This window comes from Pseudomonas sp. GL-R-26, from assembly GCF_019947365.1.
Lineage (GTDB): Bacteria > Pseudomonadota > Gammaproteobacteria > Pseudomonadales > Pseudomonadaceae > Aquipseudomonas.
Window position 1 is genome coordinate 1 of the sequence record NZ_JAGYGI010000035.1, and the last position, 51,384, is coordinate 51,384.

Below are 51,384 nucleotides of genomic sequence, written 5' to 3' on the forward strand. Positions count from 1 at the left end.
TTTAGCGCGTGTACCTGGGCGATTTTAGGGTTTATCAACAGTGTCTCGGCAGACCGCTCCGGGAACATCCCCAAGTACCTGGCCGAGCTTCATGCCTCAGCCCCGCACTATGTCCTGCCTCATCGGCAAGAGGAGCGTATTTATCCTCGCGCCATCCGGCTCAAATCACCGAAGTATCCGATCAGAAATAAAAATGCCAGTCAGCTTAACTGACTGGCATTAGGCATCAAGGCCGCCTTTTTTTGTCTGCGAAGACCCGCATGCGCATGAAATCACGCTTTTCGCTGTAGTCCCGAGCGGTTTGACTGATGGGTTCGAACCTTCCATTGGGTTACGGATTTGTCTGTTCTTATAACTCTCGGTGATTTGACAAATAAAGACCTCAAGCGACCATCGGCGTGAGCTTGAAACGCCCCGCGGATGGGAGTACCGTCTGCGCCTTAGAAGGGCACCTCTGGTGTACATGTGTGTAGGGCAAATGCCCGAAAGCGGTGCGACAGAGAGGCTAGAAAGCGAATCCAGTAGTCAGTGCCGGGCCAAAGTCCCCGCCTGCTACGCCAACCTAATTCTGGCGCCGTTTGCCCACATGCCAAAAACCAGTGCCACGCTGCTGATAATCGATGATGACGAAGTAGTGCGCGCGAGCCTCGCCGCCTATTTGGAAGACAGTGGTTTCAGCGTCTTGCAGGCCAGCAATGGTCAGCAGGGTCTTCAGGTATTCGAGCAAGACAAGCCCGACTTGGTCATCTGCGATCTGCGCATGCCGCAGATGGGCGGACTCGAACTCATTCGCCAGGTGACCGAACGTTCGCCGCAAACGCCGGTGATCGTGGTGTCGGGTGCGGGCGTGATGAACGACGCGGTCGAAGCCCTGCGCCTGGGCGCGGCGGACTACCTGATCAAGCCTCTCGAAGATCTGGCCGTGCTCGAGCACTCCGTGCGCCGGGCCCTGGATCGTGCGCGTCTGTTGCTGGAGAACCAGCGCTACCGCGAGAAGCTGGAGAAGGCCAACCGCGAGCTCGAAGCCAGCCTGAACCTGCTCCAGGAGGACCAGAACGCCGGTCGCCAGGTGCAGATGAACATGCTGCCGGTCAGCCCCTGGACCATCGACGAATTCAAGTTTGCTCACCAGATCATCCCGTCGCTGTACCTGTCGGGTGATTTCGTCGACTACTTCCGGGTCGACGAGCGCCGGGTCGCCTTTTACCTGGCTGACGTTTCCGGTCATGGCGCCTCTTCAGCCTTCGTCACCGTGCTGTTGAAGTTCATGACCACGCGCCTGCTGTTCGAATCCAAGCGCAGTGGCACCTTGCCGGAATTCAAGCCTTCAGAGGTCCTTGGTCATATCAACCGGGGCCTGATCAGTTGTAAGCTGGGTAAACACGTCACAATGGTCGGTGGAGTCATCGACGAGGAGACCGGTTTGTTGACCTATAGCATCGGCGGTCATCTGCCGTTGCCAGTGTTGTACACGCCAGACAGTGTTCGTTATCTGGAAGGGCGTGGTCTGCCCGTGGGCCTCTTCAACGAAGCCACCTACGAAGACCACGTGCTGGAACTGCCACCGACGTTCAGCCTGACGCTGATGTCTGATGGCATTCTGGATCTTTTGCCAGAACCCACACTCAAAGAAAAAGAGGCGGCGTTGCCCCAACGGGTCAAGGCTGCGGGCGGCACCCTGGATGGGTTGCGGCAGGTTTTTGGATTGGCCACGCTAGGGGAGATGCCGGATGATATCGCCCTGTTGGTGTTGAGCAGGAATCTTTGATGAGTACCGGTAGAATCCAGTTCGCCGAGCAGGATGGCACCTTCGTCCTGAAGTTCGTCGGTGAAGTTCGCCTGACCCTGTGTTCGGCGTTGGATGCGACTATTGAGCGGATCTTCAGCGCGTTGAATTTCAACACGATCGTGATCGATCTGACCGAAACCCGCAGCATCGACAGCACCACGCTTGGCCTGCTGGCCAAGCTGTCGATCCTGTCGCGGCAGAAGGTCGGCCTGCTGCCGACCGTCGTCACCACCCACGAAGACATCACGCGTCTGTTGCAGTCCATGGGCTTCGAGCAGGTGTTCAACATCGTTGATAAGCCGGTGCCGTGCCCGGAATGCCTGGATGACCTGCCAGACCAGGATCAGTCCGAAGAAGTGGTGCGGATCAAGGTGCTCGAAGCGCACAAGATCCTCATGGGCCTGAACGACACCAATCGTGAAGCCTTTCATGACCTGGTGAATGCGCTCGAACGCCATTGATTGAGATAAACCTGTGGCGAGGGAGCTTGCTCCCGCTGGGCTGCGAAGCGGCCCCAAGGCCACAAATTTCTTAGTGTCAGAACTATCTCGTTAGCAGAATTTACGACTGCTGCGCAGCCGGACGGGAGCAAGCTCCCTCGCCACAAATGATCATTTGATACTCAAGAAACACCCACAAAAAAGGGCGAACCCACCAAGGTTCGCCCTTTTTGCATTACACCCACTCAGGTCACAGCTTGGCCTGCAACAGCGCCTCGAGCTTCTCCTGGTCCCGCGCGAACTGACGAATGCCTTCAGCCAGTTTCTCGGTCGCCATCGCATCTTCGTTGGACAGCCAGCGGAATTGCGATTCGCTGAGGCTCAGGCGCGCTTCACCGGCCTGGCCTGGCGCCAGTTTACGCTCCAGCTTGCCGGTATCCGCGGCCAGCTTGTCGATCAGGTCCGGGCTGATGGTCAGGCGGTCGCAGCCGGCCAGTTGCTCGATCTGGCCCAGGTTGCGGAAGCTCGCCCCCATGACCACGGTCTTGTAGTCATTGGCCTTGTAGTAGTTGTAGATGCGCGTCACCGACTGCACGCCCGGATCATCCGCGCCGGTGTAGTCGTTGCCGTTGGCTTTCTTGTACCAGTCGTAGATACGGCCCACGAACGGCGAAATCAGGAACACCCCGGCGTCGGCGCAGGCGGCTGCCTGGGCAAAGGAGAACAGCAGGGTCAGGTTGGTCTGGATGCCTTCCTTTTCCAGGATCTCTGCAGCGCGGATGCCTTCCCAGGTGGAGGCGATCTTGATCAGCACGCGGTCGCGGCCAATACCGGCCTTGTCGTACAACTCGATCAGGCGATGCGCACGCTTGAGCATGGCATCGGTGTCGAATGACAGGCGCGCATCCACTTCGGTGGAAATGCGGCCCGGGATCACCTTCAGGATTTCTTGCCCCACGGCCACGCCAAAACGGTCGCTGGCCAGGCCCACATCGCCCTTGCAGTCATTGACGCTGGCGTTCAGCAGCTCGGCATACGCAGGAATGGCCGCGGCCTTGAGCAACAGGGAAGGGTTGGTGGTGGCGTCCACGGGTTTAACGCGAGCGATAGCTTCGAAGTCGCCGGTGTCGGCAACCACGGTAGTCATTTGTTTGAGTTGTTCCAGCTTGGAAGTCATGGGCGTGCTCTGTCCTATGGGTCTGATGACATTACCCGAGCGCTGACAGCCACTCAAGGGTGTGTACGTGTATCGACGGCCCCTGCGGCAACAACCTGAAAACGGTTGTTTGAAAGGTGGGGCCTGGTAATGATGAATACGATGCCGAAACGCGGCACAGGTTCAAAGCAACTGACCGTCAGTGCGCCGTGGACATGCGTCCTACTGCGGATTCAACTGGGTCGAGACCGCCATTTTCGCAGGTTTCGCTTGGCCGTCGGAGGTCAGGAAACCGAAGTTTCTCTCACGGTCGTTGCCGCCCGTTTCACTGTTTTTCCACTCGTAGATCGATGTCAGCGGGATATCGAGCTTCTTGACGTCGGCGATGAAGGTGCTGATTTTTCTGGCCTGCGCTTCGATCCCGCCGTTTGAGCTGAGGGAGGGAACGCCCCATTCACTGATGACGCCCGGTAGATTGAAGTTTTGCTGAATAAACGCCTGGGCCTTGCTGATCTGCGCGCCCGACATGCCGTAGGGGTGATAAGAGATCGCACTCAGGCATTGGGGGTATTCACTGACAATTTTGTTCAGCGCCAATGCTGAGGTCGTGCCGGCACTCGGTGGCCGGGCGAAGCCAAAGCCGATCAGCAGCGTCGATTGCGGTTGGTCCTGAAGCGACTTGCATAGGGCACTCATGAACGGAACAAAGGTCGTGTCGAGATTTCGGGTTGGCCAGTACTTCGCCAGGTCCGGTTCGTTCCATATTTCAATCGCGACGAGCTGCGGCCCGTATGACTGCTCCAGCCCCTTCACCGAACTGGCGAACGATTCGCCGGCAGCCACGAGTTCACTGGTGTTGTCGGGCGCGGAGGTCAGCGCCTTGGTCGAGCGTACGGTCATCAGTACCGGCAGGTCGGCGGACTTGGCCGCGGCGAAGGCATCGCTGATCTGCTTTTGATACGCCGCGCCGTCCAGGTTGTTGGTCCATACGCCAAAGCGCACGAATCCGAAGCCTGCGGCCTTGATCTGCTCGGCGTCGGTGGGGGAGAAGGTCTGGATCTTCACCTGGACACCGATGGTTTTGTTGGCGGCAAGTGCGGGGAACAAGTCACTGGCGTAAACCTGACTGGCTGCACCAAGCATTAACAGGGTTGAGGCGCTGAGCCGTTTGAAACGTGCTGATTTCATGCCTGAACTCCTGGCGGGTAATGACATTTTCCAATCGTTGACTCGTTACTTTCATTTGGATGCTCGCGAGGGTGCGAAGTGCACGAATGTTATTTTTTGTCAGGTAGTTAGTTCCGGAAAATCACAGTTATTTTTGGTCCGGTAATTCTGGTTGGGTCGCTTTTGGGGGCTGTGGTACTTAATGCACTTGTATTAACAGGGCGAATCTATTTCTCAGTGCCGCAAGGTCTTGTGGGTTCACTAAAGCCCACTCGAAATGTTGGCATATTGATATTGCACGGGAAAGTAACCTTGTTCAGAAAGATCCTTGTCGTCTGTGTGGGCAATATCTGCCGAAGTCCGACAGCAGAAACTTTGCTGCGTAACGCGCTGGCCCCTTCAGCGATCACGGTGACCTCGGCGGGCCTTGCCGCACGGGTTGGCGAGGCCATGGAACCGTCGGCCCTCCAGGTTCTGGAAGACCACGGGCACAACGCCCAAGGGTTTAAGGCGCGGCAAATTACACCGGACATCGTCAATGAATCAGACCTGATTCTGGTCATGGAAAAAGAGCATGTAAAACAAGTACTGAAGATTGCCTCTCATGCCAGGGGCAAAGTGTTTTTGCTCGGAAAGTGGCAGAGCGAGCGAGAAATACAGGATCCGTATCGTCAAGGAAAGGCCGCTTTTATTCATGCCCATGCATTGATTGAAGATGCTGTTAGCTCATGGGCGCAGCGCCTCGGACATTGATGAATATTCTTCAGATCAGTGAATGGTAAGAACAGACTTATGCAGTTACCGTCAGTAATCGGCACCCGTGACAACGATCAAGACAGCATTGATCTTCTCGGCATATTTGGCTCTTTGATTGACCAGAAATGGTTGATCGGCGCGCTCACCGGTGCCTTCATGGCGACCGGCGTTGCCTATGCGGTTTTGGCAACTCCCGTGTACCTGGCGAACGCGCTGGTGCAGGTCGAGCCGAAGAAGAACGACATGCTCGGGTTTTCCGATCTCAACAGCATGCTCGGCGGGCAATCGCCGTCGGTGACCGAAATCGGCATCATCAAGTCCCGCGCGGTGATCGGCAAAACGGTCGATGATCTTCGACTTGATATCGACGTCACCCCCAACACCTTCCCGGTCATCGGCGGTTTTCTCGCCCGACGTTATCGCGGCGAGACCGAGTTCAGTGTCGCGGCGCCGCGCTTGGGCCTGAACAGCTACGCCTGGGGCGGTGAGCGCCTGGAGATCGCCCGGCTCAATCTGCCGAAAGAACTGCTGGGCAAGAAACTCACGCTGATTGCCGGCGAGCAGCATCGATTCCAGTTGTTCGATGAAAACGACAGCTTGCTGGTCGAAGGCGTCGCTGGCGAAGCGTTCAAACAGGACGAAGTAGAGGGGCAGATCGCTCAGCTGTCGGCGAACCCTGGCACCCGCTTCGAAGTGGTGCGCAATCCACGGATCGTGACCATCCAGAGTTACCAGGATGCGCTGGATATTTCAGAGCAAGGCAAGGAATCGGGGATCATTCGTCTGGCCCTGGCCAGCAGTGACGCGGCCGAGGCGGTGAAAATCCTCAATAAAATCGCTTCGTTGTATGTGCAGCAGAACGTGCAACGCACGTCGGCGGAAGCGGCGCAGAGCCTGGAGTTCCTGCAAGGCCAGCTGCCGCAGGTCAAACGCGACCTGGCCAAGGCCAGCGATGCGCTCAACGGTTATCAAACCCGCGGCAAGACGGTCAACATTTCCCTCGAAACCCAATCGGTGCTGGAACAGGTTGTCAGTCTGGATACGCGTATCTCCGAACTGAAAATGCAACAGGCGGAGATGGATCGCAAGTTCACCAAACAGCATCCGGCTTACCGCGCGCTGATGACCCAGATCGGCGAATTGACCCAGCAGCAGAAGGTTCTGGAGGGCAAAGCCCAGGACCTGCCTGCCACGCAACAGGAACTGCTGAACCTGACCCGCGATGTCGAAGTGGCGTCGCAGATCTACACGCAACTGCTGAACAAATCCCAGGAGCTGGACATCGTCCGGGCGGGGGCTGTGGGCAACGTGCGATTGGTCGACACCGCGGATGTCGACCTGACCAGCCCGGTCAAACCGAAAAAAGCCCTGATCGTGCTGATTGCAACCTTCCTCGGTGCCTTTTTTGGGGTAGCGCTGGTGTTGCTGCGCAAGTCCCTGAGCCGAGGCCTGGAAGGTCCGGAGGCCATCGAGCAGCTCGGCTTGCCGGTGTACGCGTCGATTCCATACAGCGCACTGCAACAGGAAGAGGACGGCAAAAAAGTTCGCGCCAAGGACGGGACGGACAAGCCGGCGTACCTGTTGGCCCTGCGTAACCCGACGGACCTGTCCATCGAGTCGATCCGCAGTTTGCGCACCTGCCTGCACTTTGCGGGGCTGGATTCGACCAACAACCGGATCATGATTTCCGGCCCGAGCCCACAGGTCGGCAAGACCTTCGTCTCCTCCAACCTCGCAGCGGTCATGGCGCAAAGCGGGCAGCGGGTCGTACTGATCGATGCCGACATGCGCAAAGGCCATCTGCACAAGACGCTGAACACACCGATCACCAACGGCTTGTCGGACCTGTTGGTCAAGCGCTGCAGCATCGAGCAGGCGATCAATAGAGTCGAAGTCGACAACCTGCATTTCATCAGTCGTGGGCAGGTTCCGCCCAATCCTTCAGAACTGCTGATGCACGCCAACTTTCGTGAACTGCTGGCGCAACTCAGCGAGCTGTATGACGTGGTGATCATCGATACGCCACCGCTGCTGGCGGTGACGGATGCGGCGATTGTCGGTCGCGAAGCGGGGATCAGCCTGATTGTCACGCGGTTCGGGGTGAACCCGGCCAAAGAGATCGAACTGACGATTCGTCGATTCGCCCAGAACGGCATCGAGTTGAAGGGCGCGGTGTTCAACGGCGTCGAGAAGCGCGCAGCCAGTTACTACGGCAACGGCAGCTACGGCTATTACAACTACGAATACGCGTCCGACAAATCCTGAGTGTCAGTGATTGTCCTTTCATGTTTGAAGTGGGTGAGTTGTGAAAAAAATACTGCACGTGGCAGAGACGATCAAAGGTGGCGTCGCGACGGTGATCCGCACGATTTCGGCTTCGCCCGAAGGCGACGCGGCAAGCTATGAGCTGGTCTATCTGGTCCCGCAGGATCAGGAAAAAGAACTGCACGGGATTGCCGGGGAACAGATCCGCACCTTCGCCCGGACCGGGCGCAATGTGCCGTCGTTGCTGCGCTTCGCCTGGCGACTGACCCAAGTGATGCTTAAGGAAAAACCCGATGTCGTGCATTTGCACAGCACCTTTTCCGGCGTTATCGGGCGTTGCGTGTGCGTGCTGTTGCGACCTTGGCGCAAGCCGAAGATCGTCTATTGCCCCCATGCCTTTTCGTTCCTGATGGAAAGCTCGCCGACCAAGCAGAAAGCCTACGCGTGGATCGAGCGGGTATTGCAGAAGGTCACCGACGTGATCATCTGCGTCAGCCAGTACGAGCTCGACAAAGCCGCGCAGTTCGGCATTGAGCGCAAGCGCATGAAGCTGATCTACAACGGCATTCATCACAAGGATGACGCGCCGAAAGCCAACGGTCCCGAGCCGATTCATCTGCTCTTCGTCGGCCGTCTCGATTATCAGAAAGGCTTCGACGTGCTGCTCAAGGCTTTCGCCAGAGTCCAGCGCAGCGACCTGAAACTGACGGTGGTGGGCAGTGCCGTGAACGAGGATTCGGTCGAGTGCCCTCCGATGGAAGGGGTTGAATACCTGCCGTGGGTGACGCCGAGCGAAGTCCAGGCGCTGTACCAGAAAGCCGATGCGCTGATCGTCCCCAGTCGCTGGGAAGGCTTTGCCATGGTGCCGCTCGAAGGCATGGCCATGGGCTTGCCGGTGATTGCCAGCAACTGCACGTCGCTGCCCGAATTGGTCACCAACGAGGTGTCCGGCTACGTCTTCCCCAGTGGGGACCACCAGGCGCTGGCCGATGTGCTGACGAAAATCCAGAAGCCGCGCTTGCTCGACCTTGGCAGCGAAGGGCGCAGCATTGTCCGCGAGCGCTTCAGCGCCGCGTTGATGATCCGCCAGACCTATGACCTGTATCGCGCCCCCACTTTTTAAGTAGAACTCAAGCTTATGAACGTAACGATTTTGCATGGCTACAGTGCGTCCAACTCCGGTGACGGTCTGCTGGTGGATCTGGCCATTGCCCTGGTGCAGCGAAACTTTGGTGACGACACCTCGATCAGTGTCGTGGCCTCCGATCCAGAGTCCTTCAGCTACTTGCCGCACCAGCGTTTTGACGCGCCGGTCATGGCGGCCAAGGGGCTGGGGCGGGTCAAACAGGCGGTGTTCCTCAACCAGTCCTACGCCGGTCTTGCTGATCTGTTGAAGAAAGCCGATTTGATCGTCGGCGTCGGTGGAGGCTACATGCGCTCCAAAAGCGCCTTCGAACACATCAAGTTGAAACTGGGTCACGCCAAGCAACTGGAAACCGCAATCCTCAGCAAAGTGCCGTCGGTGTACCTGCCGCAAAGCATCGGGCCGTTCCACGGCGAGAGCAGCAAGATCGTCGAGCATTACGCCAGTGCCGATGCGGTGTTTGTGCGTGACAATCGCTCATCGGCGATTTTCGATGCCTGTGAAAATGTCTACCGCGCGCCGGATCTGGCGGTCCAGTCATTGGCCAGCAAGATCTTCATGCAGCCCAAGTTCACCCGTTGCGCGTCATCTCCGGCAACGGTGTGCGTGGTGCTGCGCAAACCGCCGGAGTGGAGCAAGGAAAAGAAGCTCGCCTACGTGGCCAACCTGAAGTTGCTGCTGCAGCGCTTGAAGAACAAAAGCAAAGTGGTTTGCGCGGTCCAGAGCGCCGTTCGCGGCAACGATGACGGTGCGTTCTATCGCGAACTGGGTATTACCGAAGATCTGCTGCCATTGAAAGCGACGCTGGCCAAATATCAGCCGGACCTGGTGATTTCCGTGCGCCTGCATGGCGCCATCGAATCGCTGCTGTCCGGCGTTCCGGCTTACCACATCAGCTATGAGCGCAAAGGCTTCGGCGCCTATCAGGACATGGGCGTGGAAGACTGGGTGATCAACGGCGGCGACATCAATGTCGACACCATCATCGACACGGTCTACGCACCGAACGCACTGTCCAGTTTCGGCAAACGCCTGACCGACACCTGCCGCGAGATCGAGGCAAAAACCGTGGCCATGGACGACATCATCAAAGGTATCGTTCGATGATATTTCGGCTACTGCTTCGCGGCGGGGCATTGGGCGCGAAGTTTTTGCTGGTGCTGGCGATCACCCATTTTCTCGGATATGAGGCGTTGGGCTTTTACGGCGTGGTGGTCGCCGCCTCGTTGATTGCGTCGAAGTTCTACAGCGTCGGTTTCAGCTCCGAAATCAATCGGCTGATCAGCGTCGGTGGCAGTTCGCGACGGGTCGTCGACAGGGTCCTGCTGCTGTACCTGGCCGTAGGGCTGTTGTTGTCGGTGGTGACGGTGTTGGTTTATTCGCTGTTCCAGGCAGTCGAGGCGACGACCGCGCTGATCCTCTGCGTGACGCTGGTTTTGCTCACCGAGCACCTGTCCTTCGAGATCAACTCCTTCGTGTTTTCCGCGCAGAAAGCCACGGCCGGTGCGTTGTTGTTTTTCATCAAGACCGGCCTCTGGGCGCTGTTGGCGGTGGGCGGGATGATGCTCGGCTGGGTGTCCGGGATCGCCAGTGTGCTGTGGTTGTGGGTTGCGGCCAACGTGCTGGTGATCGTCGCCGGTTACCTGATAGTGGTGAACGTGCACAAAGGCCGGGTGAGCGGGACACTGGCCACGGCAACCGTGTGGAAGGCCGGGTTGCCGTTCTATCTGGGCACAGGGTTAATCGCGTTGAGTCAGTACGCCGAGCGCTTTCTGATCGTCGATCTGGAACCCTACGCCAGTCTCGGTAAATACGTGTACGCCTGGTCGGCGGCCAACACCTTGCAAGCGCTGTCCTATGCGGTGGTGGCGGTGGTCGGCATTCCGGTGCTCGCCAAACGTTTTCAGGCTGATCAACAGCCGTTCACGGTCCGGCAATTGTTCGTCAATAAATGGGTCATGCGCTCGCTGGTGGTGTCCGCCGCGGTGGCGGTGCTGATTTATCTGTTCTTCAATGTCGTGCTCGATTACGTCGCCACGAGTGTTCCGCGTCCGGACAACGCGATCCTTGGCGTGCTGATTTTTTCCTTCGCGTTGCGCGCGATCGGCGACATCGTCTGGGGTGGTTTGATTGCCTCGAAGAACAGCCGGGTGTCACTGGCCAGTGCGGCGATCTGCTTGCTGGTTTCGGTGCCGGTCAGCTACCTGCTGATCAAGCACTATTCGATCTACGGCGCTGCCTGGGGCAACGCATTTGCGATCATCGTGCAGCTCGGCGTGATTGCCGTGTTGACCCGTGTGACCCGGCCGAAAGGGGCTTTGGCATGGGGTTGAAGCTGCCACTGATCGAGTTTCGCGGCAGAAAGCTCGACTCCTCGATTTCGTTCCTGATCCTGTTCACCGGGTTGTTTCTGTCGGTTGCCATGCCGCTGTTGATCCCCCGCGATCCAGGTCCGGATGCCATGACCCTGTGGTCGTCCTACGCGCGTGCCGACAACTGCAATTTCTGGAACCCGTTCTCGCCGGATCGCTCTTCCTATGAGTGTTCCGCGTTTCTGCTGCGGCCCACCGGGATCAATCTGACCAATGCCTGGGCCTACGGCATGTTCTGCAATTTTTTCCTCACGGCGATTCCGGTGGTGGTCTTCCGGCGCATGCCGCTGGCGATTTTCGGCACGCTGTGTCTGTGGGGCATCGTTCGCTCGTTTTTCCTTGAAAACCTGACCAAGGAAATCATTGTGTCGGTGGCGGTGTTGAGCATTTTGCTCAGCTCGTTGACGCGCAAATATCGCGGCGGATTTTTCCTCTCGGCGGTGATCTACGGCGTGCTGATCCGGCCCTACTGGATTCTGTTTTCACTGTCCTGGGTCGGCGTCTGCGTGATGAAGAAGTACGTCTCGCGCTTCACCTTCTTCCTGATGCTGTTCCTGTTCTACCTGGCGGTCGCCATGGCGATCCAGGTGGCGCTCGGGTTTCCGGTGTCGTCGATTCGCGCCAGTAACAACGAACTGCGCACGGCGGGCGAGGAGGGTTCCAAGTCGTTGATCGTCTCGTGGCTCAGCGGCAGCGACTTTGTCTCGCAGGCGCTTGACTCGATGATCATCTTCTTCCGGTTGTCGTTCCCAGTGGAGCTGATTTTGCTGTCGGGGCCGGGGCAGGTGATCTTCGTGGCGTTGATGATCATGACCGCGTTGCTGCTGTTCAAAGTCATCACCTCGACCGATTACAAAGGCGCGCCGATCCAGACCAAACCCAAGGAACTGATCGCGATTCCGCTGGCGTTCCTGCTGGTTCAAGGCCTGTTCGAGCCGGACTTCGGCTCCTTCGCCCGGCACTTCTCGATGGTGGTGCCGGTGTTGTTCGTGGGCCTGGGATTGATGCTGCGGGCGAACAAGCCAGTGCAGGTTGAATCAAGAATTCTGAATTGAGGCAGGTGCTTTATGTCGAGCAAGAAAAAGTCCCTGGAGATCGAAACCCTGCGTGGCCTGGCGTGCCTGCTGCTGGTGCTCTATCACGTCATCGGCCCGTTGGGCGGTGGTTTGAAAATAGACCTGGGCTCGCCGTTCCGGGTGATTGCCGATTCGATGGTGTATGTGCGCATGCCGCTGTTCACCTTCATTTCCGGCTACATCTACTCCATCTACAAAATCCGCGGGAATGACTTTTCGGCGTTCTTCAGCGGCAAGGTGCGACGCTTGATCGTGCCGCTGTTTTGCGTGGGCGTGCCGTTCTCGGTATTGCAGGCGGTGGGCCCGGGGGTGAACAAGGACGTCGGTGTGATCGACGCGTTGTTGGCGTTCTGGGTGCCGGTCAACCACTTCTGGTTCCTGCAGGCGGTGTTCATCATTTTCATGTTTGTCGGCCTGCTGGAGTGGCGTGGTTTGCTGCGTTCGGCGACGCGTTTGTACCTGCTGTTCGCGTTTGCGGCAGGGGTGTTTCTGCTGCCGCCGTTCAAGCTTGATGCGTTTGGCATCAACGGTGCGATCTACCTGCTACCGTTTTTCGTGGCGGGGATGATTGGCCAGGAAAATGTCGATGCGTTTAAGCAACGGTTCAAGGTGATCGGGCCGTTGGTGTTTGTGTTGATCTCGCTGACGCTGCTGTACGTGGCGGCGATTGATCGCGACTTGATCGTCGACCGCCGCAGCTTGATCGGTTTGACCGTGGGTTGCGTGTCCTGCATTGCGTTGCTGTCCAGTGACATGCGCTCGAAGTGGCTGACCTGGCTCGGCGGGTATTCCTATGGGATCTTCCTGTTCCATGTGTTGTTTGCCGCCACTTCGCGGTTTGTCCTGGGGCGTTTGGGCGTGAAGGACGAAAGCCTTCTGGTGCTCGGTGGCTTGGCGTGTGGCTTGCTCGGGCCGGTGGTTCTATCGATGGTTTTCAGTCGATTCAACTTCACCTCCGTGCTGTTCCTGGGTGAGCGCGCGGCGGCTAAAAAACCGCCGGCAAACGTCGCCCCGGTGCCCCAGACTTGAGGTTTGTCCGAGTGAAGGAATCGATGCATGTTGGCAGTTGATGACGTCCAGCCTGTTGCGGCGTCAGTGGTCGAAGTTGGTGACGCTCGTGAACGGTTTGGCCAGTGGCGCGAAGGGAGGGGTGGGAAGGTCCTGTCCATCTCGGTGATCGGCGACAGCTACAGCGCCGGGCAGGATTTCTATCTGAACAAACTGGTGCAGCGGCTGGCCGGGGAGACGGGTTTCGCCGGCCCCGGCTATGTCGGCTTCAATCATGGCGCGGCGCTTGGCGGTACCCACTTCAAATACACCCGCAGCAGTGAAAAGTACTTCGGTGGTGACTGGCAGGTGTCCGCCCTCGGCCAGGCCAGCCCCGACAGTCGCACCCTTACCGGTCGACCTGGTGCCTGGCTGCAGATCGATGCCAACCCGACAGCGTCCATCAACACGGCTGTCACCCAAGCGAAATTGCTGTACCTGGGAGACGGAGAATCCAGTGAGGTGCGCTACCGCTGGGCTCCGTCGCAAACCTGGCAACCATTGACGCTCGCAGGCTCCGGAGTACAGGAACTGCCACTGTCCGGCACCTCGGCAGCGAAAGACTGGGCGTTCCGGCTGGAAGTGGTGAAAGGCGCGCCAACGCTCTTCGGTCTGTGGATGAACAACGATCAGGGCGGCGTGCGGGTGTCCAAGCTGGCAGCGTCCGGTGCGGCGTCCGCTGACTTCTACCACCGCGATATCCGTTGGCAGGCGCAGTGGAAGGCGGTGGTGTCGAAGATTCCCGCCGACATCTACCTGATCATGCTGGGTGGCAACGATCAGGGTTTTGGCGTGAAGCCCGAGCAGTACCTGAAGAATATTCAGGGTTTGGTGGGGATGGTCCGCGAGATTCAACCAGCCGCGAGCATCAACCTGATCCTGCGTCAGGACACGACGCGTTCCAGTGCTTACCCGATGTCAGCCTATGCGCAAGTCCTGGAGCCCTGGGCACGCAAGGAACATCTGGGTTACGCCAATCTGCAGTGCGCGTTTGGCACCGATTTCAAGCGCTACGCCGCCACCATGATCGGCCCGGACAAGATTCATCCGGTTCCGGCCACGGGTGGGCAAGTGATCGCTGATTACTTCTATCGTCTTCTTGTCGGTGGCAACACCGGGGTATCAGCACAGGACACCTGTAGGAGCGAGCTTGCTCGCGATGGTCGTCAACGATAACGCGCGAATCCTGAAGAATTGCGGTGTCATTGAGTTTTTCGCGAGCAAGCTCGCTCCTACAGGGCAGCCGATTCGAAGTGCTCCAGATGAGCGAGCAGCTCTGCTGTCTTGAGCGGCATCAGTTGCGTAGCACAACGGGTCTCCACGTTGATGATGATGGCCGGGTCGTTGCAGCAAATGCGCACTCGGAACCGCCAGTCGCTGAAAATCACTTTCAGTCCATCGCGGTCATCGATTTCCAGCGCCTGCCCGCGGTAAAGCCTTTTCAGGTGAGCGAGGAGGGGATAGGGGGCGAGCATCGACCGGCGGATGTCTCCGGAAGACGGAAACATACCGATTCGTTCCACCAGCAGAGTGGGGCCGAGCCAGGACTCGTTGGCGCTCGGCAACCGCTGATGTCGCGATAACGAGGACATCACCCCGAGGTTGCCCACCTCCATTTCAATGTATGCCGAGAGTTTTTCAATGTTCATGGTTGGCCTGCCTTGAATGAAGTGTGGGCGTGGGGTGCTGGAGCCGTCTTAGCGGCCCTTGAGGTACACGTTTTCGTAGCAGAAGTTGGTCGCCTGCAAGTATCCCTCGGCGTCGCCGCAATCGAAGCGCAAACCCTTGAACTTGTAGGCCAGCACACAGCCGTTCTGCGCCTGTTTCATCAGCGCGTCGGTGATCTGGATTTCGCCGCCTTTACCCGGTTCGGTGTCGGCGATCAGGTCGAAGATATCCGGCGTCAGAATGTAGCGGCCGATGATCGCCAGGTTCGACGGGGCGTCTTGCGGGGCCGGTTTTTCCACCATGTTGTTGACCCGGTAGATCCCGTCGGAGATCGGCTCGCCGGCAATCACGCCGTACTTGTGGGTCTGGTCGCGCGGTACTTCCTGGATGGCCACGATCGAGCAGCGGAATTTCTTGTAGAGCTGGATCATTTGCGTGAGGACGCCATCACCTTCCAGGTTCAGGCACAGGTCATCAGCCAGTACCACGGCGAAGGGTTCGTCGCCGATCAACGGACGGCCACTGAGAATCGCGTGGCCCAGGCCCTTCATTTCCACCTGACGGGTGTAGGAGAAGGTGCAGGTGTCGATGAGCTCGCGGGTTCCGGCCAGGAATTTCTCTTTCTCGGTGCCGCGAATCTGGTGCTCCAGTTCATAGCTGATGTCGAAGTGGTCTTCCAGCGCGCGCTTGCCCCGCCCGGTGACGATCGCCATGTGTTGCAGGCCGGCATCCCGTGCTTCTTCAACGGCGTATTCGATCAACGGCTTGTTGACGATCGGCAGCATTTCCTTGGGCATGGCTTTGGTCGCCGGCAAGAAACGAGTGCCATAGCCAGCAGCGGGGAACAAACATTTACGAATCATAAAAAAATATCCTGGACAGTCATGGAACACAGCCAACGGGTGCGCGCAATAACGAGTGATTGCAAGTTTCAATGATTATTGAAGGCTTACTTTAATACCTGAGTCTGGCCACTAGTGGCAAATAGCAATGTGCGGATAACACGACAATGTTATGAGATGTCGGGTTGATAGTTGTTAGTTATTTTTAGTCGGTATCTGTTGATAGTGGTGAGTGCGTCGGAATGCTAATAAGTATCCCGCAATACAGTTTGGCCTGAAAAAATATTTATTGCCAGCCGTTGAACTAATTTTGTTTTGTGTTGTTGTCGCTCTTATTTGTGTGGTTCAGCACACACCTTTAACAAGAGGGGCTTGACACGCAACTTCGCACTTTTCCCACTATGGACCGCGCTATGAAAATTCTGGTAACGGGTGGAGCTGGTTATATCGGTTCGCACACCACGCTCGCGCTGCTTGAGGCAGGCTATGAAGTTGTTGTGCTGGATAATCTTTGCAACAGCAGCGACGCGGCATTGCACGCGGTGGAAGCCATTTGTGGCAAGAGTGCGCTGATGATTCGCGGTGATGTGTGCGATCGGGCCTTGCTGGACCGGATTTTCCAGCAGCATGCCATCGATGCCGTCCTGCACTTTGCCGGTCTCAAGGCCGTGGGCGAGAGCGTGCGCAAGCCGCTTGAGTATTACGAGACCAACGTCAGCGGCAGCATCACCCTGTGTCAGGCGATGGCCGCTGCCGGGGTGTTTCGCCTGGTGTTCAGTTCGTCGGCCACGGTATACGGTGAGCCGGAGCAGATGCCGATCCGTGAGGATTTCCCCACGGGCAGCCCCACCAATCCCTACGGCCAATCCAAGCTGATCGTCGAAAATGTGCTGCGCGACCTGGCCCTGGCCGAGCCGCGCTGGAGCATCGCGCTGTTGCGTTACTTCAACCCGATCGGCGCGCATGACAGCGGTCATCTGGGCGAAGACCCGAGCGGCATTCCGAATAACCTGGTGCCCTACATCAGCCAAGTGGCGGTTGGCAGCCTGCAAGAGTTGTCGATCTTCGGCAACGATTACCCCACGGTCGACGGTACCGGGGTACGCGACTACATCCACGTCGTGGACCTGGCGGACGGGCATCTCAAGGCCTTGCAATCCATCGCCGGGCGCACCGGCATTCATACGTGGAACCTGGGCACGGGCGATGGCTACAGCGTGTTGCAAGTGCTGCGGGCGTTCGAGCAGGCGTGTGGTCAGCCGGTGCCCTATCGGATGATGCCGCGTCGCTCGGGTGATATCGCCGAGAGCTGGGCCGACCCTTCCAAGGCGGAGAAAGAGTTGGGCTGGAAGGCCACGCGCAACTTGCAGGACATGGTCACGGATACCTGGCGCTGGCAATCGAATCACCCCAAAGGCTACCTGGGATGATGGCGTTTTAGCCTAATGTTATTTCCGGTCAGGTTGTTAGATATCGTCGGGAAAATACACTGGCTATGCCTTTTGCAAGTCCGTAGATATAAACCTGCCGTTCGACTTTTATCAGTTGGGTAAGACTGTGAAAGAACAACGGATCTTGTTCGCACTTTTCGCGGACTTGAACTCTACCACCTCTAACGAACTACCCGATTTCGATCAGGTTGAATGTTAGAAAGGAGTTGATATGAAGAAAGTGATGGCAATTGCCCTGTTGACGATGTTGAGCAACTGGGCGTCCGCGGTAGAAGCGCCGCTTACAACTGCGACCAATGTGTTGGGTAACGTGGCGGCGACTCAAGCCACTGCAGCCAGTACTGCAATGGTCGCCAGTGCTGTAGCGGCGTCCAACAGTGGTGGAAGTGCAAACGGCGGTACGACGGGTACGACAGGTACCACGGGTACAACCGGTACGCACAACTAACTGAAACACCTGTTGGTGCAGTACAAGGTCGCCCGATGAAAATCGGGTGACTTTGTTTTTAGATTCGCCCTTGAATAGCGTAGTGCCATTATGACTCGTAGTTTTTCTCTTTTAATGTTGGCAAGCATCGCTTTACAAGGTTGCATGTTTTCCCCCGGCCAATACCTGAGCACCAGTGATATCACACGCCAGGGCGCCAGTGAGAGCAGCCGGGTCGAGCTCATTCCGATCACGCCCAAGCTCATCTCCATGAACAGGGCCACGCAAAAGCGTGAGTCCGTGCCGACGGAACTATTGGCGGCCCCGGCCGAGTACCGCATCGGCAGTAACGATGTCCTGTACATCACGGTCTGGGATCACCCGGAGCTGACCGCACCCTCCGGCGCGCAACAGCAGATTGATGCCAACGGTCGCCTGGTCCGTGCCGATGGCACGCTCTACTACCCGTTTATCAAAGAGGTCCAGGCGGCTGGTAAAACCGTCCAGCAACTGCGATCGGACATCGAAGAAAGGCTGTCGGCCTTCATCGCCGACCCGCAAGTGGATGTCGCCGTGTTGCGCTTTTCCAGTCAGAAAGTCGTGGTGACGGGCGCCGTTTCGAAGGCCGGTCCGCAAGCGATTTCCACCAACCCGCTCAGTGTGGTCGAGGCCCTCGGTTCTGCCGGTATCGATACGGCGAGTGCCGACTTGTCCGGCCTGTTGCTGACGCGAAACGGACGGGTCTACACGCTCAATCTCGACACGCTCAACCAGCCGGATTCCGAGTTGCAGAACGTCTACCTCAAGGGTGGCGATCAGTTGTATCTGCCGTACAACGACAAAAAGCGCATCTACGTCATGGGCGAGGTCAACCAGCCCCGCGCACTGAGCTTCAAGACCGCCACCATGAACCTGTCCGATGTGCTGGGCTCGGTCGGCGGATTGAGTCAGACCACCTCCAACGGTAACGCCGTGTACGTGATCAGGGGTGTTGAAAACCTCGATGTGGAACCGGCGAAAGTCTACCAACTGCAAGCCGAATCACCGACCGCGATGGTGCTGGCCACGCACTTTGAAGTACGTCCCCAGGACGTCGTCTACGTAGGTCCTGCCAACGTGACTCGCTGGAATCGCTTCATCAGCCAATTGGTGCCGTCGGCATCGATTGTCGGTACGGGCGCTTCCGCGGCGAAGAACATGAGTGAAGTCAGCAGCAACAGCAAATAAGGCCGGGTCCGATCGTGAGAACGTTGAATGTTGGCGTCTGCTTGATAGCGGCCTTGATGTTGTGTGGCTGTAACCCGCTGATGGTCGCTTCGTTGACCAACCTCAAATCGGCGGTGGCGGGGCCGGATGAGCTGGACGTGACGGCGGCCCAGGTGGCGGATGTGCGCTATCCCCAGCTCAAGCTGACCACGCCATCCGGTTCCGGTGTGCTGGCGCTGGTGCGTGAGCGCGGCGACCTGCAGTTCTGGGTCGCGTCCGGCAAACAGGTTCTGCTCATGCGCGATGGCCTGGCGGTGCGCAGCATCGGCCTGGGCCTGGGTGACGATCTGGACGGGACACGCCTTGCTGACGTCGAGCCCTTCAAGCAAGGCCTCCATCAAGTGCCCGATGGCTACACCAGCCAGCGCTGGATCGATCTCTACCAGGGCCAGGAAGTCGGGGTGACCTTGAACAGTCGCTTCTCCCGCAAATCCATGGAAACCCTGGAAATCCTCAACAAGGAATATGCCGTGCTACGTGTCGATGAGCAGATTGACGCGCCGGCCATCGGCCTGCGTGCGACCAATCGTTACTGGGTCGATCCCGTTGACGGTTTCATTGTGCAGAGTGAGCAGCAACTGACCTCGCAATTGCGGGTCAAGATCGTGCAACTGACTCCTGACCGCAGGCATGCCCGGTGAAGCGGGTCAGGGCTCTATCGGCGTGCCTGCTGTTGATCACCGGCATCAGCCATGCAGCGGTCACCGTTACCGGTGACGTTGCCAATCCGGGGGCGGTCGAGTTGCCGGCGGGCGGGCGATTGCTGGACGTGATCAGCGTGGCACAGCCCAATGCCGAGAGTTACTGGTTGGCGGGCGTATTGCTGCGTCAGTCTCTGATCGAGCAACAGACCCGGCTCAAGGCCGGGGTGCTGTTCGATCTGGACGTGTTGCAGCGCATGGCCGTGCTTTTCGACAGGCCGAGCCGGGCTGCCCTGGCGGTGCGGTTGGCCGAGCAAGTCAGGCGCATGCCGGTCACCGGGCGCCAGGTGGCTGTTCTGGACCCGGTCGCCGTGGAAGTCGGGTTTGCCCGCAACATTCGCCTGGACGACGGCGACCGCCTGATCTACCCGTTGCGGGTCGACGAAGTCGAGGTGCTAGGCGCTGTCGCCGACTCGTGCCGGTTGCCCTATCAACCACTGCAAGAGGCCCGCGAATACCTGCAGGGCTGCACGCCGCTGGTCGATGCGGACGCCGATTACCTTTGGTTGATCCAGCCCAACGGCGTCACCCGGCGCGTCGGCATTGCCCACTGGAATCGCGAGAGCGGGCAGATACCTGCCGCCGGCAGCAAGATTCTGGTCCCGGTCAAAAACGATGACCTTGATCCGCCTATCCCTGAACTGAATCAGCAGTTGGCCGAATTTGTTGCCACGCAGTTGGCTGAGGTGGTTCGTTGAATTTACGTTTTGCAGCCGTATTGTTATTGCCCTGTGGTCTGGCTCATGCAGAACCACGCATTACCCAAAATGATTTCGGTGGCGCGGGCTTGTTGCAGACGCCGACGGCGCGCATGGCGCCGGCCGGTGAGTTGAGCCTGAATGCCAACCGCACCGAGCCTTATAGTCGCTACAGCGTTTCACTTCAGCCACTTGAGTGGCTGGAAGGCTCGTTTCGCTACACCGCGATCACCAACCGCCCTTACGGCCCCGAATCGTTGAGCGGCAACCAGAGCTATAAGGACAAGGCGGTCGACCTCAAGGCCCGCCTGTGGGAAGAAACCCATTGGGCGCCCGAGGTGGCCTTGGGCTTCCGGGACATCGGCGGTACAGGCCTGTTCTCCAGTGAATTCGTGGTGGCCAACAAGCGCTATGACAATTTTGATTTCAGCGCCGGCATTGCCTGGGGCTACCTGGGCAACCGCGGTGACTTCGAAAACCCGCTGGGCTACCTCGGTGATCGCTTCAAGACCCGGCCGGCCAACGAAGGCACCGGTGATGTCAACGCCGGGGCCTATTTTCGCGGGAGCCCTTCCTTTTTCGGCGGCGTGAGCTATCAGACGCCCTGGGATCGGCTCAGCCTGAAACTCGAATACGAAGGCAACGATTACAAGCACGAGCCAAAGGACAACCAGATCAAGCAGGACTCGCCGATCAACCTCGGTGCGGTGTTCAAGCTGACCGACTCGATCGACCTCAGCGCTGCGTGGGAGCGTGGCAATACGGCGATGTTCGGCGTCACTTTCCATACCAACTTCGCCAGCCGTAAGGCGCCGGCCAAGACGTTCGATCCGCCGGCTGAACCGTTGCCAGCGAAAGCGCCGAGCACCGAGATGGAACAGGTCAACTGGGCCGATGTGTCCCGACGCCTGCAGCAAAATGCCGGGTACAAGGTCGAGCGCATCAGCCAGCGTGATTCCGAGTTGATCGTGTATGGCGAGCAGCAGCGTTACTTCCATTCGGCCAAGGCCGTTGGCCGGGCGAGCCGGATTCTGGATAACAGCGTCAACGACGATATCGACTGGTTCACCGTGGTGAACAAGCGCTACGACCTGCCGCTTGAAGAGACCAGCGTGCCTCGGCAAACCTTCCGCGAAGTGATCAACAACGAGGAGCCGCTGCAAACGCTGCACCGCACCACCGAAATCAATCCGGCGATGCCGCACAACGAGAAAGCCCTCTACACCGAAGCGCTGCAGCCATTCGCTTATGGCGTGGGGCTGGGCTTCAAGCAGAACGTCGGTGGCCCCGATGGCTTGCTCTATCAGTTCAGTGCCGACGCAGACGCCGAGTACCGCTTCAACCGCAACACCTGGTGGAGTGGCTTGCTCAGTGCCAACCTGATCAACAACTTCGACAAGTTCACCTATGACGCACCCAGCGGCTTGCCCCGCGTGCGCACGGACTTGCGCCAGTACATGACCACGTCCGATGTCACCATGCCGTTGTTCCAGGTCAGCCATGCCGAGCAGTTGGACAAAGACCTGTATGGCATGGTGTACGGTGGCTACCTGGAGTCGATGTTTGCCGGCGTCGGGGGCGAGGTGCTGTTCCGTCCGACCGGCGAGCGCTGGTCGGTGGGCGCGGATCTGAACTACGTGCGCCAGCGGGAGTTCGACCAGGGGTTTGGTTTGCGTGATTACTCTGTGTTGACCGGTCATATCACCGGCTACACCGACTTGCCCCACGATACGCTGGCAGCCATCAGCGTCGGGCGTTACCTGGCAGGTGACTGGGGCGGCACGCTGGATATCTCGCGGGAGTTTTCCAACGGCGTACGGTTTGGTGCGTGGGCAACAATCACCACCGCAACCGGCCCTCAATACGGCGAAGGTAGTTTCGACAAAGGCATCTACCTGTCCGTTCCGTTCGACGAACTGATGAGCATGTCGACCATGCGCCGCGCCAACCTCGTCTGGTCGCCACTGACCCGGGACGGCGGTGCACGGCTCAATCGCAGCTACCAGTTGCACTCCATGACCGACAGCCGCGACGACGACATGTTCTACCGCAACTTCGAGAAGATCACCGAGTAACCTGTAGGAGCGAGCCTGCTCGCGATGGCGTCGGCACATTCAGCATTGATGTTGACTGACCCGCCGCCATCGCGGGCAAGCCACGCTCCCACAGGGGGCTTTTGGTGACCCGGAAATCTGGCTACACACCCGACTCCTGTGGGAGCGAGCTTGCTCGCGATGGCGTCATTACATCCAGCTTTGATGTTGACTGACCCAACGCTTTCGCGAGCAGGCTCACTCCTACAGTGGTCTTTTGGTGATCCAGAAATCCGGACAGTCCCGAATCACAGCCACAAAAAAGGGGACTTGCGTCCCCTTGCGGTGTTGCCTTGTGCAGCGTTAAACCATCAGTAGATGTCCTTCGACAACAAGGTGAACGGCGTCTTCACCAGAATCTTCAGGTCCAGCCACAACGACCAGTTGTTGATGTACTTGAGGTCTATCTCGACACGCTTCTGCATCTTGTCGATGGTGTCGGTCTCGCCACGGCAACCGTTGATCTGCGCCAGGCCAGTGATGCCCGGTTTGATTCGATGGCGCGCCATGTAGGCGAGAATTTTCCCGGAGTAGTAGTTGTTGTGCGCGATGGCGTGAGGGCGCGGGCCGACCAGCGCCATGTGTCCTTGCAGCACGTTGAACAGTTGCGGCAACTCGTCCAGCGAAGTGCGACGGATGAAGCGTCCGACGGCGGTGATGCGCGAGTCGTTACGGCTGGCCTGCTTGACCTCATGGTCATCGTGCACGCGCATGGATCGGAACTTCCAGACCTGAATAATCTTGCCGTTCCAGCCATGGCGGTCCTGCTTGAAGAACACAGGGCCAGGCGAGTTGAGCTTTACGGCCAGGGCAATGACCAGCAGCACCGGGCTCAGCAGGATAATGGCCAGCAGGGCCACGCTTTTTTCCACCAGGCTTTTACTCAGCGCGGCAGTGGGCCGGCTGGTCAGCGGACTTTCGTTCAGGTAGATCGCTGGCAGGCCGTCCACGACTTTCACCGAGTGATTGAGCAGCGTCAGGCTGTTCAAGTCCGGCACCCAGACCACGTCAACGTTGGCATCGAGCAAATCGACGTACATGGCTTCGATTTTTGCCGCTTCCGACAGGGGCAGCGTGATGTACAAACGACGGATGTCATGGGTCTTGATCAGTTCCAGCAGGTCCTCCTGGGCGCCGAGGATGCGCGGTGCGCCTGGCTCCAGGGCAGGAAGGGCACCGTTGCTGACCAGGCCCACCAACGGCAGGTTTTCGAGGTCGCTCAGCTTGTTCGCCAATCCCAGCGCCAGTTCACCGGTGCCGACGATCAGGGTTTTATGCTCGCTTTTACGTGACCGCTGGTAGAACTTCGAGAACGCATGCAGCGGCGCATACAGCAACGCCTGGCCGAGGAAACCGTACACCGCCCAACCCAGGATGACTTGCCGGGAAAACAGCCCATCGGCCTTGCAGATAAACGCGATGCAGGCCAGCGCGGCCATCGTCATGGACCAGCCCATGAACAGGCGTCCCAGCCCTGACAGATAATTGTCTCTTTTGCGGTACACGCCGCTGAACGTATAAGCCGGAACCGAGGCCAGTACCGCGAGCGTTGCGCACATTCGGTAATAGAACTCGACCGTTCCGGTGTGCCGTTCAGCCAGTATGAACAACAGAGAAACTACAAAGCCCTGTGCCAGCGCCCATTGCCCCCAAAAGGTAAGTCCCTTGAGGCCGGTGTTTCGATTGATACTAAGAGTAAGATCCATACAATATCCCCAAAAGACGTCCATTCAGGTTTCGACAGTTGAAATCCGAGTTGTTAAGTAGACTTGTTATTGTTGTTGGAGCGAGTGTCCTGAGGTAACAGCGTCGATATGCCGAACTGTCGTCAGTCAATAGACTAAGTTATTGGTGGAGATGCTGTCTGACGAGTTCTAACAAGATGGCAAAGTGCCAACTATTAAAATTTTAGAAGAGGTCGAGCGTTAGAAAAAGTCGAATGGAAGAGGGTGAGCAATTAGAGTGGTATTTGGTATTGTAGGAGGGGTGGGGATGAGGGCGGTCTGACTAGGGCGGAGGTTGAAACCAAACAGAGTGCTATTTTTATTGTTGTAATCGCACTGTTTCTGTTTGTTTTGTTCGCTAAAGGTGGAGGTGTTTACGCCACGACTTCCTGGATCAGGCAATAGCCTCGATTTCTTACTGCACGGAACAGTCGCTCACCGTTACTGGCACTTTTGAATTTTTCTTGCAGTCGACTCAGGCACATTTCCAGGCCGCGATATTGTTCCGGCTCCCTGCCGATGCTGAGGATCAGTTCGTCTCGACTTACGACACGCTCTTCATGGTGCAGCATTTTCTTTACCAGCGCGGCTTCCAATCCGGTCAGGCTGATCTCGATGCCCTCTTTTACCAATGCGCTTTGATCCTTGTCGAGTTGCCAGGCTTCGCTGTAAGGAGTGTCGCCGTCGATTGTTCGCGTAATATCATTGGCTGCCCCGGCTGTTGCCGGCATGCAGTGGAATGGATTCGCCGATTGCGCTGCCAGCCATTCGGATTCCAGGGTGGCCAATAGTCGCTGTGTATCATGTTCGATACTGCGCGCGACGTTTTTCCTTGAAACGCTTGGGTAGCTGAACTCCATCAGCACAGGAGCGGAAGAGGGTGAAGCAACACCTTCAATAAACATTTGTGCCTGGGAGGTGCCAAACGAGTTGAAGCGCTTACTGGACAGGATGGTCTCAAGTTCACGCTGCGACGTAGTGCTGTGGGTCACGACGACAAAGTATTTTCTTGGGAGGGTTGTACTAGTTTCCATGTCTCTCTCCTGAAGTACACACCAAATTTGGCTAAAAGATGATCGGCAGGGGAGTAATGACTCCCTCGGAAGTAATCGAAAGGCAGGGTCTGGGCCCAAATTTGGCCCTCGATAGGTTCCACTCGATCTACAGCTATAGAATAAACTTTTCTTGTTATGGTCCAATGTTGCCACGGTCATGAAATCGATAAGTGCCTTTGGTATGAAATACAAAAAAACGATGAGGCCGAGACCTTTGTGTCGTTGAGGAAGTCGCCTGATGAACTAATACTAACGCGCCATCCCGTCTGTGTGTCGGGGGGTTGAGATCAGCCCCCTCATCAACCGGTAACCATGCCCCCGGATGCTCTGGATGGCGTTTGTGCCATACATGTCCTTGATTTTTCCACGAAGGCGACTGATCGATTTTTCCAATGCCCTGGGGTCATAAAAGTTGGTGTTGAGTCCCATGATGTTGGCGATTTCATCGTGACTTAGTATGTGGTTACTGGTTTGCGCAAAGGCTTCCAGGATCTTCATTTCTGCAAAGGAGATGTCCAGCTTCTTGCTGGTACCCAGTAGACAAATACGGGTGGGGTCCAATATCAAATTGATATCTCTTTGCCATTCTTCACTGCTGAAGAACTCGGCGAGCAACTCAGAGCTTTCATCGGAAAGGGTATTGAACTTGATGCAGTAGTCGGCCCCCGCAAGATAGTACTTGATCTTGTTGTAGGTGCCTCGGCCCGTGATGACCGCGCAAATGATGGGTTTCAAGTTGCCGGTGCGCAGGTTTTCCACTAGTGCGAGGCTTTCCTCGAGGGCCTGGGGGCTGTCGATGATGATGAAGATGGCGCGATACGAACCAGAGCGTTCATTCTTCTTGAATGAACTAGTGTAGGAGTTGGCATCTAGTGCCATATCGGTCCGCACATGCCTTGCGACTAGCGCTCTAAAATGTTCAGCCACGCCACGGGTACGACCCAGAGTGAGAACTCCGGGTTCATCGTTTGTCTGGCGCTGGCTTCTAGTCGCTAAGTTCCCTGTAAGCATCATGCATTGACTCGAATAGGTGCTGACATCGGGATGTTAAAGCACCGGTTCTCATCTGTGACTGACAATTGGTAACATTTACGCGATTTTTAGACGTGGCTCCCGAGTTTTTTAACAATAGTTAAGCTTTTCAAGCTTTTAGTTGATTTTCTCGGCGGGCTAAACTAGTGGGATAGCGTCGTTAGATGGTGGCAATATGGAATTGTGCCACTATTTTGAAACGATGGCGATTTGTTTTTTATGTCCTTTTGCCACTGTTTGGCCTGCTGCGTGCCACCATTCAAGCCAAGATGCTGAATCCACTAAGAAACACAAATAGTGTGAGAGCGATCACACTTTATTCAGTGGCGAGACTTTTTTCTACTAAATAGCTAAATATTTTCCCGAGGTGTTCGTACGCGGACGATTATTAACATGGCTTGAGTGTGTCTTTTGATAAGACATATTCTCCCTCGCTACATCAGGTAGTGGGTGTGGATGTCTCGATTGTTTTGCTTGAGCTACTCAATATCTGAGTGCAGTTGACGGATCGTTCCCAAGGAACGGTCTGACGGAGGATTAATGGATTTCTGGACCCTTTTCAAAGTGTTTATCCTGGGCGCGGTAGAGGGCCTGACTGAGTTTTTGCCCATCTCCAGTACGGGCCACCAGATTATTGTTGCGGACTTGCTGGACTTTGGCGGTGAACGCGCCATGGCGTTCAATATCATTATTCAGCTGGGCGCAATTCTTGCCGTTGTCTGGGAGTTTCGCCGCAAGATTTCAGAGATAGTCAAAGGACTGCCGACCCAGCGCAATGCACAACGTTTCACACTGAACTTGCTGATCGGTTTTCTTCCGGCCGTCGTTCTGGGTGTCTTGTTCGCCGACCAGATTCATCACTACCTGTTCAACCCGATCACCGTGGCAGTCGCATTGGTCGTGGGCGGCATTGTCATGTTGTGGGCGGAGCAGAGAGACCACGTGGTGCACGTCGACCATGTCGACGACATGCGCTGGTCGGATGCGCTGAAGGTGGGTTTCGCGCAATGCCTGGCGATGATCCCGGGCACTTCCCGCTCCGGATCGACCATTATCGGCGGCCTGCTGTTTGGCCTGTCGCGCAAGGCCGCCACCGAGTACTCGTTCTTCCTGGCGATGCCCACCATGGTCGGTGCCTCGGTGTATTCAGGCTACAAGTACCGGGAGCTGTTCCAGACCAGCGACCTGCCGGTTTTCGCCCTGGGCTTCGTCACAGCGTTCTTTTTCGCCATGATCGCCGTACGCGGCTTGCTCAAGTTCATTGCGAACCACAGCTATGCCGCCTTCGCGTGGTACCGGATCGTTTTCGGATTGTTGATCCTGGCAACCTGGGCATTCGGTTGGGTGAACTGGACGGCGGCGGCCGCCAGCTGACAGGTGCGCCAGGCGGGTCAAGCCGCCTGGCTGAAAAGGCGAGAACAACCGGGCATTAACGCCCTTCAAGCAACCCGGCAGCTTGATCCAGCAAGGCCAAGGGCTCCTTGGCCTTGTGGATATCCACCGACAACAACTGCCGAAACTTGCGCGCCCCCGGGAACCCGGTGCCCAGCCCAAGCACATGGCGAGTGATGTGGTGCATCGAACCGCCAGCGTCGATGTGTGCAGCGATATACGGCCGCAACTGCGCCAGTGCTTCGGCACGGGTGATCACCGGCGCCGTGCTGCCGAACAGCTGCTGGTCCACCTCGGCCATCACGTAAGGGTTGTGATACGCCTCGCGGCCCAACATCACACCGTCGAACGTCTGCAAATGCTCGTGGCAGGCCTCCAGCGTCTTGATTCCGCCGTTGAGGATAATCTCCAGCTCGGGAAAATCCGCCTTCAACCGCGCCGCCACGTCATAACGCAGGGGCGGGATGTCACGGTTCTCCTTCGGCGACAACCCCTCCAGAATCGCAATCCGCGCGTGCACGGTAAAACTGGTGCACCCGGCATCCCGCACCGTGCCGACGAAATCACACAGCTCCTCGTAACTGTCCCGCCCGTTGATCCCGATACGGTGCTTGACCGTCACCGGAATCGACACCGCATCACGCATCGCCTTCACACAATCGGCCACCAACTGCGGATGCCCCATCAGGCACGCGCCGATCATATTGTTCTGCACCCGATCACTCGGGCAGCCGACATTCAGGTTCACCTCGTCGTAACCATGCTCCTGCGCCATGCGCGCACACGCGGCCAGGTCCAGCGGGACACTGCCGCCGAGCTGCAGGGCGAGCGGGTGCTCGGCTTCGTTGTGTCGCAGGAAACGCTCGTGATCGCCGTTGAGCAGGGCACCGGTGGTGACCATTTCGGTGTAGAGCAAGGCGTTTTTCGACAATAGGCGCAGGAAGAAGCGGCAGTGGCGGTCGGTCCAATCCATCATGGGTGCAACAGAAAACCTCCTGGATACCGAATCGGCTGGATAGGCTAGGTTTTCTGTGGGTTTCATCGGCATTTCGCGACTTCTCATTTGCTGCGGTTTACTACGGTTTTTGCTTAATATTGAGAGAGCCTTGCTGCAATGTAGCAACGCAAACCACTCGTGTAGCAAAATCCATGGAGTCAATCACCGTTCGCAAGCGCAAGGATGGCTCTGCAGCGTACACAGCACTGATCCGCATCATGCAAATGGGTGTGACAGTTTATCAGGAAAGCCAGACCTTCGATTGCAAGACCACAACCCAAGCCAGGCTCAAGCGGCGCGAAACCGAGCTGGTCGAACCTGCTGCAATTGCCAAGGCCAATCGCATGGGCGTGACGGTCAAGGAAATGATCGAGCGCTACCGGGTATTGGCTTGCTAACCGCTAATGCGTTAATCGCCTCGATCGGCGATGCGAGGGACTTTAACAAAGGACGGTAATTGGCTGCCTGGTTAGGCCTCGTGCCTAGGCAGCACTCCGGCGGTGGAAAGCCGACGTTGTTAGGAATGAACAAACGAGAAGGCGCGTACCTACGAACCTTGATGATTCATGGCTCCCGCTCCCCCCACAAAAGCGAGTACCAACCGGATTGCCGGCGTCTTTCACGCCTGCATGGACGAGTCGTCGAGGTTTCATCGACGTAGATCACACCACTGATTGCACAGGCAATTACTTAGTGGGGGAAAGACAGGAAAGGCCGTGGTCGGCACCGTTCGCGCCGGACCAGGCAGTTGGAATGCGTGTAATCGATTGAGGCGTTGACCAGCAGGGGGGGCGTCCATGAACGCCGGAACGCTGGTCGCGCGATTGCCTGATGCATCGAAACCCCTCGGCGTCCCGTTTCCGGGGGCCGAGGGCGCTAATGCCGGTAACGCTAGTCAGATTTTACCGAAATTGACACAGCAGTAGCCCATGTCGTCCTTCTCCTGCACCTGCCGGAAATCATACGGCACCCATTCGCAGCGCGTAATCAGGCCTGGGCTATTCAATCCTTTGAGAAATGGCAGCAGCCTGCCGTTACTCAAGTCGCCACCGTAACCGGTCTCAGACACATAGAGCACATGGATCGGTTTCTTGTCGCGCAAAAAGGCAAAATATGTCATGTGGTCCACTACGACATTTTCTGCCGACTCCGCAGGAATACCACATGACACCCCCAGCTTACTGATTGAATCCAAGTGAAGCTGAGACCCCAGCACCGGAATCGAAAGCGGCTGCCCGGGCAAACTCGATTGCGCGAAGGAGGAGTTGCGTGTGATACCAGGGGTCACGAGGGTTAACAGTGTCACCATCGACGCCATGGAAAGCAGCATTAACAGTGAATAGGCTAATAGTGTGGGTGTGTTACTCAGCTTCACTGCGCGCCGGGAGTGCATCAACAGGGCTGCGATGATGATCGACACAGGCATGAATTGATTAGCTGCATAAAAATTCTGGATGTTGTAAAAAAACGCATTGATTAAATCTGCGCCGACCAACAACAGCGCCAGCACGACAGACGCAGACACTTGGCGGCGAACCAATTGCAACAGAAATACCGCGATACTTACAATGTGGATTCCGATAATAAACGTGTACAGAGAGTAATAAATGGCAAGATTGAGGTACGGCAACGCTTCAAAGCTACCGACCATAGGAGGCAGCCAGCCCGATTGAAAAGTGTCATTAAATGTAAGATGTATCAACAACCGGTCAGGGAAGCTCACTAAGTTATTGTAAGCAGCGCTGACAAACTCAGCTGGTGCAGAGAACAGCATACCCGGTAACAATGTGTTGGCCGCCAGCATTTTTTGAATGTTCGGCGCATCCTGGCAGCCCGCAAGCGCGCTGAAATCGTGAAAGGTCTGAACGCACAGAACCACGACGAACAGCCACAAGCCATAGCGAATTGTTTTGTGGTACGTTGCCGTCGCCAACCACACAGCCGCAAGCGCGAATGGCGCATAGAACATGCTCTTCGGGTGAGCATAGAAAAATAATGTCAGCAACAATGCAAGCCCAGCTGTCATCGCCACCTGCGCGCGCGCAGACTTCTGCTCCTTGAAGAAGAGTGCCAACAAACAAAGCATGAGGATCGGCAGCATCAGAAATTGTTCAGGGCGCGACAAGACCCACAGATAGGGTAGGACACCCAGTGAAGCCACTGCAACCAATCCAGCGAAACGCTGAAGTGCCCCTCCCAAATCACGTGCCTGCGTCAAACACCAATAAGCGAGCAAGGCAAACCAGATCAGCGATAAAGAAATACCGCTCACTCTTAAGCCAAAAGGCCCCAGGTGGGCATAGATCGCCGACAGTAATATACCGGCCGGATAAAACACCCATGAAACTGTCCGTCCAGCAGTTGTTGTGCATTGTGGAAAAAGGGTAACCGCATTTCCGTTATCCAGAAAGAGCCGTGCAACCCTGAATTTTGTCATGACTTCATCTGAGTAAATCGGAAGAAACACTCCGCTCAGTAATACAGCAAAGAACAATGTCAGAATAATTATTGGAATTTTACTTGTTAAAGCATTTCTCATTCTTCAATATCCGCTCGATTTAAAAATCGATTATTCCATCTTCGTCAGTAAGGGCTTATTAATCGGCGCCAATGATAGCCCACTCCCAGCATTGAACCTACATTGCATCCATCTAATCTGAAAGCTCTCTGGAAACTCCGTGTAAGTCCTCAGCTGTGTTGAGATGCGCTCTGACTGACTGAAGCGAGCCCCTGCATGAGCCAGATGAGCTTTCCGGCTTCGAATATGTCTGCAAGTGTAAGCAAATCTGGCATGAACATTTTCTGTCTGAAATGCAGAGGGTGGTGCTTCAGCTGCTGCAAAACTGGTTCGCCTTGAGCGATCCGGCGATGGAGAAGGCGCTCTATAAATCACTTCATTACGCCAGTTCGCCCGGTAATCCCCCATTTTTGGTGCTCGCCAGAAGTAGAGGTCAGGCCACTAGTGTGCTGAGCGGTTAGTTCATTTATCTACTGGTAACGATATACCGTGCATCCAATGTCATGGGTGCAGCTACGCAGTGTGCAGATCAGCAATTGCACGCTGCGTGTTCCCCCTCAGGAAACGGCGCGCCGTAGCGAGTCGACGATACCTGCCTGTTGTTCCTGTGTCAGCCCAACCCACAGTGGCAAGCGGATCAAGCGTTCCGACAGGGTGTCTGTATTTGTCATCGCGCCATGTTTTCGGCCGTAGCGCAGTCCTGCCGGTGAGGAATGCAGAGGTACGTAATGGAACACCGGGTGGATATTGTCGTGTTTAAGCTTCTCTAGCGTGCGTTGGCGATCGATTCCGGGAGCAAGCAAGACATAGTACATGTGTGCATTGTGCATGCAATCTGCCGGGATGATCGGGCGGCGTACTGCACCTGTCAATTCAAGCCCTTCCAGCGCTTGGTGATAGCGGTCCCAGCTATCCAGACGATTTTGCGTAATCGACTGTGCATCTTCCAGTTGCGCCCAAAGAAAAGCGGCGGTCAATTCACCTGGCAGGTAGGAAGAGCCGACTTCCTGCCAAGTGTACTTGTCCACTTCACCTCTGAAGAAGCGGCTTCGGTCCGTACCTTTCTCCCGAATAACCTCGGCGCGTAATGACAGTGCCGGGTCGTTAACCAATAGCGCACCCCCTTCGCCGGATATCACGTTCTTGGTTTCATGGAAGCTATATGCACCCAGATCACCGATACTGCCCAAGGCTCTTCCTTTATAGGAGGCCATGACCCCCTGCGCAGCATCCTCAACCACGCGGAGACCGTGTCGGCGGGCGATCTCCATAATCGTGTCCATTTCGCATGCGACGCCAGCGTAGTGAACCGGAACGATTGCCTTGGTGCGAGGTGTAATCGCAGCCTCAATCAGGCGTTCGTCCAGGTTCAGTGTGTCTTCTCTGATATCGACAAACACCGGTATTCCACCGCGCAATACAAAAGCGTTGGCAGTGGAGACGAAGGTGTAAGAGGGCATGATGACCTCATCCCCAGGTTCAATATTCAGCAATAGGGCTGACATTTCCAGGGCAGCAGTACAAGAATGCGTCAACAGTGCCTTTTCGCTGGCGGTGTACTGTTCAAGCCACTGATGGCAACGTCGGGTGAAGGGGCCGTCACCAGCAAGCTTATTAAGGAACTTTGCTTCTGCAATATAGTAAAGTTCCTTTCCCGTCATGAAAGGGCGATTGAAGGGAATTTTGAAGTCGCTCACTGTAGGTCTCCAGATTATCGTTTTTTGGCTAACAGCAAGAGTGAGCCGCCGAGAGGAAAGGTGATGCCTGCCTTCAAAAGTCCAAGCTCTATCTTCATAACGAACTCAAGGAGCCGATTGGTCCGGTCAGAAATATCGAGCTCGCTGTTTACTTCCGCATTTTTTTGACCGGGGCGCTGCCGTGCCAGCCACATCAAGGAGACAAGCAGGGTGACAAAGGATGTGACGTATTGAACCTCAAGGCCGGCGCGGCCTACCTTGTCGACAAGCTCGCGTCGCGTGTAGCGACGCACATGACAGGCACGCTCATCCGCAGCGGACCACAGCCAGCGGTGCTGGGGAACGGTCAGCAATAGATGACCATCCTTATGCAGTGCGCGGGAAAGATTCGCCAGTACCTGTTCATCTTCATCGATATGTTCGATGACATCAAAAGCGCCAATTACATCAAATCGCTCTGCATCGTTCATGGTGCGCGCGTCCAGCTTTTCAAAGCTGGCGCCGGGCACACGTCGACGTGCATGCATCAGGCCTTCATCGAAAAACTCGGTGCCGGAGAGTGTAGTTTCGGGAAATTCCTGGTGAATCCCTTCCAGCACAAAGCCGGTACCGCAACCAATCTCCAGGAAATTCCGGATTTTGCCGATGCGAGATTTCAGCACCCAAATGATCACGCGGTTACGGGCGCGAAACCACCAGTGGCGTGCCTCTGCCTGGGCAAGCGCCTCAAAGGCAGCCTTGGGGAACGGTGTGCGATCTGGGGGCATCAATCTGGCTCTCTGTTTTAGTTTCTATCTTTCAGGCGATTTTCCCGAATAGTATCCCACAAGTAAATAAAACCACCGCAAGCGGCAGGGATCAGGACCATTAGAATGTAGTTTGCCAGGGAGGCGCCTACGGCTATATTGGCTGGTACGTCAAGCAGACCATAAAAATAAACAAAAAAACCTTCGCGTACCCCAAGCCCACCCACTGTTATTGGAACCATGGTCAGGATGGCGATGACCGGATAGAGAGCAAAGTGCTGAATGAAGGGGATGTCATAGCCATAGGCACGAAATACCAAATACACTACCGATATAAGAGATATTTGATAGCAGCAGATAAAAAGTAGGGATGACGTGAGCGCCTGCCGGTACGGGAAGTTAATTGTGCTGGTATGAAGTTTCTGAATATAACCCAGCAATAGTGAAAGTAACGGGTTTTTGACCGTGCGGCAGCTATAAAGTGTATGGATTTTTTTGCTGGTCAATATTATTTGGGTCACTACGGCTATGCTGCTGACTGCGCCGACGGTCATGATGAGCAGCGCGTAGTTGTCTGACGCGGGTAAGAAGGGCAGGGCAAAAAGGGTAAAGGTGCATAACACCAATAGTCCAATCATGCGCTCAATGATTACCGTACTGCCTGCGGCACCCCGCTTTTTCGGGTGGCGTCGTTCGATGTGAAACATACGAAAGGCATCCGCTCCCTGTGATGAGGGTAAAATCAAACCTTGAAATTGAGAAACCAAATTTATTTTCCAGAGGCTTGCTAACGCTTCGTCAATCGAATTGAGCCGCAGGAAGACTTGCCAGCGGTTAACAGAAAAAAAAGAACTCAAAGTGATTGGGATAACAGCAGCCAGCGCAAGGTAGTGCCAAGCTGTAATGTCGCTGATTAATGCCGTTAGTTTAAGATCAAATGCGTGTATGAGAAGTGCACAGATAAAAAACGCAATCAACAATTTCAAAAACGTTAAAGGCATGCAGGGTGCTCAACGTAGGAGGGTGAGGCTAACGCTGTGTAGGTAATAGGTTGCCGAACCCTGTCACGGTCGAGAACGGCATGAGGGAGAGTGAACATGCTGCCTTTCTCCCTTACATGACAAGGGATGTCGGTTATTGCTGTTTTGATTTTATGTAGTCGGCCAGGTCATTGATGGTATTAAGGCCTTCAATATCCTCGTCAGGTATTTCGATGGCGTAGTGATCCTGGATAGACAGAATGATATTGAACATGCCGAGCGAGTCAACACCCTGGTCGCTCAGGTTGATATTGTCGCGTAGCGTTGAGGCATCTGCTACAACATCAGCCTGGGAAATGATGTTGATAAGTTGTTCTTTTGTCTGAGGCATAGTTAGTATTTCATCGTATAGGTGTTGAAGTTGCCCCGGCCGGTACGTTTGTACTGCGGGGGGAGCTTAGTGGCATTGCTGGCAGTTGACGAGGTCGTCTGCAGGCTACTGAGCTGAACGGTGGTCATGTTGCCACACTCCTTGCAACAGAGGGGGCCTGCTCCGTTGCCTGCTTCAAAAAGATGTCGCACATTAGCAGCTGCCGAGAGAGGCGTGTTGTGTTGATCTTCGGGCCACAAGCCTCGCTGAACTGGCACCACGCCTGACTACAAGGTTCGTATGCTAGCGGTAAGCTATTCGACTTTGAGGGCGCTGAAGTAGAGCGTACCGATATGTTCTGCATTGAGCTCAATGCGACTACGGGTCAATCGAGTGCCCAGCGTCTGCTCAAGTGACAGCCTAACCCCGCTCAAGTCAAAACACGGCGGCCACTCCGGGCTTTCCCAGCGACAGAAAACCCACTGGCTGCCACTGGGTATGCTCAATTCCTTGAGATGCAGTGCCTTGTTCATGGATACCAGCACTTCGATCGGAGAGAAGTCATCTGGCATGGTCGTCAGGCTCACTGACCGATGGGCGGGTGTGAAAACACATTGTTTTTCAACCAGCGACTCGTTGTAAGCACGTCGTGTATCGGCGCAACCTTCGCCTTGAATCAATTTGCCTTCATGATCAATACCGTCGAGTTGAAAGGTGAAGGTAGCGACAGCCTCACCCGGCAATGATCGAGGGGTTGCTCTCGGCCACCAGTGACAGGTGAGTAGATGTCTGGTCATTCTACTGATTCTGAAGTCCAGCTTTTCGATCCTTGCGTGCGGCGCGTGGCGAGTGATGGCCTGCATCGTGGCATTGAGCATGTCGGACCCGTGTATGTAGGTTCGTTCGCCCTTGAATCCCAGTGATAGCTCGATGAAGTGCGTCACTTTTGTTTCCTGAGGTGAGCTGTCATGTTAGCCCTGTGATTGATTGCGAAGTTTCCAGAAACGACGCTGTTTGGCGCGATGTCGCCAATGACAACCGAGCCCATTTTTATTTGTACTGCGTCGCCAATCACAAGGCCCTGTGCGATGGAGCAAGAGGCACCGACCCATGCTCCGGCCCCCAGGCGTGTGCGTCCTGCAACAACGGTGTTGCCAGAAATTACCGAGTTCTTGCCAATCACGGCGCCATGACCAACATTGGTCATGATGCCGATCTGGCAATTTTCTCTGATGGTTGTCGGCTGCTGGAACAAGGACCTGGCGATTACAGCGCCGGCAAGTATCTGGCAACCCGATTCAATGCGTACACCGCCCTGATGTTTGACCACCATCAGCGTGCCGTTGTCGTTGCGTAGCGTGATCAAGCCCTCGGCGCCTAACACTGCATTTGAACCGATGTAGACATTGTCCCCGATCTCGACAGGGCCTTCGATCACCACATTTGCTGAAATTTCGACATTGTTACCCAGTGTGGCCCGTGGCGAGATAACCGCGCTGGGGTGCAGCGTGCAATTTTCGCCGATGGTCGGTGTTTGCGCCGTTGCGTACTTTGCATCTTCACCCAACCGGTTGTAGAGGTGGAAAAAAGAGGTGCGTGGGTCGGCACAGAATACAATTGATTTTTCAGACGCTAATTCTTCATTTTTTAAACTTTCGGGGCACAGGACACACGCGACGTTGGGTGAGGCCAGGGCTTTTTGCAAATAGTGCAAGTTCTGACAGTAGACCAGTGCGCCTGGTGTTTGCGCATCGATTTCGTCGAGGTGTGCAAAGACCCCATCGTTCAAAATGTGTTCAGCAGGGAAATAATCCACGACGCGGTAAGCGGATGTCATCATTACTCCACATGCTCTTCAATAATGGGGAATTGACTAAGGTGGGTTGCATTTTCGACCAGTCGTCCGAGGTACTCGCCTTGCACACCCAGGGCCAGAAGGATGTTACCGGCGAGGAATGACAGCAGGATCGCCAGCGACGCCCAGCCTGGCACTACATGATCGGTCAGGAGGGTGCGCAGCAGAACATACATAGCGAAAAAAATGCTCGACGCGCTGACCAGAAAGCCCCAGATCGACACGTAGCGAAGTGGCAACAGGGAGTAATTGACGATAAGGAACGAAAGCGTTTTGAACATCTTGCCAAGGGTGTAAGTGCTCGGGCCGCCATCGGCGCGTGGCGCGTGGCGAATACTCACGTTCGCCATCATGCTGACGGGCACCGAATTAAAAAGCATCGCGGCGATATGTGGGTGTGAACCCTGATATCTGACGAGCTGTCTTGCCACCTGTTGACTCATGGCCCTGTAGCTCGAGAGGCTGAAACCGGTCGGTTTGCCCATGACCTTGCTAACCAGTTTCTGGTTGATGCGCGAAGCCATGTTGCGCCAGGCGCTGTGTTGTTTTTCAGCCATTGGGATCTTACCGATGACGACATGCTTGCCAGCTTGAAGTTGATCAATAAACAGTGGGAGGTCTTCGGGGAAGCACTGCAGGTCATCGTCGATTGTCACGACATAGCGTTTGCCGGCATAGCCGATGCCGCACAGCGTAGCGTGTTGTTGTCCCTTGTTCTTCGCGAAGCGAACGACTTTGACTCTGCGGTCTTGTTCGTGAAGTGCCAGAGCGGCAAGCCACGTCTGGTCCGGGCTCGCGTCATCGACAAGAATAATCTCCCAGTCGTCGCAAATCTGATCAAGAGTTGCGCGCGCACGCTCGTAAAATTGCGGGAGCGTACTTGCGCTTTTATAAACGGGTACCACCAAGCTTACTGAGACGGTTTTATTAATCACCTTGAGCCTCATCCTGATCATTCGGTTGTGCGATGACGCATGCTGCTAACGGGTCCTGCCTGGATTTTGCAGGCTCGTAGAGTTGTTGTTTGCTACTTGGCATCGCGCGCAGAGGGGGGGAGGGTATGCTATATGCCATCCGATTGGTAATCCTCAGGGAGCCGGTCACCGAACACATGAACAACATTACTGCTCATGCAAGGTGGACCATCAGGCTCTACCAGCAGCCAGGCGTCGGACAACTGTGGACAGGGCACCGAACGAAGCATGTTGATTGGTCGGTTGAAGCCGCGGATTTTAAGCTATGGGGGGAAAGGTGTCACGGTGCTGGAAACTTTGCCTCTCGTTTTCAATCTGTTCGGGGGTGTAGTGGTCTGATTACCCCCCCCTGAAAAAATTTAAGCAGGCGTTTTTTCATGTCTGGTCTGGCGCTGTCGATTCAGCAACTGGCGGTGGTGGAAGAGTTGTTGGTGAATCGAGCATTGGACAATGTCGATCCACAAGGCAGTGGGTGTGAGAGATCGCCAGGTGCGCACGGTTTCTGAACCAACGCTGTCACCCCCTAAAGTTTCATGTTGTCAGGCACAACCGAGGAATAGGATGTCCGCCAAAGGTCATGTCCCCCCGCGCCTCAACCCACAGGAATCAAAAAATGATCGCAAACCTCGTCAAAGTCTCGCTGATGGCCGGTGCTTTGTTGTTGAGCGCCTGTTCGGGTGTGAACACCCACAGCGATTATTCGGTCGACTCCGTGCAACCTGCCGGCTTCGGCCCGGGGCCTACCAGCAACCCCGACAAAATGAATTTCCACGGCAGCGCGCTCGGCAATAGCTTTGGCGAATACGGTTCAGGTTTGCTGCACGACGACTGATACGCGCTCCGCAATGAAGAAGGGCGCTCCTTTGGGGGCGCCCTTTTTTGTGCGAAAAAACGATCCGTTACTTGGCGTCAGGCACCGCCAGCCACTGGCGCAGAATCTTCTGGTAGTTGCCTGTCGCCTTGGCCAGGTGCAGCCATTGATCGACGTACAGCTTCCAGGTGATGTCGTCGCGGGGCAGCAGGTAGGCTTTTTCGCCGTATTGCATGTAGTGCGTGGGGTTGACCGCGCACAGGCCCGGTTTGAGCTTCTGCTGGTACAGCGCCTCCGATGCGTCGGTGATCATCACGTCGGCTTTTTTATCCAGCAGTTCCTGAAAGATGCTCACGTTGTCGTGCAGTTGCAATTGGGCCTTGGGCAGGTAGGCGTGGACGAACGCTTCGTTGGTGCCGCCGGCGGGTTCGACCAGGCGAACCGAGGGTTGGTTGATCTGTTCGACGGTCTGGTACCGCGCCTGTTCTTCGCAGCGCACCAGGGGGATTTTGCCGTCGACGTCGAGGATACTGCTGAAGAAGGCTTTTTTCTGCCGTTCCAGGGTGACCGAGATGCCGCCCATGGCGATGTCGCACTTGCCGGCGAGCATGTCGGGCATCAGGGTTTTCCAGGTGGTGGGCACCCACTCGACCTTGACGCCAAGGCTGTCGGCCAGGGCGCGGGCCATGGCGATGTCGATGCCGGAATATTCGCCGTCCTCGGCTTTGAGGGTGTAGGGCTTGTAGTCGCCGGTGGTGCAGACGCGCAGTTGTCCCTGTTGCATGACGCTGTCCAGATGCGAAGGTTCTGCCTGGGCCCCAAGGGAGAGTGCGAGCAAGCCGCCGAGCATCATTGCTCTTTTGATTTTCGTCATTGTTGTCGGGCTTTTGTGCTGGAGTGGTTTTGAAGCAGAGAGTGTAGTGAAACTTTCACTGGTGTGAAAAATCAACGCCCCTTGAAAATTGCTCATTCCACTTCCGGGCTCAACGTCCCCAACCACGCCACCAACCCCACAATCAATACCGCCGCGGCCATTTCCACCACCACACTACGCCGAAGTGCATGGGCCGCCACGCGATATTGGCCCTCCCGCAACGACCGCTCCAGCAAGGGGCCAAGATGAAAGCGGTTCAACGCCGCCAACACCAGCATCCCGGCAAACAGCAGCACTTTGATCGCCAGCAGAATTCCGTAGTGGCTGAGTAAAACCTCATCGAGTTTGGGCCCGACGATGAACAGGTAGTTCACCACGCCGGTCACGGTGATGATCACAACGACCAGCGCACCGACAAGCTCAAATCGCATGACTGCGCGAGCCAGCAACCGTATCTGTGTTTCGGTTTGCAGGGCCCTGGGTTGCGCCATCAAGGCAAACGCCAGCAACGCGCCGAGCCAGGCGCCGGCCGCCAACAGGTGCAGGATGTCCGCAGTAAAGTGCCAGAAACGGCGACTGCCTTCGTCCATGGCGCCATGCCCGCTCCAGGCCAAACTGGCGAGGGTGATGCCGCCGGCAACGGAGGCGATCACCAGGCTGATACCGGGTGCGCGTGGGTTGAGCATCAACGCCAATCCCGCGACCGCAAATGCAATCATCCGCACGGCCCAGGCCAACCCGACATCTGTCTCGAACAGCATCATTTCGAGGTGAGGGCGCAACTCGGTAACGTCTGATTCGCCGCTCATGGCGCGGACCATCAGCACCATGCCGGCGACGGACAGCAGGGCGCCGAGTCCGGCTGTTGCCGTCAACAATCGGCGAAAGGGCAGCACCGTCCCGGATAACCGTTCCTGTCCCTTGAAGCTGTAGAGCCCGAACAGCGCCACGCCAAACAACAGCATCAAATCCACATACAACACAAACCGCAGCACGACGTTGGCCGAGTCGCTCATCGATCATTTCACTTTGAAGGTGACGTTACCGGTAATCGGGTGGGTGTCCGAGGACACCGCGCGCCATTCGACCTTGTAGGTGCCGGCAGTCAGGGGTGTTGTCGGGGTGATGAACATGCTCTTCGGGTCACTGCCGCCGCTGACTTTGGCCTTGACCGGCATCGGGGCGTGGGCCATGCCGGCCATTTCGGTCATCAGCAGTTTGGCGCCGGAAAACTGGGTGACGAGGTTTTCGGAAAAGTGCAGTTCGATCTTGTCGGGTGGCGCACCTTCTGTGCCTTCCGTTGGGGTGGAGGCGAGCAGTTTGGGGTGTGCTGGAGCGAGGGTGCTAACAAGCAGGCCGCTGAGCAACGCGATTGCGACGGCGGTGGGTTTGATGATGCGCATGCAAGGTCCTTTACCGCTCGAGGCGGTTGTTGTTGGTTTTGGGTGAGTCTGTTCAGAACCACATCCGAATACCGAGCACGAGGCGGGTTTCGCTGCGGTCCTCGCCTTCGTCGTTGGCATAGTCGGCGGTGTTGCCGTAGGTGCGGTTCCAGGTCACGCCGAGGTAGGGCGCGAATTCCCGGCGGATTTCATAGCGCAGGCGCAAACCCGCCTCGGTGTTGGACAGCCCTGCGCCGATGCCCCGTTGCGGATCGTTTTTGCCGTAGGCATTGAGTTCGACGGTCGGCTGCAGGATCAGCCGATTGGTCAGCAGGATGTCGTAGTCGCCCTCCAGCCGCACGGCGCTCTGGCCGCCTTCGCCGATGAAGGCCGTGGCTTCGGCTTCGAAGTTGTACAGCGCCATGCCCTGCACGCCGAACGCGGCCCAGGTTTGCGGGGCGCCGGGTTTGAAGTCCTGGCGCACGCCGCTGGCGACGTCCCACCACGGGGAAATGGCGTGGCCCCACAGGGCCTGGATTTCCGCGTCCTCGGTCACGCCGTTGGTGCGCTCGCCTTCGGAGCGCAGCCACAGGCGATCGATGTCGCCGCCGACCCAGCCGGACAAATCCCAGGCCAGGGTGCTGCCGTCATCGGCGTCCTGCCATTCCAGTTTGTCGGCGAGGAAGAATGAATTGAGCGTGCTGTCATGTACGTGGTGACCGGCGGGATCGGCATACACCGCCGCGCGATCGGCATCGGTCAGCACCGGGATCGGCGTGCGGCTTTCGCTAGGCGCGGCGGGCTGCATCTGGCCGTCGTCCATGCCTTGCATCTGACCTTCGACCATGCCTTGCATTTGGCCGTGGTCCATCTGGCTGTGATCCATGCCTTGCATGTCATCGCTGGCGGCCATCGCCGTCGAGGTCGCGAGTGCGAAAAAAAACGGGGTGAATCGAATCATGGGGTGCGCCTCATTCTTCCACGCGAACTTCACGGAACATGCCCATTTCCATGTGGTACAGGAGATGGCAGTGATAGGCCCAACGGCCGAGCGCATCGGCCGTGACCCGATAGCTGCGCCGGGAGCCGGGTGGCATGTCGATGGTGTGTTTGCGCACCATGAACTGGCCGTTCTCGTCTTCGAGGTCGCTCCACATTCCGTGCAGGTGGATGGGGTGCATCATCATCGTGTCGTTGACCAGGACGATTCGCAGCCGCTCGCCGTACTTGAGGCGCAGGGGCTCGGCATCAGAGAACTTCACGCCGTTGAACGACCAGGCGAATTTTTCCATGTGACCGGTCAGGTGCAACTCGATGGTGCGGCCAGGCTCGCGGCCGTCCGGGTCTTCGAAGGTGCTGCGCAGGTCGGAATAGGTGAGCACGCGACGACCGTTGTTGCGCAGGCCCATGCCGGGGTCGTCGAGTTTCGGTGAGGTGGACATGGCTTGCATGTCCACCAGCGGGTTGTCGGTTTCCGAGGCCGGGTGGGACTGCATACCGGGCATGTCGCCCATGGCCATGTTGCTGTGATCCATGCCCGCCATGCTGCCGTGGTCCATGCCGCCCATGCCCATGTCATCCATGGTCACCAAGGGGCGCGGGTCCAGTGGCGGCAGCGGCGCAACCTGTCCCGCTTTCACCGCCAGGGTGCCCCGTGCGTATCCGGTGCGATCCATCGCCTGGGCGAACAGGGTGTAGGCCGCTTCGGTCGGCTCGACGATAACGTCGAAGGTTTCGGCCACGGCGATGCGAAACTCGTCGACGCTCACCGGTTTGACGTGCAGGCCATCGGCGGCGACCACGGTCATTTTCAGGCCGGGGATGCGCACGTCGAAGTAGGTCATGGCCGAGCCGTTGATGAAGCGCAGCCGCAGCTTTTCCCCCGGGCGGAACACTCCGGTCCAGTTCGAATCCGGCGCCTGGCCGTTCAACAGGTAGGTGTAAGTGGCGCCGCCGACGTCCGCCAGGTCGGTGGGGTTCATCTTCATCTCGGCCCACATCTTTCGATCGGCGACGGTCGGCCCCCAGCCTTTTTCGCTGACGTCGTGGATGAAGTCGCCCACGGTGCGTTTGTTGAAGTTGTAGTAATCGGACTGTTTTTTCAGGGTCTTCATCAGGCCGACCGGGTCTTCGTCGGTCCAGTCGCTGAGCATCACCACGTAGTCGCGGTCGTACTGGAACGGCTCCGGGTCTTTGGCGTCGATCACCAGCGGGCCGTAGACGCCAGATTGCTCCTGAAACCCCGAATGGCTGTGATACCAGTAGGTACCGTTCTGGCGCACGATGAACTGGTAGACGTACATGCCGCCCGGCTCGATGCCCTTGAAGCTCAGCCCCGGCACGCCGTCCATGTTGGCCGGCAGCAAGATGCCGTGCCAGTGAATGGAGGTGCTGTCCTTGAGTCTGTTGCGCACCCGCAGCGTCACCGTATCGCCTTCACGCCAGCGCAGCATTGGGCCGGGGATGCCACCGTTGATGGTCATCGCGGTGCGCGGGCTGCCGCTGTAGTTGACCGGGGATTCGCCGATGAACAGCTCGAAATCATTACCGGCCAACACCTGGGGTTCGCCGGGGCTGCTGATCGCCCAGACCGGCGTGCGCCATAACCCGAGGCCGCCGCAGAGCCCGCCGATGGCCAGGCCTTTGACGAAGGTGCGTCTTGAAGTGTGGGAGTGCATGCCGTGTGTTCCGCCCGTCAGCCTGTTGAACTTGTCGACGAGGCTAGCGGGCGGTGCCTTTCAGCAGGCTGAGGCGGGGATTACAGTTTTGACAGGTTGGGCGTCGCTTTCTGGCTTGAAGTGGACTTTTCCCTTGAGGCCACGGTGTCGCCGCCGCAGTTGATGTAGGAAGACGACTTCAGCCAGCGTTGGTCCGGGTAGTAGGAAAACAACAACTGCCCGTCCTTCATCGAATCGATCAGCCGATGGGCAATTGCAGGCCTGACGGCCGGGCATCCCAGGCTGCGGCCGATGCGGCCATTGGCGCGGGCCAGCACCGGGCTGACATAGGGCGCGCCGTGAATGACGATGGCCCGGTCAAAGGCGTTATCGTTGAAGCCGGGCTCCAGGCCTTCCATGCGCAACGAGTAACCGTTCTGGCCGAGGTAGCTTTGCTGGGTGCGGAACAGGCCGAGGCTGGTGGCGTGGCTTTCGTTGCGGTTGGAGAACAGCGTGGCCATGTTTTCACCGCTGTTGCGGCCATGGGCGACCAGTTCGTGAAACAGCAACTTGCGCCGCTTAAGATCGAAGACCCACAGGCGTTGTTCGGTCGAGGGCAGCGAGTAATCGATCACCGCCAGTCTTTGGGCGGGGGCAACACCTTGGGCACGGCTGCATTGGGTGGCGCGAACGGCCAGGGCAATCACTTTGGCGTCGGCGCCGGGTGCTGCTTTGACCAGCGCGTTTTCAAGCGAATCGGCGTAGGCTGACGTTACTGAAAGGCACGTCAGTAAAATGGCAAATAAAAGGCCAAAGCGGTTTAGCGCCATAGTCGGGTCTCATCATGATAATTTCGAGTCTAGCAGCGAGTGGAAAGCTAGCCGTTTGAAACGGAGGATTAAGGATTATCCATGGTGCAATTAACAAGGTCATTCGTCATAAGCCGCATGTTTTTTATGGGCTTTCTGATCAGCGGTGCGGCGTTTGGGCAAACTTCGCCGATTGAGCCGGTATCTGCGGCAAGCAGCGCAAATGATGCCGCGGCGCCCGACGACGCAGTCGGCCAAGCGATTCAGGCGACGCTAGAACCGCTGCGGTCGGCTTTTCCGCCGCTGCTCACCTCCAGGCGTCATCAGCGTGTCGATGTCAGCCGGGTGGTGCTGGATTTCTATATGCATCGCAACTATCGCGCCGCGTGGACGGACGATCGTGACGTGGCGCAATTGCTCAAGAGCCTCGAAGACACCCGTATCGACGGCCTGAATCCGGCGGATTTCCGTATCTCCGAACTGGCCCAGGCCCATGAATCGCTGGTGGCCGCCATGCCTTCCACGGCGCAACGGGCGATGTTCGACATGGCGGCCACCCGCACCTTCATCACCGCGCTGCTGCAACTGCGGCGGGGCAAGGTCGATCCGGCGCGCTTGGACATTCACTGGAATTTCGATCCGGCTGGCGGTGATGCCCGGGAGGACATGAACAACCTGTTTGCCGCCCTCGATGCCCATGACGTGGCGCGTGCATTCGCCGATGCGCCGCCTCAGGAAATGATTTACCGCAATTTGCGTGAAGGCCTGGCCCGGTTGCGCCAGGTCCGGGACGCGGGTGGCTGGCCGAAAGTCATCGAAGGTCAATCGCTCAAGCCCGGCATGGACGGGGTGGCGGTCACACAATTGCGTGCGCGTCTGGTGGTGGGCGGTTACCTGGACCCGCACCTGTCGAAAAAGGCCGGTTACGACGACAAGGTCATTGCCGCGGTGAAGAGGTATCAGACCGAGCAATACCTGGGGGCCGATGGCGTGGCGGGGGCGGCGACGCTGGCGGCACTGAACGTGCCGGTCGAGGCGCGGATCGATCAGGTGCGGGTCAACATGGAGCGCGCCCGGTGGCTGTTGTACAAGCTTCAGGGAACCTTCGTGATCGTCGATATCGCCGGCTACAAGGTGGCGATGTACCGCGACGGTCTGCCGATCTGGCATTCACGGGTGCAGGTCGGTAAACCGGTGCGCAGTACGCCAGTGTTCCAGGCCGAAATCACCTACATCACGTTCAACCCGACCTGGACCGTGCCGCCGACCATCCTCAAGCAGGACGTGATTCCGAAAGTCCAGAACGATCCGGGTTATCTGGCGGCCAACCGGATTCGCGTGCTTGACCGCGAAGGCAATGTGCTCGATCCGTCGGACGTTGACTGGAGCAATCCGCGGGGCATTCACCTGCGTCAGGATGCCGGCCCCGACAGTTCGCTGGGGCAGGTGGTGATCCGTTTCCCCAACGACTATGCGATTTACCTGCATGACACGCCGCACCGCGAACTGTTTGCCAAAACGGTCCGGGCCACCAGTTCAGGCTGCATCCGCGTGGAAAACCCGCTGCAACTGGTCGAACTGTTGTTCAACGACCCAGTGCGCTGGAACAGCGCCGGCATTCAGAAGCAGTTGGCCAATGGCCGGACCGAGAACATCCTGCTGCCGGTGAAAGTGCCGGTGCTGTTGGCCTATTGGACCGTGGACCTGAGCAATGACGGACGGGTGACGTTTAAGCCCGACATTTATGATTACGATGCCAGGGTGCTGCAGGGCTTGAGTCAGCCTGCGAAGTTGCCAGCCCTGGACTTGCGTCGCGTAGAGATACCGCTGGTGGTGACGGGGCAGAACCAACAGCAATGACCAAACCCGGACACTGTAGGAGTGAGCCTGCTCGCGATGAGGGAGGCACATTCAGAAGTGATGTGACCGACAGTCCGCTATCGCGAGCAGGCTCGCTCCTACAGGATTTGTGGCACTCGATAGACTGGCATTCAGCTAATCCCCTAAAGCGCCAACCCTTGTTGCACCACGACAAGCAGATCGGTTTCCGTCAGCGCCACCGCATCCAGCTGCGCGGTGGCCTGCTCGATCGTTTGTAGCCACCAGTGTGTTTCACCGTGTTCGTCCACGGTGCGCAACAGGGCGAGTTCGTTGCCTGTCGTGTGGATCTCGACCCGCCCCTCGCCATCGGCGGTGAAGCGTGCAACCGGGTCAAAGGTAATGCTGTGTTCGTTGCCGGTGATCACCAACTGGTCGATGGCGTAGTCGTAAGCGTCGCCATCGGGGTGACTCTCGAACACGTGGGTGGGGTTGCGCCGCAGGACCAGGCCCGCTTCGGTCAAGGGCAGCAGCCAGGCCTCTATCCGTTGATACAGTTCGTAGACCTGGCCCGGCCAGCCATCGATCGCCTGATCCGCGCTGGTCAGCCGTGTCTGTTTCAATTTTGCGGCGAGCTCGTCTGCTTTGCTCATGTCGATTCCCTGTTTTGAGGTCAGTCTAATCGTAGCTCGTTGACGCACAGGTAGCGCTTGCCCCGGATCATGTTTGCCGCTCAGGCCGGGCAGGTGTGATACCTCTGGGCAAGTGGCCACCCATTTATCCTGGATAACCCCGTAAACTACGGCCCACAAAGACTGAGGGCTTTGGGTTGTTGCCCGCGCCTTGCCCCCGACAGGATGAACTTTTGCCCACGCGCTTTAACGACCCGGACCACACCCCTGGCATCGCATTGAAACGCATACCGTTGCGCAAGGCCGCGGTATTGTTCATTGCCACGGTGTGCCTGTGCCTGTGCGGTTTGCTCTACCTGCAACTGGAACAGTCCCGTCGCCATGACCTGAGCCTGGCGCAAGTGGCGTCTTCGAACCTGACGCGGGCCATGGCGCAGCAAGCCGAAGACACCTTCATGAAGGCCGACCTGGTGCTGACCAGCCTGGTGGACTGGATTCAGGTCGACGGTTTCGGCCCGGACCAGCGGCCACGCTTGCAGCAGACCTTCGCCCGGCGGGTGCTGGCGCTGGATCAGTTGCACGGCATCCTGCTGTTCGACCAGAAGGGCCAGTGGGTGGTGACCTCGTTTGAAAACCTGCCGCGGGGGCCCGGCGTCGCCGATCGCGAGTACTTCAAGTACCACCAGCAGAACGTATCGTCCGTGGCGCATATCGGCCCGGCCATCCGCAGTCGGGAAAACGGCGAGTGGATCATTCCGATTTCCAAACGGGTCAACGACAGGAACGGGCATTTCCAGGGCGTGTTGCTGGCCGGCATCAAGATGTCGTACTTCGACCAGTTCTTCAAAAGCTTCAGCCTCGACGACAACGGCTCGATGTTTCTCGGCCTGACCGATGGCACGTTGTTGGCGCGTCGACCTTTTGTAGAAGCGCAGATCGGTGTATCGCTGGCCCAGAGCGAGATCTTCCAGAAGTTCCTGCCACTGGCCACCTCCGGCAATGCGATGTTCACGTCCATCATCGATGGAGTGACGCGCATGTACGGTTACCGACAGCTGGAGGGGTATCCGCTGGTGGTCACCGCTGCGTCGTCCACGGAGTCCATTCTCGCGGGCTGGTACGACACGGCGTTTCGCTCCAGCCTCATCGTTGCCCTGGTGTTGCTGGGCGTGGGGCTGTTCGGGTGGGTGTTCCTGCATCAGGTGCGTGTCGGCGAGCGGGTCGAGTCGGATTTGCGCAGGGCCCAGCAAGCGCTGGAGCTGATCGCCACCCACGACAGCCTGACCGGGCTGGCCAACCGCCGACTGTTCGAGCGGGCGCTGGACGTCGAGTTCGGGCGCGGCGCCCGGCAGGCCAGCCCGTTGAGCCTGATCATGCTCGATATCGATTACTTCAAGCGCTACAACGACACCTACGGCCACGTGGTGGGAGATCACTGCCTGGCCGAAGTGGCGCGCGCGCTGAAGAGTTGCTGCCACCGCAAGGCCGATCTGGCGGTGCGTTACGGCGGCGAAGAGTTTGCGGTGCTGCTACCGGACACCGACATCCATGGCGCCATGACGATTGCCGAGCAGATCCGCCGCAGCGTCATCGACAGGCACATCAGTCACACTGGCTCGCCCAATGGCTGTGTGACGGTCAGTCTGGGTTGCTATTCGTTTGTGCCGTCGGGGCGTGACAGCATGGACGTGTTCGTCGAGCGGGCGGATGCGGCGTTGTATCAGGCCAAGCATTCGGGGCGAAACCGCGTGGCAACCTTGTCGATGGCCGGCGGTGTCGAGGCCTTGATGCGCTCTGACCGCTGAAGTGCTTGTGCTGCGGGTGGTCCGCCTCCCGGGCCCGGCGGCCGTTCAACCTGACCATGCGTCTGTACGGCCCGAAAGCCGAGGCGCTGAATGGCAAATGGAACCCGCCGGCGGTCAAGCCGATGTAAGCCTCAGGCGACAAAAAGCGGCCAATGACGGCGGGTCATTGGCGGCTTTGGCCTGTCCAGCTACCCGTCCCGCCGCCAGCACCGCCGGTTCCGCCACCGGGCGCACCAGTGCCGCCGCCCGCGCCACTGCCCGGACCATTGACGCCGGTAGTGCCGCTTGACGAACTGGGGCCGCGACTGCTGCTGTTGTTGCCCGAGGGTTCACTGGGTCGGTTGTTATCAGGCAGCAGGGTTGAATTGCGGGTTGCGCCGGGTGCCGTACCGGGCGCGCCAGGGACATCGCCGGGCGCCGCAAAGGTGGCCAGGGACGTGGCCGACAACAATCCGGCCAAGAGCAGTGAAGTCATTCTGATGTTCATCATGGTCGTCTCCAGGGATGAGTCGTTACCTGATGTTGGTGTGAAGGGGCACGCGGTGGGTGCCGACCGGTTGACGAGTGGCGCGGACTTGACCGTAACCGGCACTGGGCCGCAGTGGGGGAGGCACCTCATCCTTAGGAGTGCCCGTTCAGGAAGAAGTTGCGGATCGCTTCGTTCAACGTCAATAACCTGCGCGCACGGCTACCGAAGCTGCTGACCTGGATTGAACCGGGTTCGCGCAAGCGGCGTTGATTATCCGCACAAGGCGATTGGCTAAATCAATTGTCGGCGACAGTGCTTGATCCCGTATACATAGCGGCCACTGGCGGAGCAATCCGCCGCTTGCGTGCAAAAGGATTGAACGATGAGCGAGCCACGCCTGACCGACCCAGCCTTGTATCTGCGACGCCTGGGTTTCGATGCACCTCCGGCACCGATCCTGGAAACCTTGCGCCAACTGCAACTGCGCCATACCGGTGTTTTCCCGTTTGAAAACCTCACCACGTTATCCGGCGAACCGGTGCTGATCGACTTGCCGTCCATCGAGCAGAAGGTCTTGCACGATGGTCGTGGCGGTTACTGCTACGAACTCAACAACCTGTTCCTGGCCTTGCTTCAGGATTTGGGTTTCGACGCCCGTGCCATCAGCGGCCGGGTAGTGATGGGCCAGCCGGAGGGTGCCTGGACTGCCCGGACCCATCGCCTGAGCCTGGTCATCATCAATGACGTGCGCTACATCACCGACGTCGGCTTCGGCGGCATGGTGCCGACCGCGCCCCTATTGCTTGATACCCGCGCCGAACAACCCACCCCGCACGAGTCGTATCGCATCGACCTCCACATCGACGGTTTTACCCTGCGGGCCAACGTCGCGGGCGAGTGGCGAGCGATGTACATCTTCGACCTGCAACGCCAGGAAGACATCGATTTCGCTGTGGGCAACTGGTACGTCTCGACCCACCCCGAGTCGTCTTTCGTCAAGCAGTTGATGGTGGCGCGCACCGGGGAGGGCTGGCGGCGCACGCTCAACAACGGCAGCTTCGCGATTCACCGGGTTGGCCATGACAGCGAGCGGCGGGAGGTGGCGGATGTTCAAGAGTTGATTGGCCTGCTGAGCAGCGAGTTCGGCATTCGCGTACCGGAACAGGCGCAATTGGCGCGGACGCTGGAACGATTGATCGCAGCACCGCAGTAGCTGGCTGATCCTGGACATCACAATGGGCTGATCCGATTGATCGGCCCTTGGTGTTTCAGGGCCGGACACCCGGCTCCATCACCCGTTGGATTTCGCGCAAGGCCTCTGCCAGTTTCTGCTCCAGGCCCTTGAGTTCGGCAGGGGTGAGGGGTTGTTTCAGGTGCGCGCTTTTGCCTTCGTTGAGCAGGGCTCGGCGCAACGTATTGTTGATCGCCGTCTGGTAGCCGTACCCCTCGTGTTCTGCCAGTGCCCGGGCGGCTTCGATGACAGCGTCATCGAGCATGATGGTAATGCGGGTCTTACCTTTGGCGGGCACCACGGCCCCGCGCCTGGCGTTGCTGAAATCGTATTCGTCTTTCATCGGTCATGCCTCCAGATACTGACGGCGCTCGCTTTTGGTGGCGACGCGCGCGGAAATGATTCGAACGAAATCCGGATCGCGGTGGGTGTACACGACAACCAGTAACCGGCCTTTGGCATCCAGCCCCAGGGTGATCCAGCGTTGTTCCTCATGGTGGTTGTCCTCGATGGTCAGAGCTCGTTCGTCATGGAATACCGGTTCAGTCTCGGCGAGGCTGATGCCTTGGTGCTTGAGTTTGTTGGCTGCGTTCTTGGCCTTGTGGAACTGAATTTCGAATGACTTCATTATGCATACTTTATATGTATATAGAAGAGGCGGGCCTTACCGATGGTCGCCAGGAATTCAAAAGACTAGTCAGCACCCGGTGGTGGGCGGCGAGGGATGTATTTCAAGGTTTTTGGCGGGGCCAGGAGGGTGGGTGTCAGGCGGAAATGGACAAGTATCCATTTTGTGACCGATAAGTTGTATACAACTCTATAGACATTTGTCCCGTGTCTTGCATACAGTGTGCGCATAACAAAAACCAGGGAACCCCCTCCATGAAAACGCCCCATGTTTCACACCAACGGCCCGAGGACGAAAATCTTGGGATCGGCGCGAATATGGCTTATGGCCTGCAACATGTTCTGACCATGTATGGCGGTATCGTCGCGGTGCCATTGATCATCGGCCAGGCGGCCGGGCTCTCGCCGGCGGACATCGGTTTGTTGATTGCTGCTTCATTGTTTGCGGGGGGGCTGGCAACACTGCTGCAAACCCTGGGTTTACCGTTTTTTGGTTGTCAATTGCCGCTGGTACAGGGCGTATCCTTCTCTGGCGTCGCGACCATGGTGGCGATTGTCAGCAGTGGCGGGG

General features: G+C 57.4%; 50 protein-coding genes and 4 pseudogenes. 27 read left to right on the forward strand and 27 right to left on the reverse strand.

Going from position 1 to position 51,384, the window contains the following annotated elements; all coding sequences use genetic code 11:
• From KGA96_RS25680 to rssC, 3 genes and pseudogenes are all read left to right on the forward strand, one after another.
• Positions 1-213 (forward strand): annotated as a pseudogene (locus KGA96_RS25680) (IS4 family transposase); the annotation flags it as partial.
• A 373-nt stretch (positions 214-586) separates the two neighbouring features.
• A complete protein-coding gene (gene rssB, locus KGA96_RS25685) occupies positions 587-1,768 on the forward strand; it encodes a two-component system response regulator RssB (RefSeq protein ID WP_056722032.1) in 1,182 nt (393 codons plus the stop codon).
• Entirely contained in the window at positions 1,768-2,250 is a 483-nt protein-coding gene (gene rssC, locus KGA96_RS25690; RefSeq protein WP_046038063.1) for an anti-sigma factor antagonist RssC, read from the forward strand. The genes rssB and rssC overlap by 1 nt, the downstream gene beginning before the upstream one ends.
• 229 nt (positions 2,251-2,479) lie before the next feature.
• On the opposite strand, the gene tal is transcribed toward rssC, so the two are convergent.
• Positions 2,480-3,406, reverse strand: coding sequence for a transaldolase (tal, locus tag KGA96_RS25695; protein WP_046038065.1), 927 nt, complete (start codon positions 3,404-3,406; stop codon positions 2,480-2,482).
• Positions 3,407-3,607: 201 nt separating this feature from the next.
• On the reverse strand, positions 3,608-4,573 hold the full coding sequence (locus tag KGA96_RS25700; protein WP_046038067.1) for a glycosyl hydrolase family 5: 966 nt from the start codon (positions 4,571-4,573) through the stop codon (positions 3,608-3,610).
• Between the two features lie 291 nt (positions 4,574-4,864).
• On the opposite strand from KGA96_RS25700, the gene KGA96_RS25705 reads away from it, so the two are divergent.
• From KGA96_RS25705 to KGA96_RS25740, 8 genes are read left to right on the forward strand one after another with little or no spacing between them, the layout of a single operon-like run.
• Positions 4,865-5,305 carry a low molecular weight protein-tyrosine-phosphatase gene (locus KGA96_RS25705; RefSeq protein WP_046038070.1) on the forward strand — a complete coding sequence of 147 codons (441 nt, stop codon included), beginning with the start codon at positions 4,865-4,867 and terminating at the stop codon, positions 5,303-5,305.
• Positions 5,306-5,344: 39 nt separating this feature from the next.
• Entirely contained in the window at positions 5,345-7,573 is a 2,229-nt protein-coding gene (locus KGA96_RS25710) for a polysaccharide biosynthesis tyrosine autokinase (protein ID WP_046038072.1), read from the forward strand.
• A 40-nt stretch (positions 7,574-7,613) separates the two neighbouring features.
• Complete coding sequence (locus KGA96_RS25715; protein WP_046038073.1) at positions 7,614-8,696, forward strand: glycosyltransferase; 1,083 nt, start codon at positions 7,614-7,616, stop codon at positions 8,694-8,696.
• Between the two features lie 15 nt (positions 8,697-8,711).
• A complete protein-coding gene (locus KGA96_RS25720; RefSeq protein ID WP_223515350.1) occupies positions 8,712-9,824 on the forward strand; it encodes a polysaccharide pyruvyl transferase family protein in 1,113 nt (370 codons plus the stop codon).
• Positions 9,821-11,050 carry a polysaccharide biosynthesis C-terminal domain-containing protein gene (locus KGA96_RS25725; protein WP_046038078.1) on the forward strand — a complete coding sequence of 410 codons (1,230 nt, stop codon included), beginning with the start codon at positions 9,821-9,823 and terminating at the stop codon, positions 11,048-11,050. The genes KGA96_RS25720 and KGA96_RS25725 overlap by 4 nt, the downstream gene beginning before the upstream one ends.
• Positions 11,041-12,144, forward strand: coding sequence for a hypothetical protein (locus KGA96_RS25730; RefSeq protein ID WP_046038080.1), 1,104 nt, complete (start codon positions 11,041-11,043; stop codon positions 12,142-12,144). The genes KGA96_RS25725 and KGA96_RS25730 overlap by 10 nt, the downstream gene beginning before the upstream one ends.
• Before the next feature lie 12 nt (positions 12,145-12,156).
• On the forward strand, positions 12,157-13,194 hold the full coding sequence (locus KGA96_RS25735; protein ID WP_046038082.1) for an acyltransferase family protein: 1,038 nt from the start codon (positions 12,157-12,159) through the stop codon (positions 13,192-13,194).
• Between the two features lie 27 nt (positions 13,195-13,221).
• Positions 13,222-14,388, forward strand: a complete 1,167-nt coding sequence (locus KGA96_RS25740) for an SGNH/GDSL hydrolase family protein (protein ID WP_223515353.1) — start codon at positions 13,222-13,224, stop codon at positions 14,386-14,388.
• Positions 14,389-14,444: 56 nt separating this feature from the next.
• On the opposite strand, the gene KGA96_RS25745 is transcribed toward KGA96_RS25740, so the two are convergent.
• The gene (locus KGA96_RS25745; protein WP_223464774.1) at positions 14,445-14,861 is read right to left on the reverse strand and encodes a mannose-1-phosphate guanylyltransferase; all 417 of its coding nucleotides are present in this window, start codon (positions 14,859-14,861) and stop codon (positions 14,445-14,447) included.
• A gap of 48 nt (positions 14,862-14,909) precedes the next feature.
• Positions 14,910-15,743, reverse strand: a complete 834-nt coding sequence (gene galU, locus KGA96_RS25750; protein ID WP_046038087.1) for a UTP--glucose-1-phosphate uridylyltransferase GalU — start codon at positions 15,741-15,743, stop codon at positions 14,910-14,912.
• A 392-nt stretch (positions 15,744-16,135) separates the two neighbouring features.
• Between galU and galE the strand changes: the two genes are divergently transcribed.
• The 6 genes from galE (at position 16,136) to KGA96_RS25780 (ending at position 22,340) form a co-directional block, all read left to right on the forward strand.
• Entirely contained in the window at positions 16,136-17,152 is a 1,017-nt protein-coding gene (gene galE / locus KGA96_RS25755) for a UDP-glucose 4-epimerase GalE (protein WP_046038089.1), read from the forward strand.
• Between the two features lie 232 nt (positions 17,153-17,384).
• A complete protein-coding gene (locus KGA96_RS25760) occupies positions 17,385-17,621 on the forward strand; it encodes a hypothetical protein (RefSeq protein WP_046038091.1) in 237 nt (78 codons plus the stop codon).
• A 144-nt stretch (positions 17,622-17,765) separates the two neighbouring features.
• On the forward strand, positions 17,766-18,827 hold the full coding sequence (locus tag KGA96_RS25765) for a polysaccharide biosynthesis/export family protein (protein ID WP_223515356.1): 1,062 nt from the start codon (positions 17,766-17,768) through the stop codon (positions 18,825-18,827).
• Positions 18,828-18,841: 14 nt separating this feature from the next.
• Entirely contained in the window at positions 18,842-19,507 is a 666-nt protein-coding gene (locus KGA96_RS25770; protein ID WP_223515359.1) for a YjbF family lipoprotein, read from the forward strand.
• Positions 19,504-20,265 (forward strand): capsule biosynthesis GfcC family protein, encoded by a 762-nt coding sequence (locus KGA96_RS25775; RefSeq protein WP_223515362.1) that lies wholly within the window; start codon positions 19,504-19,506, stop codon positions 20,263-20,265. Before KGA96_RS25770 ends, KGA96_RS25775 begins: the two co-directional genes overlap by 4 nt.
• Positions 20,262-22,340, forward strand: coding sequence for a YjbH domain-containing protein (locus KGA96_RS25780; protein WP_046038096.1), 2,079 nt, complete (start codon positions 20,262-20,264; stop codon positions 22,338-22,340). Before KGA96_RS25775 ends, KGA96_RS25780 begins: the two co-directional genes overlap by 4 nt.
• Before the next feature lie 329 nt (positions 22,341-22,669).
• Here KGA96_RS25780 and KGA96_RS25790 read toward each other — a convergent pair whose 3' ends face one another.
• The 3 genes from KGA96_RS25790 to KGA96_RS25800 all read right to left on the reverse strand — a co-directional run bounded on the left by KGA96_RS25790 (position 22,670) and on the right by KGA96_RS25800 (position 26,151).
• On the reverse strand, positions 22,670-24,064 hold the full coding sequence (locus KGA96_RS25790) for an undecaprenyl-phosphate glucose phosphotransferase (protein ID WP_223515364.1): 1,395 nt from the start codon (positions 24,062-24,064) through the stop codon (positions 22,670-22,672).
• 392 nt (positions 24,065-24,456) lie between these two features.
• A complete protein-coding gene (locus KGA96_RS25795) occupies positions 24,457-25,116 on the reverse strand; it encodes a transcriptional regulator (protein WP_046038100.1) in 660 nt (219 codons plus the stop codon).
• A 270-nt stretch (positions 25,117-25,386) separates the two neighbouring features.
• Positions 25,387-26,151 carry a winged helix-turn-helix domain-containing protein gene (locus KGA96_RS25800; RefSeq protein ID WP_046038102.1) on the reverse strand — a complete coding sequence of 255 codons (765 nt, stop codon included), beginning with the start codon at positions 26,149-26,151 and terminating at the stop codon, positions 25,387-25,389.
• A gap of 558 nt (positions 26,152-26,709) precedes the next feature.
• On the opposite strand from KGA96_RS25800, the gene KGA96_RS25805 reads away from it, so the two are divergent.
• On the forward strand, positions 26,710-27,543 hold the full coding sequence (locus KGA96_RS25805; RefSeq protein WP_223515367.1) for an undecaprenyl-diphosphate phosphatase: 834 nt from the start codon (positions 26,710-26,712) through the stop codon (positions 27,541-27,543).
• A gap of 55 nt (positions 27,544-27,598) precedes the next feature.
• Here KGA96_RS25805 and dusA read toward each other — a convergent pair whose 3' ends face one another.
• Positions 27,599-28,603 carry a tRNA dihydrouridine(20/20a) synthase DusA gene (gene dusA / locus KGA96_RS25810; protein WP_080925261.1) on the reverse strand — a complete coding sequence of 335 codons (1,005 nt, stop codon included), beginning with the start codon at positions 28,601-28,603 and terminating at the stop codon, positions 27,599-27,601.
• A gap of 107 nt (positions 28,604-28,710) precedes the next feature.
• Here dusA and KGA96_RS25815 point away from each other — a divergent pair.
• Both KGA96_RS25815 and KGA96_RS25820 read left to right on the forward strand, forming a co-directional pair.
• Positions 28,711-28,938: pseudogene (locus tag KGA96_RS25815) on the forward strand (site-specific integrase); the annotation flags it as partial.
• A pseudogene (locus KGA96_RS25820) lies at positions 28,932-29,138 on the forward strand (transposase); the annotation flags it as partial. The pseudogenes KGA96_RS25815 and KGA96_RS25820, both read left to right, overlap by 7 nt.
• A 315-nt stretch (positions 29,139-29,453) precedes the next feature.
• Here the strand turns inward: KGA96_RS25820 and KGA96_RS25825 are convergent.
• Positions 29,454-31,097 carry a hypothetical protein gene (locus KGA96_RS25825; RefSeq protein ID WP_223515368.1) on the reverse strand — a complete coding sequence of 548 codons (1,644 nt, stop codon included), beginning with the start codon at positions 31,095-31,097 and terminating at the stop codon, positions 29,454-29,456.
• Between the two features lie 195 nt (positions 31,098-31,292).
• On the opposite strand from KGA96_RS25825, the pseudogene KGA96_RS25830 reads away from it, so the two are divergent.
• Positions 31,293-31,473 (forward strand): annotated as a pseudogene (locus KGA96_RS25830) (IS5/IS1182 family transposase); the annotation flags it as partial.
• 160 nt (positions 31,474-31,633) lie between these two features.
• Here the strand turns inward: KGA96_RS25830 and rffA are convergent.
• The 8 genes from rffA to KGA96_RS25865 all read right to left on the reverse strand — a co-directional run bounded on the left by rffA (position 31,634) and on the right by KGA96_RS25865 (position 37,659).
• On the reverse strand, positions 31,634-32,773 hold the full coding sequence (gene rffA, locus KGA96_RS25835) for a dTDP-4-amino-4,6-dideoxygalactose transaminase (RefSeq protein ID WP_223515371.1): 1,140 nt from the start codon (positions 32,771-32,773) through the stop codon (positions 31,634-31,636).
• 14 nt (positions 32,774-32,787) lie between these two features.
• Positions 32,788-33,540 (reverse strand): class I SAM-dependent methyltransferase, encoded by a 753-nt coding sequence (locus KGA96_RS25840; protein WP_223515373.1) that lies wholly within the window; start codon positions 33,538-33,540, stop codon positions 32,788-32,790.
• Positions 33,541-33,557: 17 nt separating this feature from the next.
• Positions 33,558-34,520: a lysylphosphatidylglycerol synthase transmembrane domain-containing protein gene (locus KGA96_RS25845; protein ID WP_223515376.1), complete on the reverse strand. Its 963-nt coding sequence runs from the start codon at positions 34,518-34,520 to the stop codon at positions 33,558-33,560.
• A gap of 133 nt (positions 34,521-34,653) precedes the next feature.
• Positions 34,654-34,890, reverse strand: a complete 237-nt coding sequence (locus KGA96_RS25850; RefSeq protein WP_223515379.1) for an acyl carrier protein — start codon at positions 34,888-34,890, stop codon at positions 34,654-34,656.
• A gap of 2 nt (positions 34,891-34,892) precedes the next feature.
• Complete coding sequence (locus KGA96_RS29680; protein ID WP_263287116.1) at positions 34,893-35,018, reverse strand: hypothetical protein; 126 nt, start codon at positions 35,016-35,018, stop codon at positions 34,893-34,895.
• A 165-nt stretch (positions 35,019-35,183) separates the two neighbouring features.
• The gene (locus KGA96_RS25855) at positions 35,184-35,813 is read right to left on the reverse strand and encodes a hypothetical protein (RefSeq protein WP_223515382.1); all 630 of its coding nucleotides are present in this window, start codon (positions 35,811-35,813) and stop codon (positions 35,184-35,186) included.
• Entirely contained in the window at positions 35,810-36,706 is an 897-nt protein-coding gene (locus KGA96_RS25860; RefSeq protein ID WP_223515385.1) for a DapH/DapD/GlmU-related protein, read from the reverse strand. The genes KGA96_RS25855 and KGA96_RS25860 overlap by 4 nt, the downstream gene beginning before the upstream one ends.
• A 2-nt stretch (positions 36,707-36,708) precedes the next feature.
• A complete protein-coding gene (locus tag KGA96_RS25865) occupies positions 36,709-37,659 on the reverse strand; it encodes a glycosyltransferase family 2 protein (protein WP_185754737.1) in 951 nt (316 codons plus the stop codon).
• A 416-nt stretch (positions 37,660-38,075) separates the two neighbouring features.
• On the opposite strand from KGA96_RS25865, the gene KGA96_RS29685 reads away from it, so the two are divergent.
• Positions 38,076-38,204: a hypothetical protein gene (locus KGA96_RS29685; protein ID WP_259674424.1), complete on the forward strand. Its 129-nt coding sequence runs from the start codon at positions 38,076-38,078 to the stop codon at positions 38,202-38,204.
• Between the two features lie 107 nt (positions 38,205-38,311).
• The gene (locus KGA96_RS25870; RefSeq protein WP_223515387.1) at positions 38,312-38,530 is read left to right on the forward strand and encodes a hypothetical protein; all 219 of its coding nucleotides are present in this window, start codon (positions 38,312-38,314) and stop codon (positions 38,528-38,530) included.
• Between the two features lie 67 nt (positions 38,531-38,597).
• Here KGA96_RS25870 and KGA96_RS25875 read toward each other — a convergent pair whose 3' ends face one another.
• The 6 genes from KGA96_RS25875 to KGA96_RS25900 form a co-directional block, all read right to left on the reverse strand.
• Positions 38,598-39,359 carry a transporter substrate-binding domain-containing protein gene (locus tag KGA96_RS25875; protein WP_404942344.1) on the reverse strand — a complete coding sequence of 254 codons (762 nt, stop codon included), beginning with the start codon at positions 39,357-39,359 and terminating at the stop codon, positions 38,598-38,600.
• A 116-nt stretch (positions 39,360-39,475) separates the two neighbouring features.
• Positions 39,476-40,399 carry a copper homeostasis membrane protein CopD gene (gene copD, locus KGA96_RS25880; protein WP_223515390.1) on the reverse strand — a complete coding sequence of 308 codons (924 nt, stop codon included), beginning with the start codon at positions 40,397-40,399 and terminating at the stop codon, positions 39,476-39,478.
• Between the two features lie 3 nt (positions 40,400-40,402).
• A complete protein-coding gene (gene copC, locus KGA96_RS25885) occupies positions 40,403-40,786 on the reverse strand; it encodes a copper homeostasis periplasmic binding protein CopC (protein WP_223464732.1) in 384 nt (127 codons plus the stop codon).
• A 52-nt stretch (positions 40,787-40,838) separates the two neighbouring features.
• Positions 40,839-41,726, reverse strand: coding sequence for a copper resistance protein B (locus tag KGA96_RS25890; RefSeq protein WP_223515393.1), 888 nt, complete (start codon positions 41,724-41,726; stop codon positions 40,839-40,841).
• Between the two features lie 10 nt (positions 41,727-41,736).
• Positions 41,737-43,443 carry a copper resistance system multicopper oxidase gene (locus KGA96_RS25895; RefSeq protein WP_223515396.1) on the reverse strand — a complete coding sequence of 569 codons (1,707 nt, stop codon included), beginning with the start codon at positions 43,441-43,443 and terminating at the stop codon, positions 41,737-41,739.
• Between the two features lie 80 nt (positions 43,444-43,523).
• On the reverse strand, positions 43,524-44,252 hold the full coding sequence (locus KGA96_RS25900; RefSeq protein WP_046038125.1) for a murein L,D-transpeptidase catalytic domain family protein: 729 nt from the start codon (positions 44,250-44,252) through the stop codon (positions 43,524-43,526).
• An 81-nt stretch (positions 44,253-44,333) separates the two neighbouring features.
• On the opposite strand from KGA96_RS25900, the gene KGA96_RS25905 reads away from it, so the two are divergent.
• Complete coding sequence (locus tag KGA96_RS25905) at positions 44,334-46,091, forward strand: murein L,D-transpeptidase (RefSeq protein WP_046038127.1); 1,758 nt, start codon at positions 44,334-44,336, stop codon at positions 46,089-46,091.
• A gap of 143 nt (positions 46,092-46,234) precedes the next feature.
• Here the strand turns inward: KGA96_RS25905 and KGA96_RS25910 are convergent, their stop codons facing one another.
• Positions 46,235-46,702: a hypothetical protein gene (locus KGA96_RS25910; RefSeq protein ID WP_046038129.1), complete on the reverse strand. Its 468-nt coding sequence runs from the start codon at positions 46,700-46,702 to the stop codon at positions 46,235-46,237.
• A 212-nt stretch (positions 46,703-46,914) separates the two neighbouring features.
• Here KGA96_RS25910 and KGA96_RS25915 point away from each other — a divergent pair, with 212 nt between their 5' ends.
• Positions 46,915-48,486, forward strand: a complete 1,572-nt coding sequence (locus tag KGA96_RS25915) for a GGDEF domain-containing protein (protein ID WP_046038130.1) — start codon at positions 46,915-46,917, stop codon at positions 48,484-48,486.
• Between the two features lie 163 nt (positions 48,487-48,649).
• Here KGA96_RS25915 and KGA96_RS25920 read toward each other — a convergent pair whose 3' ends face one another.
• Positions 48,650-48,976, reverse strand: coding sequence for a hypothetical protein (locus KGA96_RS25920; protein ID WP_046038132.1), 327 nt, complete (start codon positions 48,974-48,976; stop codon positions 48,650-48,652).
• A gap of 361 nt (positions 48,977-49,337) precedes the next feature.
• Between KGA96_RS25920 and KGA96_RS25925 the strand changes: the two genes are divergently transcribed.
• Positions 49,338-50,168 (forward strand): arylamine N-acetyltransferase family protein, encoded by an 831-nt coding sequence (locus KGA96_RS25925; RefSeq protein ID WP_046038133.1) that lies wholly within the window; start codon positions 49,338-49,340, stop codon positions 50,166-50,168.
• Positions 50,169-50,223: 55 nt separating this feature from the next.
• On the opposite strand, the gene KGA96_RS25930 is transcribed toward KGA96_RS25925, so the two are convergent.
• Positions 50,224-50,529 (reverse strand): BrnA antitoxin family protein, encoded by a 306-nt coding sequence (locus KGA96_RS25930; RefSeq protein ID WP_046038134.1) that lies wholly within the window; start codon positions 50,527-50,529, stop codon positions 50,224-50,226.
• Positions 50,530-50,532: 3 nt separating this feature from the next.
• Positions 50,533-50,814, reverse strand: coding sequence for a BrnT family toxin (locus tag KGA96_RS25935; RefSeq protein WP_046038135.1), 282 nt, complete (start codon positions 50,812-50,814; stop codon positions 50,533-50,535).
• A 254-nt stretch (positions 50,815-51,068) separates the two neighbouring features.
• Between KGA96_RS25935 and KGA96_RS25940 the strand changes: the two genes are divergently transcribed.
• The coding region (locus KGA96_RS25940) for a solute carrier family 23 protein (protein WP_317850358.1) at positions 51,069-51,384 on the forward strand (316 nt) is incomplete at its 3' end.

Coding starts and splice junctions, on each gene's coding strand:
- rssB (WP_056722032.1), top strand. CDS start 587: ATGCCAAAAACCAGTGCCACGCTGCTGATAATCGATGATGACGAAGTA.
- rssC (WP_046038063.1), top strand. CDS start 1,768: ATGAGTACCGGTAGAATCCAGTTCGCCGAGCAGGATGGCACCTTCGTC.
- tal (WP_046038065.1), bottom strand. CDS start 3,406: ATGACTTCCAAGCTGGAACAACTCAAACAAATGACTACCGTGGTTGCC.
- KGA96_RS25700 (WP_046038067.1), bottom strand. CDS start 4,573: ATGAAATCAGCACGTTTCAAACGGCTCAGCGCCTCAACCCTGTTAATG.
- KGA96_RS25710 (WP_046038072.1), top strand. CDS start 5,345: ATGCAGTTACCGTCAGTAATCGGCACCCGTGACAACGATCAAGACAGC.
- KGA96_RS25720 (WP_223515350.1), top strand. CDS start 8,712: ATGAACGTAACGATTTTGCATGGCTACAGTGCGTCCAACTCCGGTGAC.
- KGA96_RS25725 (WP_046038078.1), top strand. CDS start 9,821: ATGATATTTCGGCTACTGCTTCGCGGCGGGGCATTGGGCGCGAAGTTT.
- KGA96_RS25730 (WP_046038080.1), top strand. CDS start 11,041: ATGGGGTTGAAGCTGCCACTGATCGAGTTTCGCGGCAGAAAGCTCGAC.
- KGA96_RS25735 (WP_046038082.1), top strand. CDS start 12,157: ATGTCGAGCAAGAAAAAGTCCCTGGAGATCGAAACCCTGCGTGGCCTG.
- KGA96_RS25740 (WP_223515353.1), top strand. CDS start 13,222: ATGTTGGCAGTTGATGACGTCCAGCCTGTTGCGGCGTCAGTGGTCGAA.
- KGA96_RS25745 (WP_223464774.1), bottom strand. CDS start 14,861: ATGAACATTGAAAAACTCTCGGCATACATTGAAATGGAGGTGGGCAAC.
- galU (WP_046038087.1), bottom strand. CDS start 15,743: ATGATTCGTAAATGTTTGTTCCCCGCTGCTGGCTATGGCACTCGTTTC.
- galE (WP_046038089.1), top strand. CDS start 16,136: ATGAAAATTCTGGTAACGGGTGGAGCTGGTTATATCGGTTCGCACACC.
- KGA96_RS25760 (WP_046038091.1), top strand. CDS start 17,385: ATGAAGAAAGTGATGGCAATTGCCCTGTTGACGATGTTGAGCAACTGG.
- KGA96_RS25765 (WP_223515356.1), top strand. CDS start 17,766: ATGTTTTCCCCCGGCCAATACCTGAGCACCAGTGATATCACACGCCAG.
- KGA96_RS25790 (WP_223515364.1), bottom strand. CDS start 24,064: ATGGATCTTACTCTTAGTATCAATCGAAACACCGGCCTCAAGGGACTT.
- KGA96_RS25795 (WP_046038100.1), bottom strand. CDS start 25,116: ATGGAAACTAGTACAACCCTCCCAAGAAAATACTTTGTCGTCGTGACC.
- KGA96_RS25800 (WP_046038102.1), bottom strand. CDS start 26,151: ATGATGCTTACAGGGAACTTAGCGACTAGAAGCCAGCGCCAGACAAAC.
- KGA96_RS25805 (WP_223515367.1), top strand. CDS start 26,710: ATGGATTTCTGGACCCTTTTCAAAGTGTTTATCCTGGGCGCGGTAGAG.
- dusA (WP_080925261.1), bottom strand. CDS start 28,603: ATGAAACCCACAGAAAACCTAGCCTATCCAGCCGATTCGGTATCCAGG.
- KGA96_RS25825 (WP_223515368.1), bottom strand. CDS start 31,097: ATGAGAAATGCTTTAACAAGTAAAATTCCAATAATTATTCTGACATTG.
- KGA96_RS25840 (WP_223515373.1), bottom strand. CDS start 33,540: ATGCCCCCAGATCGCACACCGTTCCCCAAGGCTGCCTTTGAGGCGCTT.
- KGA96_RS25845 (WP_223515376.1), bottom strand. CDS start 34,520: ATGCCTTTAACGTTTTTGAAATTGTTGATTGCGTTTTTTATCTGTGCA.
- KGA96_RS25850 (WP_223515379.1), bottom strand. CDS start 34,890: ATGCCTCAGACAAAAGAACAACTTATCAACATCATTTCCCAGGCTGAT.
- KGA96_RS29680 (WP_263287116.1), bottom strand. CDS start 35,018: ATGACCACCGTTCAGCTCAGTAGCCTGCAGACGACCTCGTCAACTGCC.
- KGA96_RS25860 (WP_223515385.1), bottom strand. CDS start 36,706: ATGACATCCGCTTACCGCGTCGTGGATTATTTCCCTGCTGAACACATT.
- KGA96_RS29685 (WP_259674424.1), top strand. CDS start 38,076: ATGTCTGGTCTGGCGCTGTCGATTCAGCAACTGGCGGTGGTGGAAGAG.
- KGA96_RS25870 (WP_223515387.1), top strand. CDS start 38,312: ATGATCGCAAACCTCGTCAAAGTCTCGCTGATGGCCGGTGCTTTGTTG.
- KGA96_RS25875 (WP_404942344.1), bottom strand. CDS start 39,359: ATGCTCGGCGGCTTGCTCGCACTCTCCCTTGGGGCCCAGGCAGAACCT.
- copD (WP_223515390.1), bottom strand. CDS start 40,399: ATGAGCGACTCGGCCAACGTCGTGCTGCGGTTTGTGTTGTATGTGGAT.
- copC (WP_223464732.1), bottom strand. CDS start 40,786: ATGCGCATCATCAAACCCACCGCCGTCGCAATCGCGTTGCTCAGCGGC.
- KGA96_RS25890 (WP_223515393.1), bottom strand. CDS start 41,726: ATGATTCGATTCACCCCGTTTTTTTTCGCACTCGCGACCTCGACGGCG.
- KGA96_RS25895 (WP_223515396.1), bottom strand. CDS start 43,443: ATGCACTCCCACACTTCAAGACGCACCTTCGTCAAAGGCCTGGCCATC.
- KGA96_RS25900 (WP_046038125.1), bottom strand. CDS start 44,252: ATGGCGCTAAACCGCTTTGGCCTTTTATTTGCCATTTTACTGACGTGC.
- KGA96_RS25905 (WP_046038127.1), top strand. CDS start 44,334: ATGGTGCAATTAACAAGGTCATTCGTCATAAGCCGCATGTTTTTTATG.
- KGA96_RS25910 (WP_046038129.1), bottom strand. CDS start 46,702: ATGAGCAAAGCAGACGAGCTCGCCGCAAAATTGAAACAGACACGGCTG.
- KGA96_RS25920 (WP_046038132.1), bottom strand. CDS start 48,976: ATGATGAACATCAGAATGACTTCACTGCTCTTGGCCGGATTGTTGTCG.
- KGA96_RS25925 (WP_046038133.1), top strand. CDS start 49,338: ATGAGCGAGCCACGCCTGACCGACCCAGCCTTGTATCTGCGACGCCTG.
- KGA96_RS25930 (WP_046038134.1), bottom strand. CDS start 50,529: ATGAAAGACGAATACGATTTCAGCAACGCCAGGCGCGGGGCCGTGGTG.
- KGA96_RS25935 (WP_046038135.1), bottom strand. CDS start 50,814: ATGAAGTCATTCGAAATTCAGTTCCACAAGGCCAAGAACGCAGCCAAC.